The sequence below is a fragment of the Chitinophaga pinensis genome, assembly GCF_007896845.1.
GTDB lineage: Bacteria > Bacteroidota > Bacteroidia > Chitinophagales > Chitinophagaceae > Chitinophaga > Chitinophaga pinensis_C.
In genome coordinates this window covers 57,672-115,342 of sequence record NZ_VOHS01000017.1, presented here as the reverse complement: position 1 = coordinate 115,342, position 57,671 = coordinate 57,672, and the positions used below count along the sequence as shown (strand labels likewise).

Genomic DNA, 57,671 nt, shown 5'->3' with positions numbered 1-57,671 from the left:
AAAAAAAGAATGGATATGAAAGAGTCACATTCTGTGGAAGAAGCGATAGAGAATACTGAAGAGAAAATGAAAGAAATATAGCTTGATCATAGTCTGACTATACTAATGCTACGTTAATGCTACGAGATAAACGTAGCATTAACGTAGCATTAGTATAGTCAGACTATGATTAGTTAGTAGGCAGTACGATTGTAAATACACTTCCTTCTCCCTCTTCACTTTCTACGTGTACTGTGCCCTTATGGTTCATAATGATGTTTTGCGTGCTGGTTAATCCCAGACCGGTTCCTTTAGGTTTATTGGTAAAGAACGGATCGAACAGGCGACTCTTTGTTTCTTCCGGAATACCGGGCCCATTATCACCGATGGTAATAATGGCCTTGTCTCTTTGTTTTGTCGTCTGCAAAGTAAGCAATCCTTTACCGGGTGTCATTGCCTCAACAGCATTAATGATAATATTCAGCAGTGCGATCACCACCTTATCTTCATCAGCCGGAATCAGCACATCCTGTTTCAGATAGTCTTTCTTCACGTTGATCTCGTTCAGTTGTAAACGATCCTGCGCTAAAGCAAGCGCTTTATCAGTCAATTCATTTACACCATGCTGATGTACATTCAGTTCGATCATTCTGGTAGAATGCAGCAGTTCCGTGATCAGCTGGTTGATGCGGGTACAGTTACGTTCGATAATATCAACATATATCTGACTGTCTTCCACACTGACTGGTTCGCCTTTAAACTGACTGACTGCCAGTAATATATTCGTAAGCGGATTTCTTACCTCATGTGCGATCACACGGGCAATACGACCTGTTACTACAAATTTCTGCTGCTGCTGTTTTTCCAGTTCCTCGCGCTTTCTTTCCGTGATATCCTGTACGACGCAAAGGAATATCTGTTCGGCATCGTCTAGCATCACGGCACTCACCATCACATCCAGTTTCTTTCCGTGTTTGGTGACGAAGTTATACTCTGTACGCAGACTGGAATCTTCTCCGCAGATATGATCGAAGAAGTGTTTGCTTTGCTCTTCCAGAAAGAATAACTGCTTGAGATTTAACTCCAGCATTTCTTCCTTACTGTATTGGAGGGTCCTGATAGCAGATGGATTCGCATCAATAACGTTCTTATCACAATCTGCGAGGATAATCAGGTCATGCGCTTTTTCGAATACACCGAAGTATTTCTTTTCGTTTTCTTCGATGATCCGCAGGTGACGTGCTTCATCCAACGCGTAACGTATAGACCTTTCCAACAGATCGGCACTGATTTCCCCTTTGACAAGGTAGTCAGAAGCACCTGCCTGCATGGCTTCCTTATCGATCGTATAGTCACCTTTACCAGTCAGCATGATCACCGGCGCTTTATATTCCAGTTGCTGGAAATGATGAAGGATATCAATCCCTGTATAAGGTCCGAGGCGATAGTCAGCCAGGTAGATATCATGTACCTTCCGGTCTATTTCTTCTACTGCCTTGGAATAAGTAGGCGCCCAGTCAAGCTGGTACTGCCCCGGTGAGATGTCCTGTAATAACTGGCTGACGAGATAAAAGTCATCTTCATCGTCATCTATCATTAATATATGTACGGGTTGATCTGTCATTCTCTAAACATTTGGCAGTTCTGCTATTTCGAACCAATATTGTCCTAATACGCGGGTAAATTCCACGAGGCCCGAATAGGTGACCGGTTTTATAATAAAGCTGTTTACACCCAGCTCATAACTGTTAATAATATCTTTTTCTTCCATGGAAGTGGTTAAAACGATAACAGGGATACTCTTAAAAATGTCGTTTTCCTTTAGTTCGCGTAATGCCTCCCTTCCGTCCTTTTTAGGCATGTTCAGGTCCAGCAGGATAATTTGTGGAAAAGGGTGTAGCGTTTCATCCGCATAGTGACCATCACGGTTTAAATAATGCAGGAGTTCTTCGCCGTTTTCCACAAAACTAATGTGGTGCTGTGTACTGTTTTCATCAAAAGCTGCCTGGATCAGCTCTCTGTCATCAGCATCATCATCAGCAATAAGGATGCTAATTTTTCCGGCAGTTTTAATTTTATTCATTGTAGAGGGTTTGTGTTAGTGGTAATTCAATAATAAAGGTTGCACCTTTACCAGGTGATCCCAATGCGGTGATGTGTCCATGATGGCTGTCTACAATTTTTTTACAGATGGCCAGCCCGATGCCGGTACCGGAATATTCGCTCATGCCGTGTAACCTTTGAAACAACAAAAAGATGCGCTCGGCATAAGCCGGGTCAAAACCTATACCATTATCTTCTATATAAATACGACATTGGTTATTTTCCTGTTCAGACCTGATATTGATAACCAGCTGTCTGCCGGGATCTGCGAATTTGATCGCATTGGCGATGATATTCTGAAATAACTGGTGAAATGCGGTGGGCATGCCCTCAATGACCGGCAACAGAGAGATATTGACCATCGCCTTTTTCTCCTGCAGACTTACTTCAAGATCTCCCGTTACTTCCTGCAGGATCGCTGTCATATCTACTTTTACGATATGCTCAGGTGTAATACGGCCGGCACGGGAAAAGAGTAACAGATCATTGATTAATACACGCATGCGTCCTACGGCGCCTACCATACGCACAATCAGATCAGATGCTTCCTGTGGCAACTGGTCTCCGTATTTTGTCTGTAAGCGGTCGCTAAAGGTAGATATTTTACGTAAGGGTTCCTGTAAGTCATGCGAGGCGACGTAGGCAAACTGCTCCAGTTCTTCGTTTGATTTATTCAGCAGTTTGATATTCTGTTGCAAGTCATGCTGATAGGATTTCAGCCTCGACTCGATATGCAATTGTAGCCTGAATTCCCGTGTCAGCGTGACGTAAGAATAAATACCTATCAGGATGGCCATCAGCGAAGAAATAAAGATGACAGGTATCCAGATGGCAGAGAAAAAGTCCTGTAACCGCGATTTCTGATGCAGTTTTGCATTTTCGATATGCAGCATGTCCTGTACTTTCACATCTATTTTGTCCATCCACTTTTCCCCTTCCTGTACCGCACTCGTGTCTGTCTGACGTACAGATAGTCTCGCTTCACCTGCGATCAGTTGCTGGTATTTCTTTTCGAGCAGCTTTTTCAGGGTATCGAGGTGTAACTGCTGCCGGTGGCTGTCAGCCGTAATACGGCGCAACAACATATACTCTTCCTGAATTTTGACACTGCGTTCATGCATAGTGGGCCGCAGAAAGGCGGTATCCTGCGTAAGCCGGTACCCCCGCAGGGCAGATTCTGCATCCTTCAGCTGTTTGGTGATTACTTCCAGACTTTTAGAGATCTCTATCGTCTGGTTCATCCACCGGGCATTATCCAGCAACGTTTTTGTTACCAGAAACGAACATATGGAGGCGACGATGATCACAGTAAATGCGATAAAAAATCCCAGTCTGATCTTCTTTTGTACAGGTATATGCATTTTTCCCGCTGATTGTGTGGTGAGCTTTCTAATTTACGTTAATTACATGATAATCAGAAGCCAATAAAGCTTCTCTTTCACAGGTAATGTCTGCACGTATATCCGGTAACTGCTGTCATATGTATACAAATATTGTGCTATGTATGCCAATTCCACAATTATAATTTCATAAACAGTATCCATCAATTTCCACATAGTGAAATGCATATTCTACATGGCTACCGGTCGTGGCTGCTAAACTGTTTCATATATGCTTTAAAGTGAAATGATGGTCTATGAAATGCTGTGCTGTAAAAGGTTTGGTGGGTTTGGTAAGATGCATTAAAACCGTCAGGAACAACAGTTATATGCCACTGGAATGAACTTTGTCTTTTCAACACTATAGAATACGTTGAAAAACATCGCGATACAACTGCTCATTGTTACAGGAATCGTTCACCCAAAAAATTAATCTTATGCAATACTATTATATGGCAGCGGGGAATCCGAATCCGGGTGGGGTACCGGAAAAGCAACCCATTCCACAGGAAGAACCGCCAAAACCAAATAACCCGGAAATAACGCCTCCTCCTTCACCGCCAGGTCCTCCGCCTCCTGTGCCGAACGAGATACCGGATCATGATATTAAACGTACGCCTCCCAATCCGAAGGCAGAAGAAGAAAGGATAGAAGTGATGGCAGAACAGGACAGGGAAGACGTACAGGAGAGATCACCAGATCTTTTCCCCGATAAGGATATCATGGAAACAGGTCATACGTATGACGAAGAAGACACGAAGGTCATTCCTGAAGAATAATTTACTAATCACTATTAAACTCCAAAAATATGGCAACAAGAACCCAATCAAGGACCAGCAAAACTGCTACATCAACAAGAAGTACTGCTGGCAGCAAATCTATGTCAGCATCTCGTACTGCTCCAAAATCATCCTCCAGGAGCAACAGTAAAAATGAAGATATGCCCAACTCTAAGTTTCACAAACTGTTTGTGGATGAACTGAAAGACATTTACTGGGCAGAAAAGAACCTTGTAAAGGCACTCGGAAAAATGCAGAAGGCAGCGACTTCAGAAGAACTGATCGATGCTATCAGTCATCATCAGGAACAGACAAAAGAACATGTGGCTCGTCTGGAACAGGTGTTTGAAATTATTGGTCAGGCGCCAAAAGCAAAGAAATGTGAAGCAATGGAAGGATTGATCGCAGAAGGACAGGAAGTAGTAGATGATACAGAAGAAGATACTGCTGTGAGAGATGCAGGTATCATTATCTGCTCTCAGAAAATAGAACACTACGAGATTGCCGCTTATGGTAGTCTGCGCACACTGGCCAGTAAAATGGGTCATGACGAAGTAGCACAATTGCTGGAACAGACGCTGAATGAAGAAAAAGAAACAGATAGCCTGCTGACGCAGATAGCAGAATCTTCTGTTAATGAAGAAGCTGCTGCTGAATAAGCATAACTTATAAATGAGAACCCTAAGGCCTCTGCATACTGATATGCAAGAGGCCTTTCTTAAATCTACATGATCATGCAAAAGTCAGAAGAAAAGAAACCACTGAGACCAGAACAGGAACAGCCCCGTCAGCCGGGAATAGAAGCCGATATGGATCCAAAGCCGGTGTTTGAGAAAAAAGATGTGCCGGTGGGTAAACTGATGGATAGGGTAGCGGTTATTACCGGAGGTGACAGTGGTATTGGAAGAGCCGTAGCAGTTGCTTTTGCCAGTGAGGGCGCTGATGTGATTATCGCCTATTTTGATGAACACGAAGACGCGGCGCTCACCCAAAAACATGTGCAGGAATACGGTCGTAAGGCAGTACTGATACCCGGTGATGTGACAGATGAGAAGCACTGCATAGCAATAGTTGAAAAAGCGGTAGATACTTTCGGCAGACTGGACATCGTGGTAAACAATGCAGCCGTACAATATCCGCAGAAAAAACTGGAAGATATTACGGCAGAGCAGTTACAGAAAACTTTTGCTACCAATATCTTTTCACAGTTTTATCTCACAAAAGCAGCTCTTCCGCATCTGAGAGAAGGTGCCGCGATCATTAATACAACATCTGTGACTGCCTACAGGGGAAGCGGACACCTGATCGATTATGCCAGCACCAAAGGAGCCATTGTAAGTTTTACACGCTCACTGGCTGCTACGCTGGCAGAGAAAAAGATCAGGGTAAATGCAGTAGCCCCGGGACCCATCTGGACGCCGTTGATACCTGCCACCTTTGATGCAGAACATGTGGAATCATTTGGTTCGGATGTGCCTTTAAAACGAGCCGGAGAACCTGTGGAAGTAGCTACCAGTTACGTATTTCTGGCCAGTGATGATGCCAGCTATATGACAGGACAGGTACTGCATCCGAACGGGGGCGAAATCGTGAATGGTTAGTATAAAATACTACAATTATGGATCTGCTTGCTGAAGCAATGGCTACTGCCAAAGCTGTCAAACTACGTTATGTGAAGTCTGGTACGACAGGTTATAGCCGTGAAAGGATAAAGGGCGGCTTTCGGTATCGTGACCAACATGGAGATATTATCAAAGACGAGGATGTACTGAAAAGGATCCGGGGGCTGGTATTACCTCCTGCATGGGAACAAGTATGGATCTCTCCATATGCCAATGGTCATCTGCAGGCGACCGGGATTGACGCCATGGGAAGAAGACAATACCGCTATCATTCTACCTGGGCAAAAGTGCGTAATGAAACCAAGTACGATCGCCTGCTACATTTTGGGGAGAAACTACCGCAATTGCGTGAACATATTACAGCTGCATTGCGTAAAAAAAGCCTTGATAAAGAGAAAGTTAGCGCCATCGCATTGAGCGTTATGCAGGAAACGCTGATAAGAGTCGGGAATGCATCTTATGAGAAATTATATGGTTCTTACGGCCTGACGACATTGCATTCAGAACACGTGAAAATAGACGGAAATACGGCCTTTTTTAAGTTTAAAGGGAAGAAGGGCGTGATGCATAAAATAACGCTTAAACACGCCCAATTAGCCAAACTACTGCATAAGGTGAAAGACATTCCCGGACAGGAATTATTTCAATATTATGAAGGGGAAGATCATAAAAGCCTTGACTCAGGAGATATCAATGAATACCTGAAGCAATGGACCGGCGATGATTTTACCTGTAAGGATTTCCGTACATGGTCAGGTACCGTGAATGCCCTGAATCTACTGGCAGATCTTACCCCATTTGCCTCAGCACATGAATGTAAACAGAACCTTGTACAGATTATAGACAGCGTGGCCGGCAAACTCGGTAATACAAGAGCTGTATGTAAGAAATATTATATCCATCCAAAAATTCTGGAAGCGTATGAATTATGTGAACTGGAACCTTATCTGGAAGAACTGAGAGCAGCGAGAACGGAGCCTTCTGACGATGGCTTACATAGTGACGAAAAGGTACTGCTGAAGTTTATGAAAGAACAGAAAAAAATGGAAAGAATTAGAAAAAGAGAAGGATTAAGAATTAGCTGACGCTATTAATCTTAATCCTTCTCTTTTTCATCTTCTGATTGAAAATATCTTACGCGAAGATCAACTGATCTTCCCTGTCTTCTACCGGTATTTTCTGGATAAATTCATCGAATCCGGCCTCCTCATGGGTACTGTAAACACCATAGGCATCCAGTACATAGCCGATTTCGCCTTCCTTGTCCTCTATCAGATACAGTACGGACATATCGCCCGGATCTGACTCACCTTCAAACCGGTAGGTTTTAATGATCTTCAATTCTTCCGGATTGTAGATCTTTTGTTTTTCTATATTCTGCATTCTGCCATGATCACTCATTTTTAGTTCGTGGTCTAGGCCTTTTTCATGTAATTTTTGCATCACCCGGCTAAGGGTGGTCATTTCGCCTGGCTTTTCCATAAACAAAGGTTTTTGTTAAAGGATAAAATCCAAAACACGTGCCATGGCATATAGTTTGGTTTTCACTCATTATCACTACTAAATTATCTTTTTATGAGAGCTGTATGGTCAGGAACAATCGGTTTTGGGTTAGTGAATATACCCATCAAATTGTACAGCGCAGTACAGGACAGCAGACTGGACCTGGACATGCTGGACAGGAAAGATCACGCCCATATAAAATTTAAGAGGGTGAATGAAGATACAGGTAAAGAAGTGCCATGGGAACAGATCGTCAAAGGATACCTGTATAACGATGAATACGTGATCCTTGAGGACGAGGATTTTCAGGAAGCCAGTCCTGAAAAGAGTAAGATCATCACCATCGAATCATTTGTAGAACTGGAGGAAATAGATGACATCTATTTCGAAACACCCTACTTTATTGAGCCGGATAAAGCGGGCGTAAAGGCATATGATCTACTGTTGAAAACCCTGCAGAAAACGGGTAAGGCCGGTCTGGGGCGTTTTGTACTCAGAACGAGTGAACATCTGGCCATCATCCGCCCAAGAGAAGATTATCTGATGTTGCAACAGCTAAGGTTTTCACAAGAAATCCGTTCTCCTGAAGAGCTGTCTTTTCCATCCAATACAAAGATCAGTAAAAAGGAACTGGATATGGCGATACAACTTGTGGATAGTTATACCACCGAATTTGATATCAGCCAATTCAAAGATACTTATCATGAAGAATTACTGAAGATTATTAAAGCAAAAGCCAGTGGCAAACGACGGACCGTGAAGAAGCTGAAAGTAGTACACACGAAAAGCAGCGATCTGTTCAGTCAGCTGAAAGCAAGTCTGAACCCATCTACAGGAAAAACCACTAAAAAACGTGCATCATGAGTAGCCTGAGAACATATGATGAGAAACGTGATTTTAAACAGACGGCAGAGCCTAAAGGCGGGAAGAAAAAGAGTGCCGGTAAGCAACACATTTTTGTCATACAGCGACATCATGCATCACGTCTGCATTATGATTTTCGGTTGGAAGTAGATGGTGTGCTGAAAAGTTGGGCGGTACCCAAAGGTCCCTCCATGAATCCTTCAGATAAAAGATTGGCCATGCAGGTGGAGGACCATCCATATGACTATAAAGATTTTGAAGGTGTAATTCCGGAAGGAAATTATGGGGCAGGGTCTGTTTATGTGTGGGATAAAGGCAGCTACGAGTTACTGCATCAGGATGGTAGCAGTTTTGACAAAGAAGCGGGTAAAGAAATCAAAGAAGGGAATCTGAAAATACGTTTGAAAGGCAGGAAAGTAAAAGGAGAATTCGCATTGGTGAAGATGAAAAATACAGATGATAATGCGTGGCTACTGCTTAAACATAAAGATGATTATGCCGTAAAAGGAGCATACAATAGCGAGGATTTTACACCGCAACGCGTCAAAGATAAAGGTGTGAAAGAGAAGGAGAAGATGAAAGCTGAGAGTAAAAAAAAGCCTCACCGGTAAAAGCAAAGGCGTCCACAAAGCGTAAGAAAGAACTATTTACGCCCATGATGGCTACGCTCGTAGATGCACCTTTCAGCCGGGAGGGTTGGATATTTGAAACGAAATGGGATGGTTATCGCGCAATTGCAGATGTGAGAAATGGAAACGTGGAATTGTATTCGAGAAATCATTTGTCATTTAATAAGGATTATGCGCCGGTTGTAAGCGCTTTAGAGAAGCTGCAGCATGATGCTGTGCTGGATGGAGAAATCGTTATTTTGAAAAAAGACGGCAGCTCCGATTTTCAGTCATTGCAGAACTATAAAAACGACCCTTCGGGTCATCTTGTATACATAGTATTTGATATGCTTGAGCTGGATGGAGAAGACCTGAAAGCTATGCCATTGCTCCAGCGCAAAGAATTGTTGAAAACAGTCGTGAAGCAGCTGAAGCACAAAGATATTCTTTATTCAGAGCATGTTCCTGATAATAGTGAAACGCTCTATAAACAGGCAAAAGAAAAGGGTTGGGAAGGGATTATTGCAAAAGAAGGCGACAGTTTATATGCAGAAGGTAAACGGTCTATGGCCTGGCTGAAGATAAAGATCATTGATGAACAGGAAGCGATCATTTGTGGTTATACTGATCCAAAGGGAAGCAGAAAGAAGATAGGTTCTCTGGTATTAGGAGTATATGATGATGATAAGCAATTGCGATATGTGGGGAACTGTGGCGGCGGACTAAACGGCACGCTGATCAGTGAACTATATGAAAAGATGCAGCCACTGCGGCAGAAAACCTCGCCCTTTGATAAAAAAATCAGGACAAATACACCTGTCACCTGGGTTAAACCACAACTGGTGTGTCAGGTGAAATTCTCTTCATGGACGAGTGACAGGCAGTTACGACAGCCGGTATTTCTGGGATTGAGGAAAGATAAACCGGCGAAAGAGGTACATCAGGAAACCGCAAAACCGACAAAGATGGCTACAAAAAAAGCTGCGGCAAGTGCCGCCCCGGCGAAAGCAACACGTGAAAAAGAGCGGGTGGTGACACTCAACAGTAAAAAGTCCCATTGACCAATCAGCAGAAATTGTACTGGCCTGATGAGAAGATCACAAAAGGTGACCTGATCGATTATTATATGGATATGGCGGACTATGTATTGCCATATCTGAAAGATCGCCCGCTTAGTCTGCATCGTTTTCCGAACGGGATTAAAGACGCTGGCTTCTATCAGAAAGATGTGGATACGGAGTCAGCACCTGACTGGATAAAAACTATTACACTGCATGCGGCATCTGCATCCCGTGATGTAGATTATCTCGTGTGTAATAATGCTGCGACCTTGATTTATATGGCAAATCTGGGTTGTATTGAAATGAATCCATGGTTATCGCGGGTAAAAAAGCTGGACAATCCGGATTATATCGTGCTGGATCTGGATCCGGAGAATATTGCTTTTAAATATGTCGTTGAAACGGCACTCGCTATAAAGGAGTTATTGGATAAAGTAGGGGTACAATCTTTCTGTAAGACTTCCGGGGCTTCAGGATTGCATATTTATGTTCCTACGGGAGGAAAGTATAATTATGAAACCTGTCGCTTATTTGCCGAGTATGTGGCCAAACAGGTACAACAGGATCTGCCGAAGATTACCAGCGTGATCCGTACAAAGTCTAAACGTAATAAGAAAGTCTATATAGACTATATGCAGAATAGCCGTGGACAGACAATCGCATCGCCCTATTCAGTACGTCCGAAACCAGCAGCTACGGTGTCAGCTCCTTTAAATTGGGATGAGTTGAATGATGATCTCGCAATCAGCAATTTTACAATAGAAAATATGCGTGACAGAGTGAAAGAGGTGGGTGATCTGTGGAAAGATATTGATAAGACGAAGAATGATCTGCGGAAGGCGATAGAGAAAGTGGAAGAGATGGCACAGGCGCATGTGGAATAATAATTGTTTTACACTGTATAGCAGTTTGATTTTTAGAACCTAAAAATGAACCGTTATGCAAACAGTCAATCATCAACATCATCATCACGTTAACCTGGCTCCGGTGTACGGAATCATCATTGCGGTCATCTCTGTGGTGTTTACGGTTATCTTCTATTTCACCAATATGTCAGGTAATTTATGGACAGGGTATCTGGGCAATCTGCTGATGTTTCTCGGTGTATTGTTTTCCGTTATTCATTATAACAGTCAGCATCATGAGCGTACGTCTTCCATGGCCTTGTTTGCGATGGGATTCAGAACGACATTATGGGCGATTATAATCATCGCGTTGTTTACAATCGTTATGCATTTTATTGCAGCATCGCAGACGGAAAACCCCAATTTCTGGATCTATCTGGCAGGTAATATCTTTTTTACGAATGCTGTATTAGGGGTGGTAGCATCAGCATTGTCAGCAATGGTGTTTAAGAAAAATCAGAAAACGACGCGTCCGGAGTAGGCGACTATAATAGCCAGCCTAAGATGAGGCAGGCGAGTACTATAAATGGGGACGGTATGCGTGAAATGCAAAGTACGGTCAGTGTAACAGCAGTTACCGCAATCGTATATCCGTTTTGTGGGATGGCCATGAACAGTATGATCGTGGCTGCCCACATGATCCCTACCACTACGGCATTAATACCTTCCAATGCCCTGTAAATGACCACATATTTCTTCAGGTTATGCCATATGGGGAAGAAGAATAAGACGAGCAGTAAGCTGGGCAGGAATATGGCGACAGGTGCCAATATACATCCCAATAGCTGATAACCGGGCCCCAGACTATGCATTACCATACCACCGACATATGCAGTGATAGAGAAGGTAGGGCCTGGCAAAGCCCGCATAATACCGGCTCCTGTCAGTAATTCTTCAGCACTCATAAATTGCGTCTTAGCGCGGGATACATACTGTTCCAGCATCATTGCGATCAGGATATCTCCTCCACCAAACACAAGACTGCCAAAACGGTAAAAGTTCTCAAATAAGTTGAAGGGACGACGTGTGATCCAGTCATGCGTACGGGCCAGCTCGGAAAAGAACCCTGCCAGTATGAATAATAGGGCAAAAAGCCAGATGTTGGTCCACCGGATCTTTTTGGGCTTATCCTGAATATCCGGAATGCGTTTATCACTGAAATTCGACACGATTCCGCCTAATATAATAAGGCAGGGAAAGGTCCACGGAGATTTGAAGAAATAGGCAATCACCAGTGATGATATCATGATCATTGCCGTAGCGAGGTTGCGTATACTGATCCGGAATGCCCGCATGCTTCCATAGATAAGGAAACCTACGGCCATTGGCTGTACGTACTTAAAGATATCCGTATTAAGCGCTTTCTGATCGAAATATTGCAAAAGGAAGCTAAGGGAGCCCATAAGTATACAGGCAGGAGCTATCCAGATCAACAGGGTGGCTACAGCCAGCGAGATGCCGCCACGTTTATATCCGATGAGTGTAAGCGTCTGGGAAGAAGAAGCGCCGGGTAACAATTGACAGAAAGCGTTGTATTCCATCAGTTCCTGTTCTGTCACATCCCGTCTTTGGTGTACAAATGTTTTCAACATCATTGCCAGGTGACCTTGTGGGCCACCATATGCTGTGATGCTATGCATGAAAACAGCGCGCAGGAAAGGAATATGACGAAGAAACACGCTTTAGTATTTATTAGGCTGCCCGAATTTCAATAATTTCCTGACAATATCAAACTATAAAGCGACAAACTGTTGATTTTCTTCGGTTAAGTCTTTGAGGTACAGGCATAATACTTGTTGTACATTGTCAAGACTTTACAGGATATTGAATACTTCCCACCTCTATCTGGTAGCCTGTCAATTCATTGGTAATGAATGTTTTAATAATAGAAGCAGTTTTATGAAGAGATTTCTTGTTATCCTATGCATAACACTCTCACTGAACGTACATGCTCAGTTATCATTCTACAACAGTGACGATTATTGGGCAAATTTCTGTTTACAGTCAGATAGTGTTACGCCGTCGGCAACAGATACCTGTCTGGTTTTTGTGAGCAACCGACACCTGCACAAGGATAATTTGCGCTTTGTAGATGAATATGTGGATACTTCCGGGCTGAAATACTTCTTCTTGCAGAAGCACGGTGGGCAATGGAATGTATTTCAGACGCCTACACTGGCAGATGCGATGCATCTATTGCCGGAAAAGCGGGATATCGTCGTTTATGCAGAGGGGATGGGTAAGATCTTTACTACCAATGTGGAGAGGGCATTGCTCATGCGGTCACAATATCAGGTGAATGTGATCATGTTTGATTATGCCAGCATCAATACGACGTACCGGCCAGCACGTAATTTCAGGTTTGCGCGGGAGAATGCCCGTTTATCTGCTCCGCATTATTACCGGCTGCTTCGGGTTATACAGCAGGCCAGGAGGGAGAAGGAAGACTGGATGCAACAGGTGAAGGTGTCTACATTCTGTCATAGTATGGGCAATATCATACTGATGGAAATGATGAAAGGGCAGGATTACCAGCAGTTGAATAATGAACCGTTTATTGATAATGTGGTGATCAATGCCGCCTGTGTTCCTTCGAAGGGGCATCAGGAATGGGTAGAGAACATTCATTTTGCGAATAAGATCTATATTCATTATAACAGGTCAGACTGGCAACTAAAAGGTGCTCATCTGCTGACATTGAAGCCGCAGCTGGGAGAGAAACTGAAAGGACGATTGGCCAAAATGCAAATTATGTCAACTTTCGGGAGCAGGTGGGTCGGCAGCATAGCTATTTCCTGAATTTCCCACAAAACGAGTACCGTATGACGAATGAGATGAAGGATTACTTTGTACAGTTATTCAGCGGTAATACAGCTGTGCTGGAAGAAGATAAGACGCTGGTGAAGAAGGAAAGTGGCGGCGCGGGTAGCGTGAATTAGCGAGTAGTATAAATCAGCATATAAGAGAGAAAAAGAAAACGCTCCGTAATGGAGCGTTTTCTGTGTATGGTTATTTTTTAAGACCGATTTCTCTCAGACGTTCATCCAGATATTCGCCGGCGGTGATAGGTTCGTAGGCGAGTGGATGTTCGGCAGTAACACAGCTTTCCAGTGCATTCAGTGGCATTTCTGATTTTGGATGCAGGAAGAATGGAATGGAATAACGACTGGTATGCCACATGTCACGCGGAGGATTCACGACGCGATGTGTGGTTGATTTCAGGCGGTTATTGGTAAGGCGTTGGAGCATATCGCCAACGTTTACAACGATCTGTTCAGGCAATGAGGTAACGGGTACCCAGTTGTTCTGTTTATCCAGGATCTGTAATCCATCTGCGGAAGCTCCTACCAGCAGGGTAATGAGGTTGATATCCTCATGTTGTTCTGCGCGGATGGCCGAAGAAGGTTCTTCCGTGATAGGAGGGTAATGTATAGCCCTCAGAATGGAATTACCATTATGAATAAACTGATCAAAGTAATACTCATCCAGTCCGAGGTAGATGGCAATTGCCTGCAGCAATGCTTTCCCTGATTGTTCAAAACCACGGTAGGCGTCAAAGAAGGTAGGCGTAAACGCCGGAATTTCTTTTACAGCCACGTTGGGAGGGTATTCTGCGCCGATCGGGTCATCATCTTCTACAGTCTGACCAAACTGGAAGAATTCTTTCAGGTCAGGCGCTTCATAACCCTTGGCGTGTTCTTTCCCGAAGGAAGTGTAGCCACGCTGACCGGCCAGCTCAGGAATCTCATAAGACCGCTTGATGTCGGACGGCAGGGTAAAAAACAGTTGTACATACTTGTACAATTTTGCAATAAGATCGTCAGAAATACCGTGATTTTTTACCGCCACGAAGCCTACTTCTTCGTAAGCTTTACCAAGCTGCTCTACAAAAGCGGCTTTACTGGCGGCGTCGCCTGAGGTAAAGGCGGCGAGGTCCACAACCGGAATGGAATGAGTTATTGCCATAGTAAATGAGTTTTACCTTACTAAGGTAACTCATTTTAAGAAAGCTTCGTCTTCTGCTGTGATGTCTACTACCGCATATCTGCCTACATGGTTGATGAGCATTTCATCCATGATATCCACTACATTTTTATAGCTGGCATGTTTGTCTGCTTTGATCAGTACCATCAGGTCATCCTTCTTATGCATGGCCATCACACGATCACGTTTGTCGATAATGACATCGCGTATACCATGGTTATTGGCATAGGAAGAATTTTTTACTACAGGAGGATGGGCAGGGTCATTGCCAATACCTTCGTAATAGCTGACTTTATTGTTGGCACCTAACAGGATCGTAAGTGACTTACTATCTGCCAGTACGGAAGGATGGTCTTTATCTTCAGCAGGCATCAGCAGATCAGTTGTTCTGTGTTTCATCATAGTTGTGGTGAGCATGAAAAAGGTAATGAGCAGGAAGCCCAGGTCTACCATAGGTGTCATATCAACACGTGTACTGTTCTTTTTTGATCGGGTGCCTCTTTTACGGCCACGTTCTGAGCCGCCGGTATTTATTTCAGCCATTGCATAAGGGTTTAATGGTAAATAATTAAATGACTGAAAGCGCTTTCAGGTATATAGATGCAGGCGCAAATAGATTCCATAAAAATTTAGTCAGGAATCAGGAATTGGGCAGGATGGGGCAGACCGTGGGGAATCGGGCTCTGAAAGCATGAGGGAGTAGTCAATAAAAAAGGGCGCTTCATTTAATTGAAGCGCCCTGTATAAGGCTTTAAAAAACGTCTGTTTGAATTAGAAATCAGCGCTCTTCGGTGTTCTTGGGAAAGGAATAACGTCTCTGATGTTACCCATACCAGAAGCAAACAGCACCAGTCTTTCGAAACCAAGTCCGAAACCTGCGTGTGGTGCAGATCCGAAGCGGCGTGTATCCAGATACCAGCTCATTTCTTCAACAGGCAGGTGCATTTCTTCCATGCGGGCAACCAGTTTATCATAGTTTTCTTCACGTTGTGAACCACCTACGATTTCGCCGATACCTGGGAAGAGGATATCCATTGCTCTTACTGTCTTGCCATCTTCGTTCTGTTTCATGTAGAACGCTTTGATTGCTTTCGGGTAGTCGGTGAGGATAACCGGTTTTTTGAAATGTTTTTCTACCAGATAACGCTCGTGCTCACTTTGTAGGTCAGCACCCCATTCTTCGATCAGGTAAGAGAATTTCTTGGTTTTGTTAGGCTTGCTGTTTTTGAGAATGTCGATCGCTTCGGTGTAAGTGATACGTACAAATTCGTTGTTCAGCACGAACTCCAGTTTCTCGATCAGGCCCATTTCGCTGCGTTCCTGCTGAGGCTTTTGTTTTTCTTCCTCCAGAAGGCGCTGCGCAAGGAATTCGAGGTCTTCTCTGTTATTTTCCAGTGCGTAACCAAGTACGTATTTGATGAAAGCTTCAGCCAGGTTCATATTGTCTTCCAGATCGTAGAACGCCATTTCAGGCTCGATCATCCAGAATTCAGCAAGGTGGCGGGCTGTGTTGGAATTTTCTGCACGGAAGGTAGGACCAAAGGTGTAGATATCGCCAAACGCCATTGCGCCAAGTTCGCCTTCCAGCTGACCAGATACGGTCAGGTTGGTAGCACGGCCAAAGAAGTCTTCTTTATAGTTGATCTCACCACTTTCTGTCAGCGGAGGATTTTTAAGATCGAAAGAGGTTACATGGAACATTTCACCGGCGCCTTCAGCGTCAGATGCTGTGATGATCGGCGTATGCAGGTATACAAAGCCTTTCTCGTTAAAGAATTTGTGTACAGCAAATGCCAGGGAATGGCGCAGACGGAAGATGGCACCGAAGGTGTTGGTACGGAAACGCAGATGTGCGATTTCACGCAGATATTCCAGGCTGGGGCGGTTTTTCAGCTGAAGCGGGTATTTCTCAGGATCGCAATCACCCAATATTTCCAGTTCAATAGCTTTCAATTCTACACGCTGGCCCTTACCCATAGAAGGGATTACCTGACCGGATACGCTGATAGCAGCCCCTGTGGTAAGGCGTTTCAGCAGTTCGGGGGTAACTGATTCCTGGTCTATTACTACCTGGATATTATTATTGGTTGAGCCATCGTTCAGTGCTATAAACTGATTGTTACGGAAAGACCGTATCCAACCCTTTACCACTACATTGTAGTCTGTTTTTTCGTCCTGCAGTATCTGCTTGACTTTCACTCTTTGGCTCATATAAATATATATTTTAGGATTGCAAATTTAAGAGATATGGATCATACTGCATAGGGTATTAGGGAGCTTCCGGGAAAGGAACTAAATAAAATGTTAAATTAATTCTGAAGCCCTGACTGGCTGTTTGGCAGGAATGTTGATGGATATTTTGCGGCCAAAACCATAGAGAGGCTATGGGACGGGGTTTTCAAGGGGGAAGAATGGCACGGACGCTTGTCTGGCTGCTGTTGTAAGAGGTTGCAAGAGTGCTTTTTTTTTGGATAATAGCGAAACTTGTTTTAATCTTGCGTTACAAACCTGCCTGATAAAGTTCTAAATTTCCATATTTCCATCTTCGTCGGCAGTCCTAAACTCAACATTCCCTATCAGATTTAATAACCAGATTAAATTTATTGGACTCAAAAAACAATTATTTGTAATTGGTGTATGTTGGTATGTAGTGGTACCCACCTCACAACACTTTTAAATTTGACAACACACGATGATGTACGACATCTTACAATTGAACGACATGCTCGTTCCTGAGCTGCTTGACATTGCAGAGAAACTGGATGTGCCAAACGCCAAAAAACTGAGCAAACAGGATCTTATCTATAAAATACTCGATAAGCAGGCAGTAATGGCCTCTGAAGGTAACCCGGCAAATGGTGAAGAAAAGAAAACACGTAAACGTAAGACTAAAAAAGAAGAAGAAGCTGAAGAAGCACCTGTAGCAGAAACCACAGCTGCAGACGAAAAACCTAAACGTGGCAGGAAGCCAGCTGCCAACGGCCTTAAAAGCAAAGAAACTGAATTGGAAGAACCTAAGGCACAGGACAACAAACCAAAGAAAAAGAACTTCGATATAGACTTAGACATCCCCTCTCTTACTTTCGATGACGATGATGATGTGATCATTCCACAATTCACTGAAGATATTGAAGAAGAGGAAGAAGAAGAGGATGATGTAATTACCACTCTGCCCAATGCTCAGGAAGCAGAAGAGGAAGAGGAAGAAGAAGACGAGGATGATTTTGTAATGCCGGAAGAGCCGGTAATGGCGCAGAAACAGCGCACTCCTTCAAACAAGAAAGAACCTGCTTTTAATATAGAATTTGATGGTATAATTATCAGTGAAGGTGTACTGGAAATGATGCCCGATGGCTATGGTTTCCTCCGCTCTTCTGACTATAACTACCTCAGTTCACCAGATGATATTTATGTTTCTCCTTCACAGATCAAATTGTTCGGACTGAAAACCGGGGATACCGTGAAAGGTTCCGTGCGTCCTCCGAAAGAAGGTGAAAAATATTTCGCACTCCTGAAAGTAGAAACGATTAATGGTAAGTCTCCTGAAGAAGTACGTGACCGCGTACCTTTCGACTATCTGACACCATTATTCCCATTCGAAAAATTACGTCTTACTACTACTTCCAATAACTACTCAACACGTATCATGGATCTCTTTACCCCAATCGGTAAAGGTCAGCGTGGATTGATTGTAGCACAGCCTAAGGTTGGTAAAACCATGTTGCTGAAAGAAGTAGCAAATGCGATCGCAACAAACCATCCTGAAGTATACCTGATGGTAGTGCTGATCGATGAGCGTCCGGAAGAGGTAACTGATATGGAACGTAGCGTTAAAGCAGAAGTAATTGCTTCTACTTTTGACGAACCGGCTGAGAAGCACGTAAAAGTATCTGCTATCGCTTTACAGAAAGCAAAACGTCTGGTAGAATGTGGTCACGACGTAGTAATCCTCCTGGATTCCATTACCCGTCTGGCACGTGCGCACAACACCGTTGCTCCTGCTTCTGGTAAAGTATTGAGTGGTGGTGTGGAAGCAAACGCTATGCAGAAACCAAAACAATTCTTTGGTGCTGCGCGTAAGATCGAAAACGGTGGTTCATTGACAATACTTGCTACAGCATTGATCGATACAGGTTCTAAAATGGATGAGGTGATCTTTGAAGAATTCAAAGGTACCGGTAACATGGAATTACAGCTTGACCGTAAACTGGCCAACAGACGTATCTTCCCTGCGATCGATGTATCTGCATCTTCTACCCGTCGTGATGACCTGCTGCTGGAAAAAGATATCCTGAAACGTATACACATTCTGCGTAATCACCTTGCAGATATGAATACAGAGGAATCAATGCACTTCATGCTGCAACACATGAGGGGAACCAAAAACAACGAAGAGTTCCTGATCTCCATGAATGGATAAAAAATTAAAGGTCCCGTCTCAGACGGGACCTTTTTTATTGTTATCTGTATTGTTTCCAGTGACTGATAAGATCCTTTTTCCTTCGGTCTGCAACTTCCAGTCTGATCCCATTCTTCAGCAATGCCCTGCTGCCATCCCCTTCAATATTATTGATCTGAGATAACTGCACCATCTGATGGTTGTTGATCTGATAAAAACGTAAACTGCTGAACAGGTCTGTGTAATAACGGAATGAACGATCCGCCAGTATGTGTTGCTGATCTGACAGGTGTATGGTTGTCTTTTCTGCAGATGCTTCGAGATAGGTGATCCTATTGAGTCCGATGATCATATCCTCATGTTGTGTCACCGGTATGACCATATCCATATTGATGTTACGGCCATTATTAAAGTTTTCAAGTAATACTTTATAACGGGAAGTGCTGGCATTCGCCCGTATACGATCCGTGATCTTGCTCACTGCATTCATCAGACTTTCCCTGTCAATTGGTTTAAGTATGATTTCTACTTCACTAAACCTGATGGTATGCAGGAATTTCTTTTCGAAAGCGGTTACAAAAACAGCTTCAAACGGAGGGGCATCCTGTGTGCCTAATAGTACATCAAAGCCGGTGCCATCAGGCATTTCAAGGTCAAGGAATACTAGCTGTGGCTGATGTTGCTGAATAGTGGCAATACCATCTGCACAGTCAGACGCAGTAGCGGCTACCTGTACTTCAGGGCAATATTTTTCCAGCATCAGTGATATGATATCACGGCTGTTGCGTTCATCATCTATTATAACGGCCTTTATCATAGTATTCCAATAAGCTTGTATGGCCTAAAGTTGGGGGATCAGTATCCTTACAATAGTACCACTTTCTGTATTATTATTTTCCGATTTGTCAATGATATCGATATGTATACCCGTATTGTACATCTTATTCAGGAGTTCGGCACGGTTAAAGCTGATCTCCATACCAGAAGACTGATGATGTTTGGGCAGGGTACGCAAGGTTTTGGAGCGAATAATGCCGATACCATTGTCTTCTATCAGGCATTCCAGCATATCCGGGGCTATCTGATTAAAATGTATCAGCAATTTACCTATTGGGTAGCTGGTATTGGTCATGCCGTACTTTACTGCGTTTTCAACATAAGGTTGTAATAACATAGCAGGTACCTCTGATTCTGCGGTGGCAATAGCAGGATCTACATAGATCTCGTATTCCATCTTATGCTCAAACCGCATTTTCTCCAACCCAAGATAAGTATTCAGGTAGGCAATTTCGTCTGATAGCGAAATAAAATTACGGCGGGAAAAGTCAAGTGTTTTACGGATCAGGTAGGAAAAGTCAGAGAGGTATTTTTGCGCATATTCAAAGTCCCGTTGCATTACAAACAGCTGAATGGAATTCAGGCAATTGAAAATGAAATGCGGATTGATCTGTGCACGGATCGCCTTGAGTTCTATTTCCGTTAGTTTTTTATCGTACTCTGTTTCCAGATGTATTTTGCGTTGTTCTTCAAGTTCCTGTTTTTTGCGCAAGATCTCCGTGGTCTGTTCTTTTACCAGTTCTTCCAGCTGTTCATTCAGTTTTCTCTGCAGTTCTTTATTCTTATTCAGCTGTTTTATGAGCAGTTCCTGTGTGCGTGTTCTTTCATGGTGTACCAGTTTATTGCGATAACTGAGTCCTGCGAGGAAGAACATAGATTGCAACAAAACACCTGCTACAATAAGCAGGGAAGGGGCAGAGATTTCTCCCAGTGCGTTGATAAGACCCAGAGGTCTGATCAGCATCAGGAAAGATCCGAAACTGGCCATATAGAAACAGAGCGAACCGAAGAGAAAAAAGCGCACCAGTGGATGATGACGCGAACGTCTGGCCAGAGCAATGAATACGATCAGGAAAGGGAGCAGGGTAGAGATATAGACATAGCTATAGATCATAACCGGCACCTGGTATTGTTCCAATGCAATGCAATAGAAGCAAATAATGATGATACCTCCGATGATGGCAGCTACTGAAGTAAATAGTTTCTCCATGAAAGGATATCTTTCCTGCAGATTCAGGAAGGTATTCCCAAAGGCAAGGTACATCAGGTAGAAACAGAATAATAGCGCCGGGATATCCCAGTAATATTTCAGCATGGGCCATCGGTAGAATACAGACAGCTGGTACGGCTGGCTTTCCAGACGGAGCGTGAAAAACACGATCAGTCCTAACATGTAGGCAGCGAAGTACATGTAGGATTTGTCGGGTAACTGGATGTAATTGATGACAGCAATAGCAAGGCAAACTAACAGCATACCGAGCAACACATGTATCAGGATGGTTTCTTTGCGATAGTATTCAAATTGTCCATTACGGAACTGGCCATATTGGAGGTCATTGAATAAGAGGGGCATTAGCCCATTTTCGTTATAGTATTTGTTGTTGATATGCAGAAAGTAGGTGTGTGTGCTGCCGGGAGGGACGGTAACATTGAAGCCATAATGTTCCCATCGCTGTACACCTGCGCGGTCCCGCATCAGACCGGTATGCATGATGAGGTGAAGTTTGTGGTCGGCGCTGTCCTGTCTGTACCAGCTCATATCATCATGCCAGCCGGCAAAAAGTGTAAGCGTGGAATCCCGGGTACCTGTGTTTCTTACATGGAGTTTCAGCCAGCAATTATTTCCTTTTCCAATATGTTTTTTCTCTACATGGAACAGGTGATAGTTGTGGTTAAATGATGCTGATGAAATCTGTTGCGGTGTTAAAGATCCTCCTTTATCTACCAGAGACAGGAGATACGGTCGCAGATCGACAGCAGCAGGCAGATGATCGAAATCTGCCACCAGCGTATCTAATGCGGGTATGCCAGCCCTGGTAACAATGGAGCAACAAAACAACAGGAAAAGTAAAGAAATACGAATCACTGTGTGTTAATAAAAATTTACAACAACCCATCGATGGCTTTCGCCAGCTTATGGTCTTTATCGGTGATCACATCTCCCGCGTCATGTGTATTCAGGTATATTTCTACCTTGTTATAAACATTTGTCCAGTTGGGGTGATGGTCCATTTTTTCAGCAACAAGGGCCACTTTTGTCATGAATGCGAATGCTTCTTTAAAGTCTTTAAATTCAAAGGACCTGTATAGTTGGTTCTTTTTTTCTTCCCACATAACAAAAGGATTTTAACATGAAACAATGCCTTGTTCACGGGTGTAATTCGGTGAAGGAAACCGGGGTGGACCGGTTAGAAGATGAGGTTCATCTTATTCTTAATCTCTCTAATATCCAATAAAGATACTAATTGTACAAGCTCTACGTGGCGTAACTGGTCGATTAATTTTTTGATGTCATTTAACTGATAGTAGTCTCCTTTGACCATCCAGAGGAAGTCTACGTTTTTGAGTTCCGGCAGCAGGTATTCTGCCTGACAATGATTGTTATAGAAATAATGTACAGAAGATTTTATTGGTTCCTCAAACTCAAAAACGCTGAAATAGAACGCTCTGTTGTTTTTGGAGAGGTTAATTTCCAGAGAATTATTAATCCGGAAATCGAGGTGCATATGCTTATTGATCTGCCAGCAGAGTTGATAGTCGCGTGCGGAGGATACGATTCCGATAACATGGGTAGATTCAAAGAAATCCTCCAGTAATTGATCATGATCCAGCTTTAGCTTAAGTACCGACATATGACAATTGGTATTATCGTTTTCAGTCTGACTATTTGGTTGCTCTATGCTTTCTTCCTGATACCCAAAGTACATCTTTACAATTTAAATCGTCGTCGTTAAATCCTTCTAATCTGATACATCCTGCATGTCCATCCTTTGGGGAGGACCGGCTTATACCGGTAGGTAATGGGGACTGTAGGTAGTAGAAAGATACGTTACTTTTCGTTGTCTCTGTTCAGCCTGTTGGTAAGTAGGGTGGTCCGCCGGGGTTCGGGTACTTTTTCGTACCCGTAGGGACAATGTTTACAGCCGTTCCCGCAGCAGTACCCCCTTTCCAGGTGATAATGTTCAGTGAATACCATGTATCCCTGTTCATTATAGTAGAAGTCAATCGTCTCCTTCAGTGGCTTCTGCATGAGAAGGCAGTTTTATTTCGCGCCAGTCGAGCGGTGCTTCAGGCAATCTGAATTTCAGGTACCTGATGGTACGGCCGTCTTCTAGGTGCATTCCTTCATAATAAGTACGGATCTGCAGCAGGGGAGGTACTTCGGTCATGGCATAGATGTCCGGAATATCTTCTATTAAGATACAGCCTGCAGCTTCGATCACTTCTTTTGTGAAGATATATAATTCAGGAGAGTCTGTTTTAAGATTAATTGTTCCATCTTTTGCCAGCAGGGGCTGGTAGAGTTGAAGGAATTTAGGGTGGGTCAGACGCTTTTTCTGTTTGGAGTTCCTGAGGAATGGATCCGGGAAGGTGATCCATATTTCTGAAATTTCTCCAGGTGCGAAATAGTTGGCTAGTTTATCGATCTGTGTGCGGAGGAAGCCAGCATTTGGAAGAGGCTCTTCCATAGCAGTTTTAGCGCCGCGCCAGATGCGGTTACCTTTCAGATCTACGCCGAGGAAGTTCTTTTCCGGGTAGCGGCGGGCGAGGCCCAGTGTATAATCGCCTTTACCACAGGCAAGTTCCAGCGTAAGCGGATGATTGTTTTTAAAGAATGTATGCCAGTTACCGGGCATTCCTTCCGGGTATATTAAAACATTCGGAAAGGTCTCAATTTCTGCGAAGCGTTGTAGTTTCTTTTGTCCCATCGCTGCAAAAATAGTGTTTTTCCCGGCGGGGATAGCAGCCGGGTGGCTGAATAGGAGAGTTGAGTCCTGTAATAAATCAAAAAAGCCTGCTCCACATAGGGAAGCAGGCTTTTAAATAGCTGTAGGGGAAGGAGTCGAACCTCCACGAGGCAGTTAGCCGCAGCACAAATAAGATTAGTGGTCAACCCATTATGCTGTGTTTATCCTGTGATCCCCACCCCCGAGACAAGAGGGCATGTCTGCCAGTTTCATCACCCCACAATTTAAAGATCTAGTTATTCAAAAATTTGCGGTATTTTTTCAAATCTGTTCAGTTTTTTACACTGTCTGTTTGTAGAAAAGCGCCGTTTGATGAACTATTATGATGCAAATCTAAAGACATAACCGTTTTCTTGAAAATTTTTTAAGAAAAATTTTTGAATTTTCGAAATTTTTCAAATATTTGCATATAGGTTTAATACATTCCAAAACAAATTGTAAAAATGAGCCACAATTTGAATATTGACAAACTAGATTTGCAGATCATCAGTGAAATGATGCATAATGCAGAAATCTCCTACGCTGACCTCGGGAAGAAGCTTTTCGTTTCCGGTGGCACGATCCACGTTAGAATGAAGAAATTGCAAGAACTGGGTATCGTTAAAGGTACAAAATTGCATGTAGATTTAAAAATGATCGGCTATGACGTGATTGCCTTTATCGGTATCTACCTTGAAAAGAGTTCCATGTACGACACTGTGGCTAAAGAATTGCGTAAGATCCCCGAAATGGTGCGCCTGAACTATACAACGGGCAGCTATAGTATGTTTGCAGAGATCATCTGTAAAGATATTACTCAATTAAGGAGGATATTGCATGACGAGCTGCAGAAGATAAAGGGGATAGAGCGGACTGAAACGCTGATATCGCTGGAGGAAAGTTTTTACCGCACCATCAATGTTGTGGAATAAGGGAGTGATCCCGGCACCCTTCCCCGTCAGCTTATATGTAATATTATATGCATAGGCGGCCGGGAAGGGTTCTTTTAATTTACTTATTATATCATGGTTACAACTGAAATCGCTGACAAAATCAAGCGGCTGGAAGAGAAGTATGCCGCAATGGGCCAGGATCTTTCATCTTATCTTGATGGGCTCCTGTATGCCGATTACCTTACCTATTGGGATTATATTCAACTGGATGTATTATTAAACCTGCAGCATCCCCGGACCCCGATACCGGATGAGAACATCTTTATTATCTATCATCAGATTACCGAACTTTATTTCAAGCTGACTTTACAGGCTATTGAGCAGGTTTGTCAGGCGCCGGAATTGACCGCGGAACTGTTTAAGACACAGTTGAAGCGTATCAATAACTATTTCCGGAACCTGATCAGTTCATTTGAGATCATGGTGGATGGCATGGATAAGCAGCAGTTCCTGCAATTCAGGATGGCTTTATTGCCTGCCAGCGGCTTTCAGAGTGGTCAGTTCCGTAAGATAGAAATTTGCTCTACCGGACTGGTAAATCTGGTCTATGAGCAACAGCGGGAAGGACTGAAAGGGAAGGAGCTGTCAGAAATACTGGATAATATTTACTGGCGCAGTGGAGCTACAGAACTGGCTACAGGTAAAAAAACGCTGACCCTTCGCCAGTTTGAGCAGAAATATATGCGCGATTTCCTGTTCCTCGCAGAGCGTTATCAGCAAAACAATATGCAGTTGCGCTATAAACAGCTGCCGAAGGAAGTACAGGAGGAAGTAATGCCGTTATTGAAGGAGTACGACCTGAACATCAATGTAAGATGGCCGCTGATGCACTATAAATCTGCCGTACGCTACCTGAACCGTAAACCGGAAGATATTGCGGCTACCGGAGGAACTAACTGGCAACAGTACCTGCCTCCACGCCACAAACGTATCGTATTCTTCCCTGAGATCTGGACAGAAGAAGAACTGGAAAACTGGGGAAAACTAGCATTTGAATAAATTATTGCACTGTCCCGGTTCTGGCCGGGACAGTGCTTTTGCCTTTTGGGCCGCCTGCTCCGTTAACCCGAGCGGCCTTTTACTCCGGCCATCTGTAAACCAGTTATCTCCGAAAAAATCGCTCTGTTACGGTATTATGAAAATGCGCCATGAATGTTTCATAGAAACTGTTTTGGGACGAATTTAACTATTGATATAATTGAACTATTTTTCATAAGTTTGCAAGGAACGGTAGCTTTCACATTAAAAGTCATTCCGTCCTGGATACGATGACCAGGTACAAAGATGTTCTCCAATCAGCTTTTGTTGCTTTGTGAATGCGCAAGCAGATCTTACCTTTCAAAATTTACACAGACATTATTTTAAGTAGCGATATGGAATACAATACAACCCGTAACCATTTGATAATGAAGGAGTACGGACGCAATATCCAAAAGATGATAGAGTATGTGCTCAGCATCGAGGATACAGAGCACCGTCAACGTAACGCGATGTCACTGATAGAGCTGATGGGTACGCTGAATCCTCACCTGCGCAATGTGGAGGACTTCAGACATAAGCTGTGGGACCACTTGTTTCTGATATCTGACTTTAAACTGGATGTGGAATCTCCATACCCGATTCCAACCAGAGAGACCCTGAGAGCAAAACCTGAGCGTCTGGCTTATCCTAAAAAATATCCCCGTAACCGCCACTTTGGTAAAAATCTGGAGATGGTGATTGATAAAGCGATCAACGAGGATAATCCTGAAAAGAAAGAAGGATTCACCCAATGTATAGGCAACTACATGAAACTGGCTTATAGCAACTGGCATAAGGAAAGTGTTCATGACGATGCAATCAAGGCTGAACTGAACGGTATCACTGATGGCCGTCTGGAATATCAGACAGGTCATTCACCAGCACCGACTGCTGCTTCTATGGCTGCTGCCCCTAATTTTAATACGAATGCCGAATACCAGCCACGTTCTTCTAACAGCGGCGGCAGTGGCGGCAGCAAACGTAATAATAATAAGAACTTCCAGCAGAAGTTCAAAAGCAACAATCAGAAGAATAACAATAAGCACAATAACAACAAATACAATAAAAACAGGAACAAGTGAGTAGTGCTTTCGAAGTAAGAGGCGGCAACCGTCTTAAAGGGGAAATTGTGCCCCAGGGTGCCAAGAACGAAGCTTTACAGATTATCAGCGCTGTCCTGTTGACAGCTGATAAAGTTACTATCAGTAATATCCCGGATATCGTCGATGTGAACCTGCTTATAGAGCTGCTGGGCGATATGGGTGTGAAGACCAACAGAATCAGCCGTGATACCTGTGAGTTTCAGGCTGACCAGATCAATCTTCCTTATCTGGAGAGTGCAGAATTCAAGAAAAAATCCGGACGTCTCAGAGGTTCTGTTATGATTGCAGGTCCTTTGCTGGCACGCTTTGGTAAAGCGTATATCCCTAAACCGGGCGGTGATAAGATCGGCCGCCGCAGGCTGGATACGCATATCATCGGTTTTGAGAAATTGGGCGTGCAGTTCGTGTATGATAATGATGATAACTATTTCCGTCTGGAAGCCGGAGAGGGTGGTCTGAAAGGCGCTTATATGCTGCTGGACGAGCCATCTGTAACCGGTACTGCCAACATCGTGATGGCGGCTGTAATGGCTAACGGAACAACAACTATCTATAACGCGGCATGTGAACCTTACCTGCAACAGTTGTGCAAAATGCTGAACAGCATGGGCGCCAATATCAACGGTATCGGTTCTAACCTGCTGACCATTCAGGGTGTTTCTTCCCTGAAAGGTTGTAGTCATGCGATGCTGCCGGATATGATCGAGATAGGTTCCTTCATTGGACTCGCGGCAATGACGCGTTCTGAGATCACTATTAAGAATGCCGGTGTAGAACATCTGGGTATTATTCCTGAGAAGTTTCGTCAGTTAGGTATTAATCTGGAGATCAGAGGTAATGATATCTATATTCCGGAGCAGGATAGTTATGAAATCCAGACTTTCCTTGATGGTTCTATCCTGACAATTTCCGATCATCCATGGCCGGGATTTACACCTGATCTTCTTAGCATTGTGCTGGTTGTAGCCACACAGGCAAAAGGCAGTGTGATGATACACCAGAAGATGTTTGAAAGCAGATTGTTCTTTGTAGATAAGCTGATCGACATGGGTGCACAGATCGTATTATGCGATCCGCACCGTGCAGTAGTGATAGGTCTGGGCAGACAGCATGCACTGAGAGGCATTACCATGTCATCTCCGGATATACGTGCGGGTGTGTCCCTGCTGATCGCGGCATTGAGCGCGGAAGGCAAGAGCACTATTCAGAACATCGAACAGATAGATCGCGGTTATCAGTACATTGACGAGCGATTGAGAAAACTCGGTGCAGACATCAAGAGAATTTAAAGTATTATAAGATATACTACAGGCTGCAAGAGATTGGCGCGAACGATCATATTTAATATGGTAAATGCCCGCACCAATTGCTTGCAGCCTGTGATTTATAGCGGAACCAGGATTAATCAGATCAGAACATGAGCAATAAGATTATTATTATAACTGCTCCCTCAGGAGCAGGCAAAACCACCATCGTAAAAAAGCTGTTGTCTGAATTGCCACAGCTGTCTTTTTCTATTTCAGCCACAACGCGTACTGCCCGGGAAAATGAAATGCATGGAAGAGATTATTACTTCCTGTCACTGGACGATTTTCACCAGAAAATTGATGACAACGCATTTGCAGAATATGAGATGGTGTACGCCGGTAAATATTATGGTACCCTGAAAACAGAATTACAGCGTATATGGGATAATGAAAAAGTACCTATGGTGGATATTGATGTGAAAGGGGCCCTTTCTATCAAGGAAAAGTACCATACGGGTGTACTCACTATCTTTATCGCGCCACCGACATTGGATACCTTACGGGTACGACTGAGTGAACGCGGTACAGAAACGCAGGCTTCCCTGGAAGAAAGACTGGGAAAGGCCCGTTACGAGCTGTCTTTCTCTCATGAATTTGATGAAATAGTAGTGAATGACGATCTGGAAACGGCTTACACAGCAGTAAAAAAACTGGTAACCGGATTCCTTGGACAGTAAACATAATGTTCCGGTGCAATCTTTGTATAAGGAATGACCGTACCTATTATGTGGAATCTATAATTCCTTACTTTTGAACTCTATGGATACTTATACACTCCTGATCCTGGCTACACTGGTATTGCTGGCAGGTTTCTTTGCCGGACTTGAAACGGCATTCGCCAATGTGAACAAGTTGAGCATTGAGCTGAAGAAGAAACAGGGGCGAGCTACCGGTAAAATACTGGCCAGCTTTAATGACAACCCTTCCCGCTTTCTGGCTACCAGCCTGTTAGGATTGACTATTGTTGTGGTGATATATGGCATTCTGTTCGCCGGATTTTTCCAGCCGATATGGAACCTTGTATTACCTCCCCAGCAGAATACGAATCTGCAGCCGGTATTGTTGTTTATCGATGTAATCCTGAGCACATTAATACTGCTGACCTTCGGGTTCTTCATTCCCCGTGCTATTTTTCGTTCACGGCCGGAAGCTTTATTGAGCTTTTTTGCATTACCCATTTCCGTGATATCCAAGCCTCTGTTTGTAATAGGCAGTCTGCTGGTCTCTATTTCTGAATGGATACTGAAATACCTGTTCAATGTACGTATTATAGAGACGGACACTTCCTTCCCGAGAGTGGATGTGGAGCATTTTATACGTCAGTCCCAGCAGCATATGACGGAGAATCAGGAACTGAATACCGAGTTGTTTGAAAATGCACTGTCGCTGGCACATGTGAAAATTCGCGGTTGTCTGATTCCGCGTAAGGAGATAGAGGCATTGGAAATAGGAAGCCCTATCAGTGCTGCACAGCGGAAGTTTGTAGACACGAAGCTCTCCAAGATCATCATTTACGAAAATACCATCGACAATATCCTCGGTTATATCCATCAGCTGGATATGTTTAAGAGTCCGGGAGATATTTCCGTGATCCTGCACCCGATATTGGCGGTACCTGAAACAATGAGTGCAATTGATCTGCTGAGTAAGTTCAACAAGGAGCATAGGAGTATTGCATGGGTAGTGGACGAATTTGGCGGTACGGCTGGTATCGTGACCATAGAGGATGTATTGGAAGAGATCTTTGGAGAAATCAAAGATGAACATGATGTAGAAGAGTTTGTGGAAAAACAGATCGCGGAGAAAGAATATATTTTTTCCGGTCGTCTGGAGCTGGATTATCTGAATGAAAAATATGGTTTTGATTTTCCTGAGGATGAGAGTGAAACATTATCCGGCTATATCATCAATCACCACGAAAAGATTCCCCGCTTAAAAGAGCGCATTATCATAGACGATTATGAGTTTGATGTGCTGAATGTGACTGAAACGAGGATCGAAATGGTGAAAATGAAGGTGCTCTGATTACATTTCAAGTTAAATTAAACTTTTTTATCTATGAGATATGAAGTTTTAGTTGCTTATTTTTCAACAATTTAGGAGAGCTTACTAATTTTTTATAAAAGAAAAGAAATCAATAGTTGATATTGTGATATTTTTTTTAATATATTTGCAGAGTGAATGAGACGCTTCGCGGATGGATTAGCATCGCCCCTGCTAAAACGATTTAAAAAAAGTAGTAGGGATTTAACACGAATTTTATACATTTGCTACAGATGATGTAACACAATGATTTGATTTTTGTTAAAAGGATGTAAAAAAAATTGTTACAACATTGATAATAACATATTTCTTTCTATTTTTGTGATAGAAATTTAAAAGTAACCAGAAACACGAACATCTTGAAAGCTTGCCATCAATCGGATGCAAAGTGAATCTGGAAACAAAGACATTCTCGAATTCAACTTTTTTGGGGTTAACAAACAATGGATGAAAGGCCGGCTCTTGATTCTTCTCGGGCTGGCTCTTTTTTTGTACCTACCTCAAAGTTCATTATATATATTCTTTCTCTTTATCACCTGCCGGTTTGCGGCGTTTTTTCATCATCAATAGTTAAGACAGACGTACAGCAGGCAGGTAGCGATAGTGACCGGTCTCCCGGAAGCTTGCGTATATACCTTTAAATTCGCTTAAAACTTTCTACTAATAGGGGTAGTTGCTCTATTTTGTTGGAAGCAACAGCTATATTTGTGCTCCTTAGCATAAAAAATAATCACAGTCCGACTAACTGATATGTTCAAGAAAATTTTTTCGAATAACGAGGAAAAGGCAGAGATGTCTTTCTTTGACCACCTGGAAGACCTGCGCTGGCATATAGTGCGTTCGATCATTGCGCTGATAGTGGTGAGCATCTTCGGCTTTGTTTATACAAAGGAGATATTGGATGATGTCATCTTCGGACCCACCAACCCAACCTTCCCTTCTTATGTTGCTTTATGTAAACTGGGGCACCTTGTTGGTCTGGGGGATAAGCTTTGTATCACGCCGGTACCTATTGTGTTTCAGAACCACATCCTCGTAGGACAGGTAATGTTGCAGTTCAAACTGGCATTTATATTTGGTCTGGTAGTAGCTTTCCCATATATCTTCTGGGAATTCTGGAGCTTTATAAAACCAGCATTGAAAGAGCGTGAACTGAAAGGTGCACGTGGGGTGATCTTCTGGGTATCTTTCCAGTTTTTCATGGGTATCGCTTTCAGTTATTTCCTGATGGCGCCTTTCACGATCAACTTCCTGGCAGGTTATACCGTTACAGACAGGGCTGTTAACCAGTTCTTCATAGATGATTACTTCGGATTGATGTCACAGATCGTACTGGGTATGGGTATTCTGTTTGAATTGCCTGTACTGGTGTTCTTCCTGACGAAAATCGGATTTATCACACCGACGTTCCTTCGTACTTACCGCAGGCACGCCATCGTTGTAATACTGGTACTGGCAGCGGTAATTACGCCGCCGGATGTAATAGACCAGTTGATTGTATTTACACCATTGTATCTTTTATACGAAATTAGCATATATATTTCGGGCAGAGCGCTGAAAGGAATGGAGCAGGCAGAGAAAGAAGCAGAAGAATGGTCTTGATCTGACGCTGATAAAATATAAAACAGACGCGGAATGTCCTTTGTTATTAAACAGGATATTCCGCGTTGTGCTTTCTGTAACTTCCACTTCACTATTTAAATTTTTGTTTTATGGCATCACAACCACTATTTAATCTTACGCTGCCGGTAGCCATTGGCTCTGATCATGCGGGATTTGAATATAAAGAGGAGATTATTTCTTATCTGGAAGGAAAAGGTCTGAAGGTAAAAGACGTAGGTGCACATTCAAAAGACTCGGCTGATTATCCTGACTTTGCGCATCCTGTCGCAACACTGGTTGAACGTGAGCAGGCCGCGTTCGGTATACTGGTATGTGGTAGTGGTAATGGCGTAGCCATTACGGCTAATAAACATCAGGGTATACGCGCAGCTATCTGTTGGGGCGAAGAGTTATCACGTCTGGCGCGTTCTCACAATAACGCCAATGTACTTTGTATTCCGGCCAGATTTGTAGATGATGCTGTTGCTAAGCAAATGGTAGATGTATTCATTGATACACCGTTTGAAGGTGGCCGTCATGAAAACAGGGTGAGAAAGATCGCCTGTTTATAGTTTTTTATACCACTCAGAGTGTATAATATCAAACGCTGATTTTCCCGGTTTAAGCCGGTGATAATCAGCGTTTATTATTTATATGTTATACCACCTTGTTTTTTTGGTAAATACAATTGCTTTCGTTAAATTGTGTTAAGAGTCAGTCAGTTGAATGTTAGTTCGTATTGTATTTAGCATATTCAGATGTGTGTGTGTTTAAGTATTTGATGTACCCAAAGAAATAGAAAAACTAAGAGAACACTAATTGCGCGTTTAACCGTCAGATACTAAACAATCGGGATAGAAAACAATCGTCGAGAAAGTTAAGAAAACAAACAAGTTAAAGGACCTTAAGAAAAGTTACAAACAGTACCCCAGTACGCTTAACCAAAAAGTACAATCATGGAAACACCTCACATAATAAGGTGGAATCGTCAGGGCTTTTCAGAAAAGTCAGGAGCGAAGTATGTCCGATGGCGATCGTGAAAAGTAATTGTCTTTGTAATATCCAAAAAGAGAAATGTGTATGTGTACTTCCGTTTGAGAAAGCAGCCTTTAAGATTTGATTCCCCCAGTATCATTCGAATGTTCATTCTACGTACAAGACTAACTGACTAACTAACATAACCATTTTAAGTAACTAATACCCTTACATATGATAATCAACATTTACATAAACGACTGTTTCCCTTAAAGCAGGTTTATCAGCTGAATCAACAATTATTTCAGATGCTTAAACGATCACCATTATGTCATCCTCAGATTTCAATACGTTGTTACTGGGAAATGCGGATTTTCTCAGACCGTATGCAGTTACCTTAACGAAAGATTCAGAATCAGCGAAAGACCTTTATCAGGAAACGCTTTTCCGCGCACTGGCCAACCGTGATAAGTACCTCGCCGGTACAAATATCAGAGCATGGTTGTATACCATTATGCGTAATATCTTTATCAACAACTACCGTCGTGGTAACAGGCAGTTCCGCCTGCTCGACAATTCCGCAGGAGAATTCTTATTACACCAACAGCAACCCAGCATCGGCAATGCAGCAGAAACCAACCTGCGTATAAAAGATGTTCATATGGCAGTATATAATCTGCCCGTGATATTTAAACAACCTTTCATGCTTTATTTTGAAGGATATAAATATTACGAAATAGCTGCCATGCTGAATGAGCCTTTGGGTACCGTTAAAAGCCGGATCCATTTCGCGCGTAAAATGTTGAAGTCCCGTATAGCAAGATATTAATAACCCCTTTTGAAAAAGGGGGAGAGGGATTTCCTTTTCTCCCTTTCTTCATTCTTTCGTACTTTTATGCCTTCCCTTTTAAATATTCAAACATCATTTCCTGATGCAGATCAGGGATTTTTATAAAGAGAATGAAGGCAAATTATTTAGATGAACTGAACGAGCAACAGCGTCTGGCAGTAGCACACATTAATGGTCCATTAATGATCGTTGCAGGCGCAGGCTCCGGTAAAACGAAAGTGTTGACCACCCGTATCGCACACCTGATGCGTAACGGGGTAGACGCGTTTAATATCCTTTCGCTGACATTTACAAATAAGGCAGCCCGTGAAATGAAGGAACGTGTGGAAAAGATCCTTGGCGGTACAGAAGCACGTAACCTCTACATTGGTACCTTCCACTCCGTGTTTGCCCGACTGCTCCGCGCAGAAGCACACCGGCTCGGTTACCCCAACGATTTTACAATCTACGATTCTGACGACGCGAAAAGTGTGCTTAAAACCATCATAAACGAGCAGAATCTGGATGATAAGCACTACAAGCCTAATTTGGTATATAACCGCATTTCCGCGGCTAAAAACAGCCTTATGGGGCCTGAAGAGTATCAGCATGACTATGCCGTACAGCAGGAAGATATGCGCGCCAACAGGCCGATGACAGGTAAGCTGTACGATATGTACGCGAAACGCTGTTTTAAAAACGGCGCCATGGACTTTGATGACCTGCTCTTCAAAATGTACCAGCTGCTGAAAAGCTTCCCTGAAGTACTGCACAAATACCAGCACAAGTTCAAATATATCATGATCGATGAGTACCAGGATACCAACCCGGCTCAGTACGAGATCATCAAACTGCTCGGTGCCGCCCACGAAAATATCTGCGTGGTAGGCGACGATGCACAAAGTATCTATTCCTTCCGTGGTGCTACCATCCAGAACATCCTCCAGTTTGAAAAAGACTACGACGATGCAAAAGTGGTAAAACTGGAACAGAACTACCGCTCTACCAAGTCCATCCTGAACGTAGCCAACGAAGTTATTGCCAATAACAAAGGACAGATCGAAAAGAACCTCTGGACAGATAATGCAGACGGTGAAAAGATCAAGCTGGTGCGTACTATGACAGATAATGAGGAAGGTAAGTTCGTCGCAGATACCATCGCAGAACAAAAATTGCGTAACCACTACGCCAACAGAGACTTCGCCATCCTCTACCGTACGAACGCACAAAGCCGCGCATTTGAAGAAAACCTGCGCCGTAAAGCGATTCCTTACCGCATCTTCGGTGGCCTGTCCTTCTACCAGCGTAAAGAGATCAAAGACTTCATCGCCTACCTGCGCATTGTAACCAATCCACAGGAAGAAGAAAGTCTGAAACGTATTATCAACTACCCTGTACGCGGTATCGGTAAAACCACTGTTGATAAATGCACCGTAATCGCCAACGACCAGAATATCACTTTCTGGAATGTACTGGAAAGAGCGCGCGAGTTCGGATTTAAGAGCGGTACCCTCGAAGCCATTGAAGGCTTTGTGATCATGATCCGTAGTTTCCAGGCAATGCTGGGTAAACACAATGCTTATGACATTGCTTTACAGGTTGGTAAGTCTACCAATATCGTAAAGGAACTGTTCAACGATAAAACAACAGAAGGCCTCGCCCGTTACGAGAACATACAGGAATTACTGAACTCCATCAAAGAATTCACCGAAACGCCCACAGAAGACGGTGAACTGCTGGAAGCTGAAAAATCCCTCGGTAGCTATCTGCAACAGATCACACTGCTGACAGACGCCGATAAAGGCGATGATGCAGACAGCGATGTAGTGAAACTGATGACTATCCACGCCGCAAAAGGACTGGAATTTCCGGTAGTATTCTCCGTAGGACTGGAAGAAAACCTCTTCCCAAGTGGCCTTTCCATCAATTCAAGGGAAGAACTGGAAGAAGAACGCCGCCTGTTCTATGTAGTGATCACACGCGCCAAGTCCCGTCTGTTCCTGACATATGCTAACAGCCGTTATCGTTTCGGTCAACTGGTAAATAATGAATCCAGCCGTTTCCTCGAAGAAATGCCGGAAAAATACATTGACCGCAGCTATGCCGGTGGCAGTGGCGTAAACCGTAGTCCGATCAACAACGGTGGCGGTCTGTGGGGTAACAGCGGTGGTGGCAATATGTTCGACCGCATGCAGAAGAAAACGCCGTCATCCGGCCAGCAACCAGCTGGTCCGCGTCCGGCACCAAGACCTATGCAGACGGCAGCCCCAAGTACGCACGTCCCTTCTCCTAACTTCGCACCGGACGACCCGGCTACTATGGAAGCCGGAATGGAAGTAGAACACCAGAAGTTCGGTTTCGGTACCATTACCACGATGGACGGCCCTATGAACAATCGGGTAGCTACAGTAAACTTCCCGAAGGCAGGTGGCGAAAAGAAGATCATGCTGAACTACGCGCGCCTGATGATCGTAAAAAAATAACTGCACTATAACTGACTGCAAGAGAAGGGGATAACCCGTCTCTTGCAGTTTTTCTTTATACAGAATGATAGCTTCCGCAATACTGAAACTGCGTCACTACTGTGCCTACCAGGAACGTTGCCACAGCGAGGTGAAAAGCAAATGTTTTGAACTCGGATTAAGAGGCGAAGAGGTGGATGAGGCAATCGCCGCCCTGATTGCCGATAACTTCCTGAATGAGGAACGCTTTGCCAAAGCGTTTGCAGGTGGTAAATTTCGCCTGAAACAATGGGGACGCAAGAAGATACAGATGGAACTGAAACAGCGTCAGGTATCGGCGTATTGCATAAAAAAAGGCATGGATGAGATCGATGCGGAAGATTATGATAAGACCCTTTATACCCTCGCCGAAAAGAAATATGCATCCCTGAAGGGAGAACAATATCTTAAAAGGAAGTATAAAACGATCCAATATCTCCTGCAAAAAGGGTACGAACCCGAGTTTATACAGGACGCCGTTGAACAAATCGCAAAAGGAGGGGATTAGCCGGTGTATAATTTTCATACTTTTTAAACGAAGTCATCGTAATTTGCAAATCATAATTTGCAATTAAGGGTTAATAGGTCAGCATGATGCATGGAAAACCCCTGCATCTTTTTAATGCACATTACCAAGCACTCTTAATGCCCAATTTTTAATTCCTAATTGACCAACAATGTCAGATCTGAAAGTAACGCTGATACAGCCTAACCTGCACTGGGAAAATATTGAAGCGAATCTTCGCATGTTCGATGAAAAGATCGATTCAATCAAGGAAAGAACCGAAGTAGTAGTGCTGCCGGAAATGTTCAGCACAGGCTTTAGTATGGCTCCTGAAAGACTGGCACAAAAAATGGACGGTTCTGCAGTACAGTGGATGAAGCAGAAGGCAGCCGAAAAGAATATTATTCTGACCGGAAGTCTGATCATCGAAGAAGATGGCCAGTATTGGAACCGCCTGATCTGGATGCAGCCTAACGGTGTTTATGGCACTTACAATAAACGTCACCTGTTTGGTTTCGGTGGTGAGCATGAACACTATCAGGCGGGTGATAAACGCCTGATCGCCTCCGTAAAAGGATGGAAAGTATGTCTGACAGTATGTTATGACCTGCGTTTCCCGGTGTGGTCAAGGAATGCAATTACTCCTGAAACCGGCGAACCTGCATATGATGTGCTGATCAACGTGGCTAACTGGCCTGAACGCAGAAGCACACCATGGAAAACATTAATTCACGCACGTGCCATTGAAAATCAATGTTATGCGATCGGTGTGAACAGGGTAGGTAACGATGGTAATGACATCTATCACAGCGGTGATTCCAGCCTGATCGATCCTCTGGGTGAAATCATCTACAGGAAATCACATGAGGAAGACGTCTTTACCACTACACTTGAACGCTCCCGCCTGGAAGAGGTGAGAAGTAAATTTCCTTTCCTGAAGGATGCAGATAAATTCCAGGTTTTTTAATGTTAAAAGGTCTACACCATATAGCAATCATTTGCTCCGATTACGAAAAGAGCAAGCGTTTTTATACAGAAGTACTCGGTCTCAGGATCATCCGCGAAGTATACCGGCTGGAACGCCGGTCGTACAAGCTGGACCTGGCGTTGAACGGGTATTATGTGATTGAATTGTTTTCATTTCCCGATCCGCCGCAAAGAGTCAGCGGACCGGAAGCAGCAGGATTAAGGCACCTGGCCTTCGCTGTAGATAACCTGGAAAAGGCAATAGCACATCTTACAACTTATAATGTAACTCCCGAGCCTGTACGTATTGATCCCTACACCGGCAGACGGTTTACCTTTTTTACCGACCCTGACGGCTTACCTCTGGAATTATATGAAGCGTAACCGACAGTCATAAGCATGCCAAACGGTATTGACTATGACTGTTATCTATAGATAATTAAAACATAGTCAATGCTTAGGGCTTACATTAACACCCGGATCTTTACAGGAGACTTATGGCTTGACGGCTATGCCGTACTCACAGAAAATGGCCGCATTCAGCATGTACTGCCACAGGCGCAGGTACCTGAAGACGCGGAATTAACCGACCTGAAAGGCGATATTCTGGCCCCCGCATTTATTGATCTCCAGATTTATGGAGGTAACGGAAAGCTGTTCCCGCTAACACCTGATGTTGCCACCTTAAAGGCCACTTATGAGTATTGCCAGTCTGGTGGTGCAGCGTTTTTCATGCCTACCATTCCCACACATTCTTCCGAAGTGATCAGCAAATCCATAGAAGCCGTACGCCAATATTGGCAGGAAGGCGGACAGGGAGTATTAGGGCTGCATCTGGAAGGACCATTCATCAATGCCGAAAAGAAAGGCGCACACCTTCCGCAATATATCAGGCGCCCGTCAACAGCTGATATAGACGAGTTGCTGAAACAAGGTGAAGGCATCATTAAAATGATGACACTGGCGCCCGAATGCGTAGACGCTGATCTGATCAAAAGACTGCAGGATGCCGGAATACTGATATCCGCAGGTCATAGCAACGCCGATTATACCACCGCCTACCAGTCATTCGAAAACGGTATTACAACCACTACACACCTATTCAACGCAATGTCACCTTTCCAGCACCGGGCACCGGGTCTGGTCGGAGCGATTTATGATCACCCCAGCGTACATGCCAGTATCGTACCCGACGGTATACACGTGGATTTTGCCGCCTTGCGGGTTAGTAAAAAGATCATGGGAGAAAGACTCTTCCTGATCACAGATGCTGTTGTGGCGGCCAGTGAAGGGGACTATATCTACGTAGAAGAAACAGATCGCTATAATAACGCTCAGGGCGTACTGGCTGGTTCCAGATTGACCATGCATAAGGGAGTGTTGAACTGTATCAAGGCTGCCTGTATATTACCGGAAGAGGCATTACGTATGGCTTCCCTGTATCCGGCTACGGTAGCAGGACGTGCAAATGAACTGGGTAAAATAGCGCCGGGATATACCTCCGCCATGGTCGTGCTGGACACGAACTGGGAGTTCAAACAGTTAATTGGGTTATCTTAGCGGTTTCAACCTGTAATACGCATGGCCATCGCAGAATATTTTAAGAAGAACCAGTACAAGAATCTTTTCCTCCTGATATGGCTGCTACTGGCCCTGTTTCAGGCAGGATTTACAGAGCTGATGGATGACGAGGCCTACTATTGGGTCTATTCCCGTCATCTGGACTGGGGCTACTTCGATCATCCGCCGATGGTAGCTTTGCTGATCAAAATGGGATATGGCTTGTTCCATAATGAGTTTGGCGTGCGTTTAGGTATGGTCATACTCAACCTGTTTATACTGATCATAACAGATAAACTGATACCCCGCAGGGATAACAAACTGTTTTATCTGCTGCTTTGCCTCATGGGAGCCATGCAGCTGGGTGGTATACTGGCAGTACCTGATATTCCTCTGATCTTTTTTACTTCTCTCTTCTTTCTGGTATATAGCAATTTTCTGGAACAACAGAGCTGGAAGAATACAATGCTGCTGGCCCTGAGTATGGCGTTGATGTTCTACAGTAAATACCACGGTATTCTGATCGTTGGCTTTACTCTGATCTCCAACCTGAACCTGCTGCGCGTATTTAAATTCTATGTAGCCTGCATCGTTACGACCATCCTTTTCATACCGCATCTCTACTGGCAGTATGCACATAACTTTCCGTCATTGCAATACCACCTCGTAGAACGCAATGCCAGCAGTTATAGTATCAATTACACCATAGAGTATGTACTCGGACAGATCATGTTGTTTGGTCCTGTAGCCGGATGGCTCGTGCTGTATTATGCATTTGTATGTCCGATACAGAGCGCTTTTGAAAGAGCACTCAAATTCAGTGTGATCGGCGTATTGGCATTTTTCCTGCTCAGCACTTTCAAAGGCAGGGTAGAGACCAACTGGACGGTGATGTTGTTCACGCCTGCCATGATACTGGCTCATCAGGCGGTACGCAGAAAACGCTTCCTGAAATGGTCATTACGTATACTGCCATACCTCGCTATTATTACGCTTTTTTTGGTGATGGTGACAAGGGTATATATGGTGTGGGATTTCATACCGGGAGTAACGATCCGTCCCGAGATCCATCATAATAAGCCATGGGCAGAAGAGATGAAAAAACATGCTGCCGGCAGACCGGTAGTATTCATCAACAGTTATCAATGGCCTTCCAAGTATATGTTCTATAGCGGTGAACTGGCATATGTAGTCAATAACCGTTACAACCGCCGTAATCAGTACAACTACTGGGATACAGAAAAACAGCTGTGGGGCAAGCCCGCAATGATCACATTCACCCCTGACAACAAACTGCCCTATTCAGAAAGCTTCACTACTGTAAAAGGACCATGGAATGCCTATAGCGCGGATCCATACTACTCTTATTCCCTGATCACACTGGAAACTGCTATGAAAAAAGTGAAGGTGAAAAGGGGAGAGCGGATGCCTTTTATCCTGCATTTGAAGAATGGGTATAACGGACCGGTACCGGTTGACAAAGCCAATGAGGCCGTAGTCGGTTATGCGTTTCTTGAAGCACAGAGTGGTGTGAAATCAGACCTCGCTGTCAGCCGGGCGATCGAAAGACGTTTGATACGTATGGAAGTAATTATGCCTGATGAACCGGGAACTTATCATCTGAAATTCTGTGTATTCTCAGGAATATTGCCGCCAACGCATAATAGCCAGACGGTCATCGTAGAGGTCAATTAAATGAAGCATCAGTCGGGTGTAAATAGTATATCCCGCTATTCAGATATTAAAGACAAAAGGCGTCCTGTCACAGGACGCCTTTTGTATGATGGCGTATAAATTTATTGCTGAAAGGCATTCCATCCCTGAGAAACAAGTTTGAATTTGTTGCCACCTTTTGTCAGGATATGCGCGCCTTCGCTGATATCATCCATATAACCGATAACACTGATCTGTTCTGACAGCACGATCTTATCGTGGTCTTCCTGTTTGATGGTGAAGAGCAGTTCGTAATCTTCTCCACCGCTCAATGCTGCCGCTGTAGGGTCCAGACTGAATTTCAGTGCCAGTTCCTTTGTTTCGTTGGCAATAGGAATTTTATCCTCATACAGTTTTACACCAAGATTGCTTTGTTTGCAGATATGCAGGATTTCAGAGCTCAGTCCATCACTTACATCCATCATAGAAGTAGGGTGAATATCCTGTTCTTCGAGGAAACTGATAATATCACGGCGGGCTTCCGGCTTGAGAAGGCGGCCGATCACATAGCTCTGGTTTTCCAGATCAGGTTGTAACTGCGGACTTTCCAGATAGATTTTCTTCTCTCTTTCAAGTATGGTCAGACCGAGGAATGCGGCACCCAGATCGCCGGATACACAAAGCAGATCGCCTTTCTGTGCGGTGGATCGTTTTACAAATTTGTCAGGAGCTACTTCACCGATAGCTGTAATGCTGATAATAAAGCCTTTCTGGGAGGAGGATGTATCGCCGCCGATCAGATCTACGCCATATTTCTCGCAGGCTGCATAAACGCCTTCGTAGAATTCGCTCAGCGCATCTACAGAGAAACGGTTACTGAATGCAATACTCACAGTGATTTGTGTAGGAGTTGCATTCATTGCATAGATGTCAGAAAGATTCACCACAACAGATTTATACCCCAGGTGTTTAAGTGGTGTATACATCAGGTCAAAGTGAATGCCTTCTACGAGCATGTCAGTGGAAATAACTGTCTGTCGTCCGAAATGATCAATGACAGCCGCATCATCGCCTACTCCGAGGATGGTGCTTGCCTGTTGAATTTCGATATTTTTTGTAAGGAGTTCTATTAATCCGAACTCCCCGAGGGAGTTAATCTCTGTTCTTTCGTCACTCATGGTGTATGAAGATTAGTATTTACCGTTAACGATATCTACCAACGGCTCGTGGATAAGGCCATTGGTGGCAATCAGTGTACGCTGGTATGGAGAGTAGCGGTTGCCTTTGAAGTCAGTTACCTTACCACCAGCTTCTTCCACCATCAGGAAACCGGCAGCGGCATCCCATGCGTTCAGACTGTGTTCATAATAACCATCAAAGCGACCGGTAGCTACCCAACAAAGGTCAATAGCAGCAGAACCGAGGCGGCGTACCGGCTGACCTTGCTTTACGAAGTACTCAAACACTTCGATCGGGCTATGAGTATATTCACCCCAGGTATACGGGAAACCAGTTACCATGCAGGCTTTGTTCATTTCTGTTTTTGTTGATACCCGGATGCGTTTATCATTCAGGTAAGCGCCCTGTCCTTTTTCTGCAAAGAAGAACTCATTCAGGAATGGATTATATACAGCACCCAGAATCATTTCACCATCCTGTTCTACACCGATAGATACGCAACAGATGGGAATGCCATGCGCAAAATTGACCGTACCATCCAGCGGGTCAATGATCCATTTGACATTGGAGTCAGAGACAAGCTCTCCGGATTCTTCGCTCAGGATAAAGTGCTGGGGAAAGTTTTCCCTGATCACACTGAATATCGCCGTTTCTGCATTCTTATCGGCTTCGGTAACGAGGTCATTCACTGAACTTTTGCTGGTTACCTCAAAAGAGCCGTTAAAGTATTGCTGTAGAACATCTCCGCCGGCTTTTGTTGCTTTGAGTAGGGTAGCTTTTAACATGGGGCAAAGGTACGCGGGAATTTTTTTTCTAACCATATCGTTTTTGTTAATATGTTTGTGTAAGATTGGCAGTGGTCAAATGCCACTGATTCAAATTCCGGCCGTCGCAATCTAAAATCGGCGTATTTTTGCAGCTAATAAATGAGAAGGAAAATTAAATGGCCATTTTAGGTAATCTTATATCCAGGTCACTGCGCATCAGGAAGAAATTCACATTTAAGTTAGGGACACCCCGCCAATATCAGCTACAGGTATTAAGGAGATTGCTGGGGAAGGCGAAGGACACGCAGTTTGGACAGCATTACAAATTCCAGGAAATCCTGAACAGTCCAAATATTACGGCTCAGTACCGTTCTGCCATACCGGTGCATAACTATAACAAGATGCACGCTGAGTGGTGGCATAAGTGTCTGGAAGGACAGGCAAACGTAAGCTGGCCTGAAAAAATCAAATACTTTGCTCTGAGCTCTGGTACATCGGAGTCGGCAAGTAAACATATTCCAGTTACTAAGGATATGCTGAAAAACGTCAAGAAAGTGGGCGTAAAGCAGCTGTACTCCATGGCTAACTTCAATATTCCTCCCAAGTCCTTTACTAAGGGAATCCTGATGCTGGGTGGTACTACCGCCCTTTATGAGAAAGGTGACTACTACGAAGGTGACATGAGCGGTATACAGGCGAAGAACATTCCGCGCTGGTTCAGACGTTTCTATAAACCGGGAGGTAACATATCGAGGAAGCCGAACTGGGAGCAGCGTATCAAGCTGATCGTTCGTAAGGCGAAACAATGGGACGTAGGAACGGTATGTGGCGTACCGGCATGGGTGCAGATCGTATTAGCCGAGATCATCAAGTATCACGGTGTAAAAAACATTCACGAGATATGGCCGAACCTGGCTGTATATATTCATGGTGGGGTATCTTTTGAGCCTTATCGTGACAGCTTCCAGAAATTACTGGGTAAGCCGATCAACTTCATCGAAACCTATATGGCTTCCGAAGGTTCCTTCGGTTTTCAGGCCAGACCGGGTGTAAGAGGTATCAAGCTGGTACTGAATACCGGTATCTTCTACGAGTTTATTCCTTTCAATGAAGAAAACTTTACTGCTGATGGCGAGGTAAAGCCCAATCCGAAGGCTTATATGATCCATGAAGTAGTGGAAGATGTGGAGTATGCAGTAATGCTGTCTACCTGTGCAGGTGCATGGCGTTACCTCATCGGTGATGTGGTGAAGTTCACCTCGGTAAAAGAACATGAGATCGTGATCGTGGGCCGTACCAAACAGTTCCTCAGCCTTTGCGGAGAACACATGAGTATCGACAACATGAACAAAGCGATCGATATGGTGCAGAAGAAGATGGGTATTACCATCAGAGAATTCACCGTAGCAGGTTTCCCGTATGATGGATTGTTTGCACATCGCTGGTACATCGGTACAGATGATGTGAATGTAGACAGTAACCGTGTACGTGAGATCATCGATCAGACACTCAGTGAAGTGAACGATGACTACGCAGTGGAAAGAACTTCCGCCCTGAAAGAGCTGTTCGTAGAAGTATTGCCGAATGAAGTATTCATCGACTATATGAGAGCGAAAGGCAAGGAAGGTGCGATGAATAAATTCCCACGTGTACTGAAAGGCGACAAGCTGAAAGACTGGGAACAGTTCCTAAGCGTGAAGTCAGTTTAAGAATTTTAACGATTTTATTAATAAAAAGATGGGTAACTTTCAGCAATTAAAGTTACCCTTTTTTATTACTAAGGATAGCCGTAAGAGTAACGGCAACGGAATTTTGTAGCGCATGATAGCAGCACTGGCAGCGGGCATGGTGTTGGGCCTCTTTCTATCAATATCGGTAGGTCCTGTCATCTTTGCCATTATAAAGTATAGTATCAACAACGGTTTTAAGGCAGGGGTCAGCTTCGCTTTGGGAGTGTCATTCAGTGATATCTTTTTTGTACTGACGGGCAATCTGGCTACGTCTTTCATTACCGGTCTTGAAGAATACAAACAATATATCGGCATTATCGGAGGTATCCTTCTGGTATGCATGGGTATCTACGGCCTGTTTTTCAAAAAGGTCACTATCAGTACAGGAGACGAACGTCCTGAGATGTTCCGCACACACGATTATCTGAAAATATGGCTGGCAGGGTTCCTGATGAATACGCTGAACCCGGGTGTGATCATCTTCTGGTTGGGAGTATGTGTGGCCAACAGCTCTACTACTGTAGGGCATCGCGTAGTGATGTACCTGACCTGTCTGGCATGGGTATTATCCACCGATGTACTGAAAGTCTTCGTAGCTGATAAGATCAGGCATAAGCTGACTTTAAGCAATGTGGTATGGCTGAACAGGATAGCCGGGGTGAGCCTGATTGTGTTTGGTGTGATATTATTATACAAAGTGCTGTTTGATCCGGCAGCAATCACAGGACACTAATACAAAGACATGTATATAAAAAGAAAAGCCATTCATAACGAATGGCTTTTTCTTTTTTATTGGTGGTGGTAATTAACCTATTTGATAGTCCAGGTTTCTCTACCTGCCAGTAACTTGTCCAGATCGCCAGGGCCTTTTTTAGCCAGTGCGTCTTCTGTCTGGAAGTTCAGCTGATCTTCGTAAGTAGGACGGAAGGCCTGATAGAACACGCCAAAAGGACGTGGCAGGTGACCTTCTATACGAGGATCGTCGAACATGCGGGTAAGGATCTGTGCTTTATAAAAATCTTTCTCATCATGGATCCAGAGGTCTTCAGCGCTGTATTCGCCACCCAGTTCCACTACAACAGGTTTTAAACCATCCAGACGGATACCCTTATTCTTCTGTGCACCAAAGATCAACGGTTGACCTTGTTCCACCATAAGGGTTTCTTCAAGCTTGCTGCCTTTTTCTGTAAATACCTCGAATGCACCATCATTGAAGATGTTACAGTTCTGATAGATCTCAAGGAAGGAAGCACCTTTATGAGCATGGCTGCGTTTCAGCATTTCCTGCAGGTGTTTCGGATCACGGTCCATACTGCGGGCAATAAAGGTAGCATCAGCTCCCAATGCCAGCGCCAGCGGATTGAACGGATGGTCAATACTGCCGAAAGGAGTGGATTTCGTCACTTTGTTCTCTTCTGAGGTAGGAGAGTACTGGCCTTTCGTCAAACCATAGATCTGGTTATTGAACAACATTACGTTGATATCGAAGTTACGGCGCAGCAGGTGGATGGTATGGTTACCCCCGATGGAGAGACCGTCACCATCACCGGTTACTACCCAAACGCTCAGTTCAGGGCGTACAGCTTTCAGGCCGGAAGCGATAGCAGTAGCACGACCATGGATGGAGTGCATACCGTAAGTGTTCATATAATAAGGAAAACGTGAAGAGCAACCGATACCGGATACAATCACAATATTCTCCTTCGGAATGCCCAGACCGGGCATAATAGTCTGTACTTGTTTTAATATAGAGTAGTCTCCACAACCTGGGCACCAGCGTACTTCCTGGTCCGTTGCAAAATCCTTCGCCGTTAACGTCTGCGGAGCTATAGTAGCTGTTGACATCTGAATGTTTTAAAGAAAAAGAAAAAAACGGTGGGCAAAGTTACGAATTGTTACTCTTCGCGGTTTACGCAAAAAGGAATACTTCTCCTTCCCCCTTTAATTTATGCCTGTTCCTGTTGCTGTAACGCTTCCCAGTATTCGGCCGCTCTTCTGGTGTGTGGTATCACTATAGTACCGCCAACAATGTTAGCTACGGCAAAGATCTCATACATTTCTTCTGTAGTAATGCCCTGTTCGTGGCATTTTCCCAGGTGATATTTGATACAGTCATCGCAGCGGAGCACCATTGACGAAACCAATCCCAGCATTTCCTTCACCTTGGTGCTCAACGCACCCTCAGCGTAAGTATTTGTATCAAGGTTAAATAAACGGTTAATGACCTTATTCTGTTTTCCCAGGATTACCTCGTTCATTTTGGCGCGGTAATCATTAAAAGCTTGTATCTCGTCTGCCATTTTGTTGTTGTTTACACACCTTAAAGCTATGAATTGATTCGCAAATATAAATCAATCTACTTGTTTGGTAGACTATGCTCGTCGGGTGAAAAAGCGATAATTCAGTTGTGTGTTGTAAATGAGTGAGTTATATAGGGTGGGATAACCATAGGTTATTGCTCATAACAAGAAGTGATGCCAATAGGGGAACCACAGCTGTCAGAAGTGGCGTCGTCAGATTCTATCCGGAATACAACAGAAGACTTGCCCGCTTAACAATAAGATAACATTCATGCTGTTTCTTTGCGCTTTATCTGCTGATTATGTTTGCGATGCGTTTCTTTCTACTGTTGATTTTAGGCGGACTATTGTCCGTTGAGCTGCCTGCACAAAATGAAAAGCTGTCAAAACTGCAACAGTTCGATGGTGATGATTATGAACAGATTAAACCTGATTCCAGCTTTCTGGAACTGAAAAACGCCTATAACCGGGCCATAGAAAAGAAAGATCAGCTGGCAGCCGCTAACTGTCTATCCCAGATGGGACAGGTCTGCTTCCACCTCGGGCATTTCCCACAAGCTTTGGATTACCATCTGCAGGCTATCAGCATCTATCGTAAAGCAAACGCCTCCCAACAACTGGCTGGCAATCTTAACGAGATCGGTGTATTGTATTATTATAATAAGCAGCCTGAACGCTCTCGTGAAAACTATGAACAGGCACTTGATATCTATCGTTCCATACATGATAACGCCGGTGTCGCCCTCACCTATGGTATGATCGGTCACCTCTATGAGAAAGAACAGGATTATGACAGCGCCTTTCTCTATCAACGGCATGCCCTCTCCACCTATCTGCTGGCAGATGATAAAAAGGGAATGTCCAAGATCTATGAGAACATTGGCAGTATTTACGAGGATCAGGCCGTTTATGACTCCGCCGCCTTGTATTTTAAAAAAGCACTTGACCTGAATATGGCCGCCGGCGATAAACTGGCCCGTATAGAAATATTAAACAACCTCGGCGATGTATCCCGCAAAACAGGTCATTATCCTGAAGCACTTTATCAGACGCGCCGTGCCCTTGTACTCGCACTGGAATTACATGAACAACGTCAGCTCAGTGGCGCCTACCGCGATCTGGCCAAAGCGCATCATCTGGCAGGGACCAATGACAGCGCATTCTATTATCTGGAATTGAGTCGCCAATACCTGCTGGAAACCTACTCAGACGAAAACAGTAAACAGGTAGCCCTGTTGCAGTCTGTTTATGATATTGAAAAAAAGAATAATGAAATAGAGCGCTTACAGAACGCCCGGAAAACCAACCGCATCATGACCGTTGCCATCGTGCTCGTTGTATTATTACTCGTTGCCCTTGGATTGCTGATCATCAGCCGTCAACGCCTGAAGATCCGTAACGAACAGATACTGCGCATGCAACACCGGCAGATCTTCGAAACAGAGAAAGAACTGATGGAAGCCGCCCTGCAGAACAAACAGCTACAGGAAGGTAAACTGAAGGAAGAACTGGAAGTCCGCTCCCGCGAATTGACCACACATACCCTGCACCTTATTCAGAAGAATCAATTGCTGGAAGAACTGCGCGTGCGTCTGGACGAAATGGTCAAAGAAGACAAGCGCGATCAGAAAAAACAACTCAAACAATTGCTCTCCCAGATCAATCATAGCTTCAATCATGATCAATATTGGGTAGACTTCAGGAATATCTTCGAACAGGTACATCAGGCGTTTTTTGATAACCTGAAACGTTACTGTGATACACTGACCTCAAACGACCTCCGACTGGTAGCCTTGCTGAAAATGAATATGGAATCCGGAGATATTGCGACCTTATTAGGTATTTCTACGGATAGTTTGCGGGTGGTAAGATATCGGCTGCGAAAGAAGTTAAATTTGCAGCAGGGAGAAAGCCTCACCGCATTTATCCAGAGTTTATAAGCCATTATGCCTGACTGTGTCAATTGAATATTTGATATGGTCAATTTTGATAATGCACTATTCCTTCTCTCAGGGGGAATTATTGTTGTCTGGTTAATAATAATAAGATAGCATCGCTTTAGTATAGTCTGATAATAGTCGTTCTACGTTAGTGCTACGTTTAAAACGTAGCACTAACGTAGAATGACTATTATTTAAAGCCTCTTTATATACAGGTATCGTGATGCAACATTATTTGTCATTTTGATTGGGTTGTTTTGTATATGCGTAAAATGTTGTTATTTAATTATTAAGAAGGGTTTTGCTCGTATATTGCGATCTATGTTTGGTCTGGATAAATACCATTACACAAGTGACACAAGTTTTATGGCTTACCATTTTATAAGTAATGGTCCCCAGGGCGCAATACAAAAGATTGCGAAATTTAATCTTATTGGAAAACAGGTTTATAATTTTGGTTTTGGAGATTTTGATATAGAAAGTGGAGATATATCAGACACTGTCGTAAGTGATAACAAAGACGTTGATATAATCATGGGGACCGTAGGAGCAATCATCTATGATTTTACGAATGTATTTCCTGATTCTCTTATTGTTATTCAAGGAACTAGTAACGCTCGCACAAGATTATATCAAATGAATTTAAACAAGTACTGGGAACGGATAGAACCTTTATTTAAAGTCTATGGTTTAATGGAAGATGATCAATGGGCTCCCTTCAAGCGAGGTATAAATTATCAGGCATTCTTAGGTGAACGCAAAAAGTAATAATATTATTGATTATTAGTGAGTTAGGTTGTGGCTTAGTGAAAGCTTAAAATGAATTATCTTTGTGTATATGGCAAATAAATCAAGAAAAGCGGATTTTAATCATATCGGTATCAAGCCATTGATCACCGTAGATCCTACATTACCATCCTTCGAGGGACATCCCTTTTTTGAAAAGAAAGCCAATATTGCCAAAAAGCTCTTAAACCGCGTCGGACTTCCCAAATCAATCTCCCCCAAAAGTCGTTAATCACTCACTTTACGCATTTCCCCTAAAAGTCCAAAGCAACCCAGTAACACAGCGGAGGCTTTCAGATGGTAAAGCGGACCTTAGCTCGTCCCCTGCATCCAGCTAAAGCTCAATCAGCCCCCCAATCCCCAGCCCTCAACGACAGTAACATCCATGCACTTAACGGGCCCCAGTCCGCGCCACCATCTGAAACCGCAGCATAATCCCCCAAAAGTCGTTAATCACTCACTTTACGCATTTCCCCTAAAAGTCCAAAGCAACCCAGTAACACAGCGGAGGCTTTCAGATGGTAAAGCGGACCTTAGCCCGTCCCCTGCATCCAGCTAAAGCTCAATCAGCCCCCCAATCCCCAGCCCTCAACTACAGTAACATAATGTACTTAACGGGCCCAGTCCGCAACACCATCTGAAACCGTAGCATATCCACCTGTTAACATTCCCTTAATGTTGCGGTAATATTTTCTTAACTGACATTTTGTTACGTATCTGTATATTGATAATCATTCAGTTGCGTGTGTTTTGTTTCGCTTGTTGCCTGCTTGTTCACGGGGTTTGTAACGGTGTATCCTTTTTGTATACCCCCTTAATTTGGCTTCAGCAATGCTCAAATGCACCTTTGCGGAAGTAAACGGATTAACTCACTACCGATATGCAAAAATTTCTATTCACCATTCTTTTCTCCTGGATGAGCATTTTATGCTTCGGACAGACAGCCGGCCTGGTGACCGGTAACATCGTCGATAAGAACCAGCACTTATCCCTGCCTGGTGCGACACTGAAATTAAAACCGGGTAATCATTACACTGTTTCCAACCAGCAGGGTAAATTCGAATTCCTTGGTGTACCTGCCGGTACCTATACACTGGAAGTAACCTATATCGGTTATCAGACATTCACACAGGAAGTGACTGTTGCCTCCGGAAAAACAACAGACCTGCAACTGAAACTCGAAGCCGGCGGTATTGCCGGTAAAGAAGTACTGGTGATCGGAGACCGTCTCCGTGGTCAGGCGAAAGCCCTCAACCAGCAGCGCAACAATCCTAATATTACCAATATCGTATCTGCTGACCAGATCGGTCGTTTCCCGGATGCAAACGTAGGTGATGCGATCAAGCGTATTCCCGGTATTACTATGCAGAATGATCAGGGTGAAGCCCGTAATATCATCATCCGTGGTCTGGCGCCTGAACTGAACTCAGTTACCCTGAACGGTGACCGTATCCCTTCTGCTGAAGGAGACAACCGCCGTGTACAGATGGACCTGATCCCTTCCGATATGGTACAGACCATCGAAGTAAATAAGACACTGACGCCTGATATGGATGCTGACGCAATCGGTGGTTCAGTGAACCTTGTAACCCGTGCCGCTCCAAATGGCCTGCGTGTATCGGCAACTGCTTCCGGTGGCGTAAACCCTATCCGTGGTAAAGCGCTATATACCGGCGGACTGGTAGTCGCTAACCGTTTCTTCAATAACAAACTGGGTGCTGTAGTAAGTGCTTCTTATAATAATAATGACTATGGTTCCGATGATATGGAGGCTACATGGAGTAAAGATGACTTCGGTAATGTCTTCGTTTCCGAATCAGAAGTACGTAAATACAATGTACAACGTATCCGTAGAAGTGCATCCGCAGCATTAGATTATAAGATCAATGCCAAAAACACCATCTACGCTTCTGCAATGTACAACTGGCGTGATGACAGGGAAAACCGTTACCGCCTGCGTTTAACTGATATCGAACCTGAATATGATGCAAATGACGCCATCACCGGTTATGTTGGTTCCGTACGTCGCGAAACCAAAGGTGGTATCGATAACGGTCGTAACAAAAGCCGCCGTCTGGAAGACCAGCGTGTACAGAACTATTCCGTGCGTGGTGAACACCTGCTGGGTAGCAAAGTAGATCTGGACTGGTCAGCCAGCTATTCAAGAGCAAGCGAAGACAGACCTAATGAGCGTTATATCGAATATCGCGCGGATGACGGTCCGGTAAGTCTGGACGTCAGCAATCCGCGTTTCCCTCTGGCGACTGCGCCATCCCTGAGAGACGAAGATTTCGGATTCAAATCCCTGACAGAAAACCACGACTTTACAAAAGAGAACGAATACGGATTCAAACTGAACCTGCGTTTCCCTCTGAGTGTGGTACCGGGTCAGAAAGGCCGTCTGCGTGTAGGTACACGCCTGCGTCTGAAGGATAAAGAAAGAGTTAATAACTTCTTCGAATATGAGCCAACTACCGAATTCGGTAACCTCGCGGAGATTTCAAACATCAAAATCAGCGGTAAAGGTTATCAGGCTGGTGAAAAATATGTACCGGGTACTTTCGTAGTAAATACCTTCCTCGGTGCACAACGTCTGGATGACGCATCTAAATTTGAGAAGAACGATAATCCTGCTGAATACCTCGCGGTAAACTTCAACGCAAAAGAAAGAATCTCTGCCGGTTATATCCGCTGGGATCAGGACCTGACCAGCAAACTGTCTGTAATCGCAGGTGTACGTGTTGAAAATACACACATCAATTACGAAGGTAATGTGGTTGCAGAAGAAGAAGATCTGGAAGGACAACGTAAAGTAACTAATAGCTATACCAACGTCCTGCCGGGTGTTACATTCAAATACAATGTAAACAGTGACCTCGTATTACGTGCAGCAGCAACAACTTCTATCGCTCGTCCCAACTACTATGATATTGCTCCTTATGTAAGCAGTGTTGCGGATGACGCAGAACTGAGCGCAGGTAACCCATCCCTGAAAGCAGCTTACGCATGGAACTTTGACCTGATGGCTGAACAGTATTTCAAATCAGTAGGTATCCTGTCAGGTGGTCTGTTCTATAAGAGCATCAGCGACTTTATCTACACTTATAGAGATAATGCTTATACCACTGAGAAATTTGCAGCTGATTACAAAGACGTAGCTACCAACCCAATCCCTGCAGGTGAAGAATGGGTGTACAAACAGGCACGTAATGGTGATAATGTAAGAGTATATGGTTTTGAAGTAGCATTACAACGTCAGCTGGATTTCCTGCCGGGCTTCCTGAAGGGTTTCGGTGTGTATGTAAACTACACTTATACCAAATCTAAAGCAGACGGTATCTATAATGCGGATGGCGACAAACGTGACAATGTATCTTTACCGGGTACTGCTCCTCACATGTTCAATGCATCCCTGTCTTACGAAAACCCTCGTTTCACAGCAAGACTGTCCGGTAACTATACCGCTTCTTACCTCGATGAACTGGGTGGTGATGATTTCGACGATCGTTTTTATGATAAACAATTCTTTCTGGACCTGAATGCTTCTTTCAAACTGACTAAGACATTAAGAGTATTCGGTGAAGCAAACAACCTGACCAACCAGCCACTGCGCTACTATCAGGGTATTTCTTCCAGGACCATGCAGGCAGAATACTATCGTCCGAGATACAACTTCGGCGTGAAGTTCGACTTGTAGTTTGTTGTTTCCTTAAATAGATAAGATACATGTTAAAAAAAATATTGGCGCCTCTAAGCGGTCTCGTAATATTTGGCGCCTGCCAGATGAATTCAACAAAAACTGTTGTCAGACAGGATGGTATCAAGCCAGCAGTGGTTACAGAGGAAACTGGCCATGATACAGACGATCCTGCCATCTGGATCAATAAAGCAGATACATTGAAAAGCCTCATCATCGGCACAGACAAGAATAGTGATGGTGGATTATATGCCTTTGATCTTGAGGGAAAAATTGTCAACAAAGTATTGGGTTTAAAACGCCCTAACAATGTGGACATCGCTTACGGCTTCAAATTAAATGGTCAGCCGGTAGATATTGCCGTACTGACAGAACGAGAAACAAATACGATCCGCATATTCCGTCTGCCTGATCTGACGCCTGTTGATGGTGGAGGTATTCCGGTGTTTCAGGGTGAAAAAGAACGCGCTCCGATGGGGATAGCGATGTATACCCGTCCGGAAGATGCTGCTATTTTCGCTATCGTTGGCCGCAAGAGTGGTCCTGCTGAAGGATACCTCTGGCAATACCGGCTGGTGGATGAAAATGGTGTGGTAAAAGGCCGTCTGGTCAGGAAGTTTGGTACATACAGCGGTAAAAAGGAAATAGAATCTATTGCGGTAGATAACAAGCTGGGGTATGTTTATTATTCTGATGAGACGGTGGGTGTACGTAAGTACCTGGCCGATCCGGCGAAATGGGATAATAAAGAACTGGCCTTATTTGCCAAAGAAGGGTTCGTTTCTGATCATGAGGGTATTTCCATTTACCCGACATCCGACTCAACAGGATATATACTGGTATCCAATCAGCAGAATAATTCATTTATGATCTACAGAAGAGAAGGGGAGAATGGTGTAGCGAATGAACATAAACTGATCGGAGAAGCGCCGGTATCCACACTGGAGAGCGATGGTTCTGAAGTAACAGCTGTTCCACTGGGAAGTAAATTCCCGAAGGGAATGTTTGTAGCCATGAGCAATGGAAAGGTATTTCATTATTATTCCTGGGAAGATATACAAGCGAAGATCAAAGAAAAATAGACAGGGGAAATACAATAGTAATAAGGCAGCATCTATCCGGATGCTGCTTTTTTTTTGCAGAAAGATCGGATGTTGTATATGTATATAATGTTAATTATCAGGTGTTTTAGGCCCAGACGCCCGGGGTTAAAAAGGCGTTATTTGTCTGGATTATATATCTTTGCCCCTTCATTTATAAAGAACATTACATCAGATGTTATTTAACTCTTTCGGGTTTGCCTTATTCCTGCCTATAGTGTTTATGCTGTATTGGTTTATTGCCAATCGCCACTTCAGGATACAAAATATAGTGCTCCTGCTTGCAAGCTACCTGTTTTACGGACTCTGGGATTACCGGTTCTTATTTCTGCTCACTTTCTCCATTCTGCTGGATTATTATACAGGGATAAGGATACATGAGGCAGCGACTCCGGCGAAAAAGAAGACATGGTTATTTATCAGCATATCCATTAACCTGGGCTTTCTGTTTTTCTTTAAGTATTATAACTTCTTTGCAGAGTCTTTTGCCGAACTGTTAACCAGCGCAGGATTTCATCCTGATATCTGGACGCTTAAAATTATTCTGCCCGTTGGTATATCATTTTATACGTTTCATGGATTGTCTTATGTCATCGATATCTATAAGGACAGGACAACGCCTACAAAAAACTTTGTTGATTACGCCTTGTTTGTAAGTTTCTTTCCACTGCTGGTGGCCGGACCAATCGAAAGGGCTACCCATCTGTTACCACAGGTGCAGGCGCCGAGAGAGTTTGAGCTTAATAAGGCGGTAGACGGTCTGAGGCAGATCTTGTGGGGTTTATTTAAAAAGATCGTACTGGCTGACGGATGTGCAAAATTTGCTAATCTGATTTTTGCATCTTCTGATACAGTGAATGGTAGTACGCTTGTCATTGGTGCTGTTTTATTCGCATTCCAGATCTATGGAGACTTTTCGGGTTACTCTGATATCGCACTGGGTACCGCCCGCTTATTCGGATTTGAGTTACTGAAGAATTTCTCTTATCCATACTTCTCCCGTGATATTGCCGAGTTCTGGAGAAGATGGCATATCTCTTTGTCTTCCTGGTTTAAAGACTATGTATATATTCCTCTGGGGGGGAGCCGTAAAGGCCGGAACAGGGCGATAATAAACACTTTCATCATATTTCTGTTAAGTGGATTCTGGCATGGTGCTAACTGGACGTTTATTGTCTGGGGAGGTTTGAATGCAATTTATTTCCTGCCTCTGCTGCTGTCAAACAGAAACAGGAGTAATATGGAAATAGTAGCAGAAGGAAGAATGCTGCCTACATTCAGAGAGTTATTTGCAATGATTTTCACATTTGCACAGGTAGTATTTGCATGGATCTTTTTCAGAGCTGATAACCTTTCGCATGCGTTTAGATACATCTCGCGCATGTGTACCACATTATTCCATAAGCCGGATATTTTCCCTGTAACCACTTTTGCTATCATTGCCATCTTCCTTGTGATCGAATGGCTGGGAAGGGAATCGCCATATGCTATTGCAAAAATTGGCATCAGAATACCGACCCCTGCAAGATGGAGCTTTTATCTATTATTAATCCTTACAATGATTGCTCTTCACGAGAAAAATCAGCAATTCATATACTTCCAATTTTAACATGAGAACATTTCTTATTAAAGTAATATTTTTCTCCTCCCTGCTATTAGCTATAGTTATAGGGTGCGCCACCAGAGTACCTGAATTTGAGAAGGAAAACTTTATAGGCAGTATCGTGGAAAAGCATAAAAGGCTGGATAGTATTTCCGGTCCGCGATTGTTGCTCGCCGGAGGATCAAACGTAGCATTTGGTGTAAATAGCAAATCTGTAGAGGATTCCTTCCACTTACCAGTAGTGAACATGTCATTGCATGCGGGCCTTGGTCTGGATTTCGTACTGGGAGAATTGAAAGCCACTGTAAGGAAAGGGGATGTTGTGCTGCTCGTACCAGAATATTTTGCCGGTGAAGGAAGAAGTGTCCTGAAAGAGTTAGCTGCTTACTATTATGCGCCATCTGAATCGTACACGATACCGACATTTGAAGAACAATTGGATAAATACCTTGACGGTACAATGTCAAGGATCAAATCCAATAAAGAAAATCTGATAAAATACCTCAGGGAAAGAGCACGTGGAAAGAAAGATGAAAGACCAGTTTATAATCGTTATTCATTTAATGAATACGGAGACATGGTGGCACATCTGAATGAGAAAAAACTTGAAATATTAAAAGATGGAGACGCGATGGAATACCAGCATTGGGATGGTATTGCAAAGATCAATGCGTTTGCGGCATATTGTAAAGCAAAGGACGTAAAACTGATGTTTACATATCCTACTTATGCAGCGTCCTGTTACGAGAAAAATAAACCTGTTATAGCCCAATACCATTCGGATATAGTGAAAGAAATGCATATACCCGTTGTTGGTGTGCCTGCTGATTTTGTGTATCCTGATGAGGAATATTATGATACCGTCTATCATCTTCGTAAAGATGCGAGAGAAAAAAGAACAGCAAAATTAATTGCACTGCTGAAAGAACAACAGGTTTTAATGAATTGACAAATACAATGGGATCAGTCATCTGGTCTGCTGAAAATAAAGAAGGCGTCCGCTATTAGTGGACGCCTTCTTCATTATAAATGCATTTGTTTATTATTTCAGTTGTTTTTCTGTAAAAAAGAAGATCACTATGCCGCCGGCAAGCGCAGATACTCCTGTCAATACACCCATTACCGCCTGATTGAATGCAAAGAACGATAGTATAACACCAATCAGCATAAGCCCCAGACCGGCTTTCAACATCACACTATTGGAATACTGGTTAGCCAGTTGCCAGTTTTCATCACTCTCCATTGATTTCCGGGTACGGTATCCGTAAACGGGATTGATCTTTTAGGTGGAAACTGTTTGCTGATCAGTGCCGCCAGCACAAAAATAATTCCTGTTAAAAAAGGTGAGATCAATAAGCTGCTGAATGAAAACATAGGCGTACAATTTTATGGGTTATTTACCTGCATCCTGCAGAAAATCCTTCAGTCCCTGTACAATCTTTTCTGTCAATACCAACCGGAAGTTTTCGTCAAGTATACGGATCTCATCCTCCGGGTAACTCAGGAACAGGGTCTCTATCAATGCCGAGGGCATTTCTGTAGGCATGTTAAGAATGAAATTGAAGTTAGCATTATTCTTAAA

At 43.7% G+C, this 57,671-nt stretch carries 56 protein-coding genes (2 of these 56 cut by a window edge); 36 read left to right on the top strand and 20 right to left on the bottom strand.

Features of this window, described 5'->3' with window-relative positions; genetic code table 11:
- A protein-coding gene (locus FEF09_RS17610; protein ID WP_146306331.1) for a low affinity iron permease family protein crosses the window boundary here: on the top strand, positions 1-81 show its final stretch. 402 nt of this gene lie to the left of the window's left edge; 81 of the gene's 483 nt are visible here — the last part of the coding sequence; its start codon lies beyond the left edge, outside the window; its stop codon occupies positions 79-81.
- A gap of 88 nt (positions 82-169) precedes the next feature.
- Here FEF09_RS17610 and FEF09_RS17605 read toward each other — a convergent pair whose 3' ends face one another.
- From FEF09_RS17605 to FEF09_RS17595, 3 genes are read right to left on the bottom strand one after another with little or no spacing between them, the layout of a single operon-like run.
- The gene (locus FEF09_RS17605) at positions 170-1,603 is read right to left on the bottom strand and encodes a hybrid sensor histidine kinase/response regulator (RefSeq protein ID WP_146306330.1); all 1,434 of its coding nucleotides are present in this window, start codon (positions 1,601-1,603) and stop codon (positions 170-172) included.
- A 3-nt stretch (positions 1,604-1,606) separates the two neighbouring features.
- Complete coding sequence (locus tag FEF09_RS17600; protein ID WP_146306329.1) at positions 1,607-2,062, bottom strand: response regulator; 456 nt, start codon at positions 2,060-2,062, stop codon at positions 1,607-1,609.
- A complete protein-coding gene (locus tag FEF09_RS17595; RefSeq protein ID WP_146306328.1) occupies positions 2,055-3,443 on the bottom strand; it encodes a sensor histidine kinase in 1,389 nt (462 codons plus the stop codon). Before FEF09_RS17595 ends, FEF09_RS17600 begins: the two co-directional genes overlap by 8 nt.
- 455 nt (positions 3,444-3,898) lie before the next feature.
- On the opposite strand from FEF09_RS17595, the gene FEF09_RS17590 reads away from it, so the two are divergent.
- From FEF09_RS17590 to FEF09_RS17575, 4 genes are all read left to right on the top strand, one after another.
- The gene (locus FEF09_RS17590) at positions 3,899-4,240 is read left to right on the top strand and encodes a hypothetical protein (RefSeq protein ID WP_146306327.1); all 342 of its coding nucleotides are present in this window, start codon (positions 3,899-3,901) and stop codon (positions 4,238-4,240) included.
- A gap of 29 nt (positions 4,241-4,269) precedes the next feature.
- Positions 4,270-4,899, top strand: coding sequence for a ferritin-like domain-containing protein (locus FEF09_RS17585; RefSeq protein ID WP_146306326.1), 630 nt, complete (start codon positions 4,270-4,272; stop codon positions 4,897-4,899).
- 75 nt (positions 4,900-4,974) lie between these two features.
- Positions 4,975-5,841, top strand: coding sequence for an SDR family oxidoreductase (locus tag FEF09_RS17580; protein WP_146306325.1), 867 nt, complete (start codon positions 4,975-4,977; stop codon positions 5,839-5,841).
- 17 nt (positions 5,842-5,858) lie between these two features.
- Positions 5,859-6,947, top strand: coding sequence for a DNA topoisomerase IB (locus FEF09_RS17575; RefSeq protein ID WP_146306324.1), 1,089 nt, complete (start codon positions 5,859-5,861; stop codon positions 6,945-6,947).
- A 49-nt stretch (positions 6,948-6,996) separates the two neighbouring features.
- Here the strand turns inward: FEF09_RS17575 and FEF09_RS17570 are convergent, their stop codons facing one another.
- Positions 6,997-7,344: a hypothetical protein gene (locus FEF09_RS17570; protein ID WP_146306323.1), complete on the bottom strand. Its 348-nt coding sequence runs from the start codon at positions 7,342-7,344 to the stop codon at positions 6,997-6,999.
- A gap of 93 nt (positions 7,345-7,437) precedes the next feature.
- On the opposite strand from FEF09_RS17570, the gene FEF09_RS17565 reads away from it, so the two are divergent.
- The 5 genes from FEF09_RS17565 to FEF09_RS17555 are packed head-to-tail and all read left to right on the top strand — an operon-like array spanning position 7,438 to position 11,284.
- Entirely contained in the window at positions 7,438-8,229 is a 792-nt protein-coding gene (locus tag FEF09_RS17565; RefSeq protein ID WP_146306322.1) for a Ku protein, read from the top strand.
- Positions 8,226-8,840 (top strand): DNA polymerase ligase N-terminal domain-containing protein, encoded by a 615-nt coding sequence (locus tag FEF09_RS33170; protein WP_261387562.1) that lies wholly within the window; start codon positions 8,226-8,228, stop codon positions 8,838-8,840. The genes FEF09_RS17565 and FEF09_RS33170 overlap by 4 nt, the downstream gene beginning before the upstream one ends.
- Positions 8,841-8,884: 44 nt before the next feature.
- Positions 8,885-9,898, top strand: a complete 1,014-nt coding sequence (ligD, locus tag FEF09_RS33165; RefSeq protein WP_261387561.1) for a non-homologous end-joining DNA ligase — start codon at positions 8,885-8,887, stop codon at positions 9,896-9,898.
- The gene (gene ligD, locus FEF09_RS33160) at positions 9,895-10,782 is read left to right on the top strand and encodes a non-homologous end-joining DNA ligase (protein WP_261387560.1); all 888 of its coding nucleotides are present in this window, start codon (positions 9,895-9,897) and stop codon (positions 10,780-10,782) included. The genes ligD (FEF09_RS33165) and ligD (FEF09_RS33160) overlap by 4 nt, the downstream gene beginning before the upstream one ends.
- Before the next feature lie 55 nt (positions 10,783-10,837).
- On the top strand, positions 10,838-11,284 hold the full coding sequence (locus FEF09_RS17555) for a hypothetical protein (protein ID WP_146306321.1): 447 nt from the start codon (positions 10,838-10,840) through the stop codon (positions 11,282-11,284).
- A gap of 4 nt (positions 11,285-11,288) precedes the next feature.
- Here the strand turns inward: FEF09_RS17555 and chrA are convergent, their stop codons facing one another.
- Entirely contained in the window at positions 11,289-12,482 is a 1,194-nt protein-coding gene (gene chrA, locus FEF09_RS17550; RefSeq protein ID WP_146306320.1) for a chromate efflux transporter, read from the bottom strand.
- Positions 12,483-12,702: 220 nt separating this feature from the next.
- On the opposite strand from chrA, the gene FEF09_RS17545 reads away from it, so the two are divergent.
- The gene (locus FEF09_RS17545; protein WP_146306319.1) at positions 12,703-13,602 is read left to right on the top strand and encodes an alpha/beta hydrolase; all 900 of its coding nucleotides are present in this window, start codon (positions 12,703-12,705) and stop codon (positions 13,600-13,602) included.
- Between the two features lie 210 nt (positions 13,603-13,812).
- Here FEF09_RS17545 and FEF09_RS17540 read toward each other — a convergent pair whose 3' ends face one another.
- From FEF09_RS17540 to asnS, 3 genes are all read right to left on the bottom strand, one after another.
- Positions 13,813-14,769 (bottom strand): isopenicillin N synthase family dioxygenase, encoded by a 957-nt coding sequence (locus FEF09_RS17540; RefSeq protein WP_146306318.1) that lies wholly within the window; start codon positions 14,767-14,769, stop codon positions 13,813-13,815.
- Between the two features lie 30 nt (positions 14,770-14,799).
- A complete protein-coding gene (locus tag FEF09_RS17535) occupies positions 14,800-15,330 on the bottom strand; it encodes an ExbD/TolR family protein (RefSeq protein ID WP_146306317.1) in 531 nt (176 codons plus the stop codon).
- A gap of 228 nt (positions 15,331-15,558) precedes the next feature.
- Entirely contained in the window at positions 15,559-16,998 is a 1,440-nt protein-coding gene (gene asnS, locus FEF09_RS17530) for an asparagine--tRNA ligase (RefSeq protein ID WP_146306316.1), read from the bottom strand.
- Positions 16,999-17,479: 481 nt separating this feature from the next.
- Here asnS and rho point away from each other — a divergent pair, with 481 nt between their 5' ends.
- Entirely contained in the window at positions 17,480-19,207 is a 1,728-nt protein-coding gene (gene rho, locus FEF09_RS17525) for a transcription termination factor Rho (RefSeq protein WP_315898167.1), read from the top strand.
- A 40-nt stretch (positions 19,208-19,247) separates the two neighbouring features.
- On the opposite strand, the gene FEF09_RS17520 is transcribed toward rho, so the two are convergent.
- The 6 genes from FEF09_RS17520 to trmB form a co-directional block, all read right to left on the bottom strand.
- Positions 19,248-20,003 (bottom strand): LytR/AlgR family response regulator transcription factor, encoded by a 756-nt coding sequence (locus FEF09_RS17520; RefSeq protein WP_146306315.1) that lies wholly within the window; start codon positions 20,001-20,003, stop codon positions 19,248-19,250.
- A gap of 24 nt (positions 20,004-20,027) precedes the next feature.
- On the bottom strand, positions 20,028-22,109 hold the full coding sequence (locus FEF09_RS17515) for a histidine kinase (protein ID WP_146306314.1): 2,082 nt from the start codon (positions 22,107-22,109) through the stop codon (positions 20,028-20,030).
- 17 nt (positions 22,110-22,126) lie between these two features.
- A complete protein-coding gene (locus FEF09_RS17510; protein ID WP_146306313.1) occupies positions 22,127-22,357 on the bottom strand; it encodes a 4a-hydroxytetrahydrobiopterin dehydratase in 231 nt (76 codons plus the stop codon).
- A gap of 74 nt (positions 22,358-22,431) precedes the next feature.
- Positions 22,432-22,950 carry an IPExxxVDY family protein gene (locus FEF09_RS17505; RefSeq protein WP_261387559.1) on the bottom strand — a complete coding sequence of 173 codons (519 nt, stop codon included), beginning with the start codon at positions 22,948-22,950 and terminating at the stop codon, positions 22,432-22,434.
- A gap of 122 nt (positions 22,951-23,072) precedes the next feature.
- On the bottom strand, positions 23,073-23,273 hold the full coding sequence (locus FEF09_RS17500) for a DUF5522 domain-containing protein (RefSeq protein ID WP_146306312.1): 201 nt from the start codon (positions 23,271-23,273) through the stop codon (positions 23,073-23,075).
- Positions 23,245-23,952, bottom strand: coding sequence for a tRNA (guanosine(46)-N7)-methyltransferase TrmB (gene trmB / locus FEF09_RS17495; protein WP_146306311.1), 708 nt, complete (start codon positions 23,950-23,952; stop codon positions 23,245-23,247). Before trmB ends, FEF09_RS17500 begins: the two co-directional genes overlap by 29 nt.
- 482 nt (positions 23,953-24,434) lie before the next feature.
- On the opposite strand from trmB, the gene FEF09_RS17490 reads away from it, so the two are divergent.
- The 15 genes from FEF09_RS17490 (at position 24,435) to FEF09_RS17420 (ending at position 41,029) form a co-directional block, all read left to right on the top strand.
- Positions 24,435-24,902 carry an Lrp/AsnC ligand binding domain-containing protein gene (locus tag FEF09_RS17490; RefSeq protein WP_012788686.1) on the top strand — a complete coding sequence of 156 codons (468 nt, stop codon included), beginning with the start codon at positions 24,435-24,437 and terminating at the stop codon, positions 24,900-24,902.
- Positions 24,903-24,995: 93 nt separating this feature from the next.
- Positions 24,996-25,922 (top strand): tryptophan 2,3-dioxygenase family protein, encoded by a 927-nt coding sequence (locus tag FEF09_RS17485; protein ID WP_146306310.1) that lies wholly within the window; start codon positions 24,996-24,998, stop codon positions 25,920-25,922.
- A gap of 407 nt (positions 25,923-26,329) precedes the next feature.
- Complete coding sequence (locus FEF09_RS17480) at positions 26,330-27,025, top strand: DUF4290 domain-containing protein (RefSeq protein ID WP_409994865.1); 696 nt, start codon at positions 26,330-26,332, stop codon at positions 27,023-27,025.
- Positions 27,022-28,335 carry a UDP-N-acetylglucosamine 1-carboxyvinyltransferase gene (gene murA, locus FEF09_RS17475; protein WP_146306308.1) on the top strand — a complete coding sequence of 438 codons (1,314 nt, stop codon included), beginning with the start codon at positions 27,022-27,024 and terminating at the stop codon, positions 28,333-28,335. The genes FEF09_RS17480 and murA overlap by 4 nt, the downstream gene beginning before the upstream one ends.
- Before the next feature lie 128 nt (positions 28,336-28,463).
- Positions 28,464-29,030, top strand: a complete 567-nt coding sequence (gene gmk / locus FEF09_RS17470; RefSeq protein ID WP_146306307.1) for a guanylate kinase — start codon at positions 28,464-28,466, stop codon at positions 29,028-29,030.
- An 82-nt stretch (positions 29,031-29,112) separates the two neighbouring features.
- Complete coding sequence (locus FEF09_RS17465; RefSeq protein ID WP_146306306.1) at positions 29,113-30,378, top strand: hemolysin family protein; 1,266 nt, start codon at positions 29,113-29,115, stop codon at positions 30,376-30,378.
- A 768-nt stretch (positions 30,379-31,146) separates the two neighbouring features.
- Positions 31,147-31,998 (top strand): twin-arginine translocase subunit TatC, encoded by an 852-nt coding sequence (gene tatC, locus FEF09_RS17460; RefSeq protein WP_146306305.1) that lies wholly within the window; start codon positions 31,147-31,149, stop codon positions 31,996-31,998.
- A gap of 110 nt (positions 31,999-32,108) precedes the next feature.
- Entirely contained in the window at positions 32,109-32,570 is a 462-nt protein-coding gene (gene rpiB, locus FEF09_RS17455) for a ribose 5-phosphate isomerase B (protein ID WP_146306304.1), read from the top strand.
- Positions 32,571-33,301: 731 nt separating this feature from the next.
- A complete protein-coding gene (locus FEF09_RS17450; protein ID WP_012788694.1) occupies positions 33,302-33,802 on the top strand; it encodes an RNA polymerase sigma factor in 501 nt (166 codons plus the stop codon).
- A gap of 131 nt (positions 33,803-33,933) precedes the next feature.
- On the top strand, positions 33,934-36,285 hold the full coding sequence (locus FEF09_RS17445; RefSeq protein ID WP_146306303.1) for an ATP-dependent helicase: 2,352 nt from the start codon (positions 33,934-33,936) through the stop codon (positions 36,283-36,285).
- A 64-nt stretch (positions 36,286-36,349) separates the two neighbouring features.
- Complete coding sequence (locus tag FEF09_RS17440; RefSeq protein ID WP_146306302.1) at positions 36,350-36,811, top strand: regulatory protein RecX; 462 nt, start codon at positions 36,350-36,352, stop codon at positions 36,809-36,811.
- 169 nt (positions 36,812-36,980) lie between these two features.
- On the top strand, positions 36,981-37,775 hold the full coding sequence (locus FEF09_RS17435) for an amidohydrolase (protein WP_146306301.1): 795 nt from the start codon (positions 36,981-36,983) through the stop codon (positions 37,773-37,775).
- Positions 37,775-38,158, top strand: a complete 384-nt coding sequence (locus FEF09_RS17430) for a VOC family protein (RefSeq protein ID WP_146306300.1) — start codon at positions 37,775-37,777, stop codon at positions 38,156-38,158. Before FEF09_RS17435 ends, FEF09_RS17430 begins: the two co-directional genes overlap by 1 nt.
- Before the next feature lie 69 nt (positions 38,159-38,227).
- Positions 38,228-39,334: an N-acetylglucosamine-6-phosphate deacetylase gene (gene nagA / locus FEF09_RS17425; protein WP_146306299.1), complete on the top strand. Its 1,107-nt coding sequence runs from the start codon at positions 38,228-38,230 to the stop codon at positions 39,332-39,334.
- Positions 39,335-39,355: 21 nt separating this feature from the next.
- The gene (locus FEF09_RS17420) at positions 39,356-41,029 is read left to right on the top strand and encodes an ArnT family glycosyltransferase (RefSeq protein ID WP_146306298.1); all 1,674 of its coding nucleotides are present in this window, start codon (positions 39,356-39,358) and stop codon (positions 41,027-41,029) included.
- Positions 41,030-41,130: 101 nt separating this feature from the next.
- Here FEF09_RS17420 and thiL read toward each other — a convergent pair whose 3' ends face one another.
- Both thiL and FEF09_RS17410 read right to left on the bottom strand, forming a co-directional pair.
- Entirely contained in the window at positions 41,131-42,165 is a 1,035-nt protein-coding gene (gene thiL / locus FEF09_RS17415) for a thiamine-phosphate kinase (protein ID WP_012788701.1), read from the bottom strand.
- A gap of 12 nt (positions 42,166-42,177) precedes the next feature.
- Positions 42,178-42,951: an inositol monophosphatase family protein gene (locus FEF09_RS17410; protein ID WP_186774391.1), complete on the bottom strand. Its 774-nt coding sequence runs from the start codon at positions 42,949-42,951 to the stop codon at positions 42,178-42,180.
- Positions 42,952-43,109: 158 nt separating this feature from the next.
- Here FEF09_RS17410 and FEF09_RS17405 point away from each other — a divergent pair, with 158 nt between their 5' ends.
- A complete protein-coding gene (locus FEF09_RS17405; protein WP_146306296.1) occupies positions 43,110-44,642 on the top strand; it encodes a GH3 auxin-responsive promoter family protein in 1,533 nt (510 codons plus the stop codon).
- Positions 44,643-44,754: 112 nt separating this feature from the next.
- Positions 44,755-45,396 (top strand): LysE family translocator, encoded by a 642-nt coding sequence (locus FEF09_RS17400; RefSeq protein ID WP_146306295.1) that lies wholly within the window; start codon positions 44,755-44,757, stop codon positions 45,394-45,396.
- Between the two features lie 77 nt (positions 45,397-45,473).
- Here the strand turns inward: FEF09_RS17400 and FEF09_RS17395 are convergent, their stop codons facing one another.
- The gene (locus FEF09_RS17395) at positions 45,474-46,508 is read right to left on the bottom strand and encodes a 2-oxoacid:ferredoxin oxidoreductase subunit beta (RefSeq protein ID WP_146306294.1); all 1,035 of its coding nucleotides are present in this window, start codon (positions 46,506-46,508) and stop codon (positions 45,474-45,476) included.
- A gap of 101 nt (positions 46,509-46,609) precedes the next feature.
- Positions 46,610-46,963, bottom strand: coding sequence for a carboxymuconolactone decarboxylase family protein (locus tag FEF09_RS17390; RefSeq protein WP_012788706.1), 354 nt, complete (start codon positions 46,961-46,963; stop codon positions 46,610-46,612).
- A gap of 311 nt (positions 46,964-47,274) precedes the next feature.
- Here FEF09_RS17390 and FEF09_RS17385 point away from each other — a divergent pair, with 311 nt between their 5' ends.
- The 7 genes from FEF09_RS17385 (at position 47,275) to FEF09_RS17355 (ending at position 57,038) form a co-directional block, all read left to right on the top strand.
- Complete coding sequence (locus FEF09_RS17385) at positions 47,275-48,903, top strand: tetratricopeptide repeat protein (RefSeq protein WP_261387558.1); 1,629 nt, start codon at positions 47,275-47,277, stop codon at positions 48,901-48,903.
- Positions 48,904-49,224: 321 nt separating this feature from the next.
- Positions 49,225-49,671, top strand: a complete 447-nt coding sequence (locus tag FEF09_RS17380) for a DUF6934 family protein (RefSeq protein WP_146306292.1) — start codon at positions 49,225-49,227, stop codon at positions 49,669-49,671.
- Positions 49,672-49,741: 70 nt separating this feature from the next.
- Positions 49,742-49,921 carry a hypothetical protein gene (locus FEF09_RS17375; protein WP_146306291.1) on the top strand — a complete coding sequence of 60 codons (180 nt, stop codon included), beginning with the start codon at positions 49,742-49,744 and terminating at the stop codon, positions 49,919-49,921.
- A gap of 648 nt (positions 49,922-50,569) precedes the next feature.
- A complete protein-coding gene (locus tag FEF09_RS17370; RefSeq protein ID WP_146306290.1) occupies positions 50,570-53,386 on the top strand; it encodes a TonB-dependent receptor in 2,817 nt (938 codons plus the stop codon).
- 86 nt (positions 53,387-53,472) lie between these two features.
- Positions 53,473-54,468 carry a phytase gene (locus FEF09_RS17365; protein ID WP_261387557.1) on the top strand — a complete coding sequence of 332 codons (996 nt, stop codon included), beginning with the start codon at positions 53,473-53,475 and terminating at the stop codon, positions 54,466-54,468.
- 193 nt (positions 54,469-54,661) lie between these two features.
- Complete coding sequence (locus FEF09_RS17360) at positions 54,662-56,095, top strand: MBOAT family O-acyltransferase (RefSeq protein WP_146306288.1); 1,434 nt, start codon at positions 54,662-54,664, stop codon at positions 56,093-56,095.
- A gap of 1 nt (position 56,096) precedes the next feature.
- Complete coding sequence (locus FEF09_RS17355) at positions 56,097-57,038, top strand: hypothetical protein (protein WP_146306287.1); 942 nt, start codon at positions 56,097-56,099, stop codon at positions 57,036-57,038.
- A 93-nt stretch (positions 57,039-57,131) separates the two neighbouring features.
- Here FEF09_RS17355 and FEF09_RS17350 read toward each other — a convergent pair whose 3' ends face one another.
- Both FEF09_RS17350 and FEF09_RS17345 read right to left on the bottom strand, forming a co-directional pair.
- Positions 57,132-57,368, bottom strand: coding sequence for an SdpI family protein (locus tag FEF09_RS17350; protein WP_261387566.1), 237 nt, complete (start codon positions 57,366-57,368; stop codon positions 57,132-57,134).
- 114 nt (positions 57,369-57,482) lie between these two features.
- Positions 57,483-57,671, bottom strand: partial view of an N-acetylmuramoyl-L-alanine amidase gene (locus tag FEF09_RS17345; RefSeq protein ID WP_261387565.1) — the 3' portion only. It continues 345 nt past the right edge of the window; only the last 189 of its 534 coding nucleotides appear in the window; the start codon falls outside the window, past its right edge; it ends in the stop codon at positions 57,483-57,485.

What these genes read in the sequence shown, in the direction of transcription:
- thiL (WP_012788701.1), bottom strand. Translation starts at nt 42,165, where the DNA reads ATGAGTGACGAAAGAACAGAGATTAACTCCCTCGGGGAGTTCGGATTA.
- FEF09_RS17575 (WP_146306324.1), top strand. Translation starts at nt 5,859, where the DNA reads ATGGATCTGCTTGCTGAAGCAATGGCTACTGCCAAAGCTGTCAAACTA.
- FEF09_RS17510 (WP_146306313.1), bottom strand. Translation starts at nt 22,357, where the DNA reads ATGTGGGAAGAAAAAAAGAACCAACTATACAGGTCCTTTGAATTTAAA.
- asnS (WP_146306316.1), bottom strand. Translation starts at nt 16,998, where the DNA reads ATGAGCCAAAGAGTGAAAGTCAAGCAGATACTGCAGGACGAAAAAACA.
- FEF09_RS17390 (WP_012788706.1), bottom strand. Translation starts at nt 46,963, where the DNA reads ATGGCAGACGAGATACAAGCTTTTAATGATTACCGCGCCAAAATGAAC.
- FEF09_RS17545 (WP_146306319.1), top strand. Translation starts at nt 12,703, where the DNA reads ATGAAGAGATTTCTTGTTATCCTATGCATAACACTCTCACTGAACGTA.
- FEF09_RS17490 (WP_012788686.1), top strand. Translation starts at nt 24,435, where the DNA reads ATGAGCCACAATTTGAATATTGACAAACTAGATTTGCAGATCATCAGT.
- FEF09_RS17410 (WP_186774391.1), bottom strand. Translation starts at nt 42,951, where the DNA reads ATGTTAAAAGCTACCCTACTCAAAGCAACAAAAGCCGGCGGAGATGTT.
- FEF09_RS17500 (WP_146306312.1), bottom strand. Translation starts at nt 23,273, where the DNA reads ATGCAGAAGCCACTGAAGGAGACGATTGACTTCTACTATAATGAACAG.
- FEF09_RS17555 (WP_146306321.1), top strand. Translation starts at nt 10,838, where the DNA reads ATGCAAACAGTCAATCATCAACATCATCATCACGTTAACCTGGCTCCG.
- rpiB (WP_146306304.1), top strand. Translation starts at nt 32,109, where the DNA reads ATGGCATCACAACCACTATTTAATCTTACGCTGCCGGTAGCCATTGGC.
- FEF09_RS17465 (WP_146306306.1), top strand. Translation starts at nt 29,113, where the DNA reads ATGGATACTTATACACTCCTGATCCTGGCTACACTGGTATTGCTGGCA.
- FEF09_RS17590 (WP_146306327.1), top strand. Translation starts at nt 3,899, where the DNA reads ATGCAATACTATTATATGGCAGCGGGGAATCCGAATCCGGGTGGGGTA.
- FEF09_RS17375 (WP_146306291.1), top strand. Translation starts at nt 49,742, where the DNA reads ATGGCAAATAAATCAAGAAAAGCGGATTTTAATCATATCGGTATCAAG.
- FEF09_RS17570 (WP_146306323.1), bottom strand. Translation starts at nt 7,344, where the DNA reads ATGGAAAAGCCAGGCGAAATGACCACCCTTAGCCGGGTGATGCAAAAA.
- FEF09_RS17405 (WP_146306296.1), top strand. Translation starts at nt 43,110, where the DNA reads ATGGCCATTTTAGGTAATCTTATATCCAGGTCACTGCGCATCAGGAAG.
- FEF09_RS17585 (WP_146306326.1), top strand. Translation starts at nt 4,270, where the DNA reads ATGGCAACAAGAACCCAATCAAGGACCAGCAAAACTGCTACATCAACA.
- FEF09_RS17485 (WP_146306310.1), top strand. Translation starts at nt 24,996, where the DNA reads ATGGTTACAACTGAAATCGCTGACAAAATCAAGCGGCTGGAAGAGAAG.
- FEF09_RS17355 (WP_146306287.1), top strand. Translation starts at nt 56,097, where the DNA reads ATGAGAACATTTCTTATTAAAGTAATATTTTTCTCCTCCCTGCTATTA.
- FEF09_RS17360 (WP_146306288.1), top strand. Translation starts at nt 54,662, where the DNA reads ATGTTATTTAACTCTTTCGGGTTTGCCTTATTCCTGCCTATAGTGTTT.
- trmB (WP_146306311.1), bottom strand. Translation starts at nt 23,952, where the DNA reads ATGGGACAAAAGAAACTACAACGCTTCGCAGAAATTGAGACCTTTCCG.
- FEF09_RS17395 (WP_146306294.1), bottom strand. Translation starts at nt 46,508, where the DNA reads ATGTCAACAGCTACTATAGCTCCGCAGACGTTAACGGCGAAGGATTTT.
- FEF09_RS33170 (WP_261387562.1), top strand. Translation starts at nt 8,226, where the DNA reads ATGAGTAGCCTGAGAACATATGATGAGAAACGTGATTTTAAACAGACG.
- FEF09_RS17505 (WP_261387559.1), bottom strand. Translation starts at nt 22,950, where the DNA reads ATGTACTTTGGGTATCAGGAAGAAAGCATAGAGCAACCAAATAGTCAG.
- FEF09_RS17430 (WP_146306300.1), top strand. Translation starts at nt 37,775, where the DNA reads ATGTTAAAAGGTCTACACCATATAGCAATCATTTGCTCCGATTACGAA.
- FEF09_RS17370 (WP_146306290.1), top strand. Translation starts at nt 50,570, where the DNA reads ATGCAAAAATTTCTATTCACCATTCTTTTCTCCTGGATGAGCATTTTA.
- FEF09_RS17540 (WP_146306318.1), bottom strand. Translation starts at nt 14,769, where the DNA reads ATGGCAATAACTCATTCCATTCCGGTTGTGGACCTCGCCGCCTTTACC.
- FEF09_RS17580 (WP_146306325.1), top strand. Translation starts at nt 4,975, where the DNA reads ATGCAAAAGTCAGAAGAAAAGAAACCACTGAGACCAGAACAGGAACAG.
- FEF09_RS17365 (WP_261387557.1), top strand. Translation starts at nt 53,473, where the DNA reads ATGAATTCAACAAAAACTGTTGTCAGACAGGATGGTATCAAGCCAGCA.
- FEF09_RS17595 (WP_146306328.1), bottom strand. Translation starts at nt 3,443, where the DNA reads ATGCATATACCTGTACAAAAGAAGATCAGACTGGGATTTTTTATCGCA.
- FEF09_RS17450 (WP_012788694.1), top strand. Translation starts at nt 33,302, where the DNA reads ATGTCATCCTCAGATTTCAATACGTTGTTACTGGGAAATGCGGATTTT.
- gmk (WP_146306307.1), top strand. Translation starts at nt 28,464, where the DNA reads ATGAGCAATAAGATTATTATTATAACTGCTCCCTCAGGAGCAGGCAAA.
- FEF09_RS17480 (WP_409994865.1), top strand. Translation starts at nt 26,330, where the DNA reads ATGAAGGAGTACGGACGCAATATCCAAAAGATGATAGAGTATGTGCTC.
- FEF09_RS17600 (WP_146306329.1), bottom strand. Translation starts at nt 2,062, where the DNA reads ATGAATAAAATTAAAACTGCCGGAAAAATTAGCATCCTTATTGCTGAT.
- FEF09_RS17535 (WP_146306317.1), bottom strand. Translation starts at nt 15,330, where the DNA reads ATGGCTGAAATAAATACCGGCGGCTCAGAACGTGGCCGTAAAAGAGGC.
- ligD (WP_261387561.1), top strand. Translation starts at nt 8,885, where the DNA reads ATGATGGCTACGCTCGTAGATGCACCTTTCAGCCGGGAGGGTTGGATA.
- FEF09_RS17565 (WP_146306322.1), top strand. Translation starts at nt 7,438, where the DNA reads ATGAGAGCTGTATGGTCAGGAACAATCGGTTTTGGGTTAGTGAATATA.
- tatC (WP_146306305.1), top strand. Translation starts at nt 31,147, where the DNA reads ATGTTCAAGAAAATTTTTTCGAATAACGAGGAAAAGGCAGAGATGTCT.
- rho (WP_315898167.1), top strand. Translation starts at nt 17,480, where the DNA reads ATGATGTACGACATCTTACAATTGAACGACATGCTCGTTCCTGAGCTG.
- FEF09_RS17385 (WP_261387558.1), top strand. Translation starts at nt 47,275, where the DNA reads ATGCGTTTCTTTCTACTGTTGATTTTAGGCGGACTATTGTCCGTTGAG.
- nagA (WP_146306299.1), top strand. Translation starts at nt 38,228, where the DNA reads ATGCTTAGGGCTTACATTAACACCCGGATCTTTACAGGAGACTTATGG.
- FEF09_RS17520 (WP_146306315.1), bottom strand. Translation starts at nt 20,003, where the DNA reads ATGATAAAGGCCGTTATAATAGATGATGAACGCAACAGCCGTGATATC.
- FEF09_RS17380 (WP_146306292.1), top strand. Translation starts at nt 49,225, where the DNA reads ATGTTTGGTCTGGATAAATACCATTACACAAGTGACACAAGTTTTATG.
- FEF09_RS17445 (WP_146306303.1), top strand. Translation starts at nt 33,934, where the DNA reads ATGAAGGCAAATTATTTAGATGAACTGAACGAGCAACAGCGTCTGGCA.
- FEF09_RS17400 (WP_146306295.1), top strand. Translation starts at nt 44,755, where the DNA reads ATGATAGCAGCACTGGCAGCGGGCATGGTGTTGGGCCTCTTTCTATCA.
- FEF09_RS17435 (WP_146306301.1), top strand. Translation starts at nt 36,981, where the DNA reads ATGTCAGATCTGAAAGTAACGCTGATACAGCCTAACCTGCACTGGGAA.
- FEF09_RS17420 (WP_146306298.1), top strand. Translation starts at nt 39,356, where the DNA reads ATGGCCATCGCAGAATATTTTAAGAAGAACCAGTACAAGAATCTTTTC.
- FEF09_RS17605 (WP_146306330.1), bottom strand. Translation starts at nt 1,603, where the DNA reads ATGACAGATCAACCCGTACATATATTAATGATAGATGACGATGAAGAT.
- FEF09_RS17440 (WP_146306302.1), top strand. Translation starts at nt 36,350, where the DNA reads ATGATAGCTTCCGCAATACTGAAACTGCGTCACTACTGTGCCTACCAG.